Origin of the sequence: Cysteiniphilum halobium (assembly GCF_003574425.1) — a bacterium.
Classification (GTDB): domain Bacteria; phylum Pseudomonadota; class Gammaproteobacteria; order Francisellales; family Francisellaceae; genus Caedibacter; species Caedibacter halobius.
In genome coordinates, this window is record NZ_QLIU01000042.1 from 1 (window position 1) to 53,033 (window position 53,033).

Here is a 53,033-nt window from a genome sequence, read left to right on the forward strand (position 1 = left end):
AACTATTTGTCAGCTGTTTGAGGTGCTTTTTCATGGTGTGCAAATCAAGAAAAAATAACGCTTCAAGCAGCAGTTTGCAAATTTTTCTTCGTGTACAGAGATTTCGTCCAAAAAAATCTATAAAATGGTTTGCGATGAGTATAAAATACTTCGGTCTTAAAACAGCAAGAAGATTGAAAATTATGTGCGGTGTTGTTGGGATTATTGGGTATGAGCCTGCAAATCAAAAATTGTTTGATGCATTGACGATGTTACAGCATCGTGGGCAAGATGCCGCAGGCATTTTAACTTGTGATGGTTATCATATGTCACTACGCAAAGATAAAGGGCTTGTCGTTGAAGCTATTCGCGCACGACATATGGAACGTTTGCAAGGCAATCTAGGCATCGGTCATGTGCGTTACCCAACCGCAGGATCAGATAGTGTTTTTGAATCGCAACCTTTTTATGTCAATTCACCTTATGGTATTGCTTTAGCACATAATGGAAACTTAATTAACACTACTCAAATTCGTAAAGAATTGCTCGAGCATGATTTTCGTCATATTAATACCAGTTCAGACTCAGAGCTTTTACTCAATGTATTAGCGTCAGAGCTGCATAAGGCAGAAGTATCACTAACAAACTTCTCAACAGATATCTTTTTTAATGCATTAACTAAGCTCTATCAGCGTTGTATTGGTGGCTATGCCATTGTTGGTGTGATCGCAGGTGCTGGCTTATTTGCCTTTCGCGATCCACACGGCATTCGTCCTTTGGTCTTAGGTGTAAAGGAAGTCGATGGCAAAAAAGAATATATGGTCGCCTCTGAAACGGTTGCTTTAGATTGTGATGGTTATCAGATTATTGGTGATTTAAAAGCAGGAGAAGCTGTTTTTATTAGTCTTGATGGTGAATTAAAGCGTAAAGTATGCGCTGCAGATGCCAGTTTATCGCCATGCATTTTTGAGTATGTCTATTTGGCACGTCCTGACTCTGTAATTGATGGCGTATCGGTTTATAGTGCTCGTTTGGAAATGGGACGTATTGCCGGCAAAAATATATTAGCTGAATTGCCAGATCACGATATTGATGTGGTCATTCCTGTGCCTGATTCAGGACGTCATGCAGCATTACCATTATCGCGTGTTTTAGATGTGCCATATCGTGAAGGGTTTGTCAAAAATCGTTATGTTGGACGCACATTTATCATGCCGACTCAAGCAGCACGCCAAAAATCCATTCGCAAAAAACTCAATACGATTGAGCATGAGTTTAAGGACAAGCATGTGTTGTTAGTTGATGACTCGATTGTGCGTGGAAATACTTCAAAGCTGATTGTTGAGATGGCAAGAAAAGCTGGTGCGCGCAAGGTATCAATCGTGTCAACGGCACCTGTGGTTAAATATCCTAATGTTTATGGTATTGACATGCCAACACACGATGAACTGATTGGACATAATCGCAGCGTTGAGGAAATTCGTCAATGGATTGGTTTGGATCATTTGTTTTATCTAACAACTGAGGATTTGATCGCAGCGGTACGTAATCAGGCGCCCCACCTGCAAAGTTTTGACACTTCAGTGTTTGATGGCAAATATGTTACCGGTGGTGTTGATGAGAACTACTTTAAGGCGTTGTTAAGTCACCGCAAACAGCAAGTAAATAGTACCACAGCAAAGTTAGGTGCTGTTGATATGCATAATCAAGAATAGAAAAATGTTTTGAATGAAGTATTTTGATCAGACAACAATTGATACGTTTTTAGCATGCAAAACACCGCAAGCTTGGATAGATAAAGCGCTTAAGTCTATCGATATTCTATTGCTAGATCATGCGCACTGTGAGAAAAAGGCAGCATCAGCAGCTATTAGCTTTATGTATCGCAAATCAACTGAGCATCCTGATCTTTTGCTTAGAATGTCCAAAATTGCACGCGAAGAGCTAGTGCACTTTGAGCAGGTATTAGGTATTTTAAAAAAGCGCAATATTGACTATCGTTTGCTGTCAGAGTCTCGCTATGTCAAAGAGTTAAAAAAGCATGTACGCACCTCGGAAGAAGGGCGTCTTGTGGATACGCTAATTATTGGTGCATTTATCGAGGCAAGATCCTGCGAACGCTTTGGTGCAATTGCACCTTTTCTGGATGACGAGTTGCAAAAATTTTATTTAGGATTATTAGCGTCAGAGCAGAGGCACTTTACAATTTATTTAAAATTTGCGCAACATTTTACCACAGATGATTTGGCAGTGCATATTAACCGTTTTGCCGCAGTAGAAAAGGACTTGATAGAATCACATGATACAGAGTTTCGTTTCCATAGCGGAGTTTAATCCCTACGGTCACAAGTTGGCACTAAATTAATTTAAGTTTTATTCGTATTTCAGCTAAAGTTTCTTTTTTGAATATTGAATTTTGGAAAGTTCCTATCTATCATTGGCAAGATTAAGAGAGAAAACAATAAAGTAAGTTTGTATTCAAACTTATTGGGGATCTTGTTGTTAAAATACGACATTGATATTTTGTGCGGAGGAGACAATCATGCAAATAAATGATAAAACCAAGCGATGGTTGTTTGATATGTATAATAAGCAAAGCATTGTGACCGTCAAATCACATAATATTCGTTATGTCGGGGTGCTTAAGCATATTTCTGCTGAACATGTGATGATCGATATACCCTTTGGTGTGAAGAAAATAAGTTTTACCGAGGTTGATAAAATTATTGAACATAAACGTTAACCTAGCATAGACATTCAATGCCAGAAACTCTGTAAAATGGGTTATGCGCGGTATATACTTACGTGTATTACTACTGAAAATGAATTTCAGTTTATGAAAAAATATTCCATTGCTTCATTACTACAGCTCCAAGAGAAAGATATTCAAACAATGCTTGCTGATAGTGTGAGTAATATAACGATTATCACACAAATTTTAGATATTATCCGTGAAGATACGATCACGACCTTAACTTGGGTACGACGCTTTGCAGCAAATCAATATGCTATGGTTACAAGCTTTAGTAAAGAGATTATTAAACCATATCTGCAGCTTGGATTATGGCGTTATGATCCTTCAATTATTCCTAAGCAGACTAACGTCTTTAAAGTATTTACATACGATGAGTTAACCAATGATCCGTTTAAGCATAAGTTGATTACTCAAAATGAAGATAATATCGTATTATATATTGTAAAATGCTATCACAACTATACGGATCATTTTTCTTTTGATATTAAAACAGACTATTTTAATCAGCTAACATTTGAGGGTAAAACCACACTTTATCAACGTTTGACCGATTGTATTGATCTATTGATGAGTATGGTGAGATTTCATACTTTAATTGAGATTAAGGATTTTGATGATGAAACTGTTAAGCCTGAGACTGTACATTTACCCAAGGATTTGCAGCAACGTTTAAAACTGACGGATTTAAATGTTGAGTATTTACGCTTTATAGCCACGGGTGCCACGGCTAAAGAAATTGCGATGCACGCAGGGCGTTCATATCGTTCAGTACAGGGCAGTATTGCAAACCTTTGTGAGAAGCTTAATTGTGAGAATAAAAATCAACTGATTAGTTTAGCGCGTATTATTACCAGTTATATAGAATAGTATACCGCTCATAAACCATTTTACAGAGTTTCTGGCATTGAATTTCTCGCACGTTTAGATGATTGAGTTTCAATTATCTCCTCACGCGCAGCTTAAGCTGCGCGAGCAATCCCGCAAGGGGCGAGGTAATAGGCGTTAGGTGATGTATTTAAGAGACAATTAATGTGTGCGCCTAATAATATATTCAGCAAGTTGGGCTAGTGATGTTGTGTTATGCCCTTTAATCTGTTGCAGATGCGCCATGGATTGAGTAAATAACTCATCCAATAGTTGTTGCGTCTTTTCAATACCTAGCAAAGAAGGGTAGGTTGATTTGTTGAGTTTAATATCACTCATATTGTTTTTACCTAAAGTCTTAGTATCAGAAGTGACTTCAAGTAAATCATCTTTTACTTGAAATGCTAAGCCAATACTTTGGCTAAAGGCAGTAAGATGTTCCTCAGTCACCTTATCTGTATAATGTGGTGAAGCAAGAAACGGTAACACAACAGCAGCGGTTAATAATTTACCTGTTTTTAAGCGATGTATTGTTTCAATGTTATCGATATCTTGAGCTTGACCTTCCGCATCAATATCAAGCTGTTGTCCATCAACCATACCTAAGCATCCTGCGTGTGTTGAGAGTGTAAAAAGTGCTTTTTGCATTTGTGTAATATCGATAGCTTGCAGCTCACTAATAGATTGAAATGCTAGCGTCTGTAACGCATCTCCAGCTAGAATTGCCGTGGCTTCATCAAATTGAATATGGCACGTTGGCTTGCCACGGCGCAAATCATCGTTATCCATTGCTGGTAAATCATCGTGAATCAGTGAATAGGCATGGATTGCTTCTAATGCAAAAGCAATATGTTTGATATTGTGTAGATTACAGTGAAAGCACTTACCACTTAAGAAACTTAGTATGGCACGAATACGTTTGCCACCACTGAGGAAACTATATGCCATGGCTTGTTGTAGGCGTGAGCTTTGAATTGATTGTGAAAAAAAGTACTCCTTGGCAAAGTCTTCAAAGTCATCTTTTATTTGTATAAATTTGCTTAGCATAAAAATCCTTTAATGATCGAGAATTGTTTATCCAATGCGCCTTTATTTTGTTGAAAAACAGTTAGTGCAGCATTGCCTTGAGCTTGGGCTATTTCTGGGTTGCTAAAGAGTAGATGTAATTGCTTGGCGAGTGAAGTGCTATCATTGACGAAACTTAAAGCCTGTTGCGTCTGTAATTTTTCAGCAACTAAAGCGAAGTTAAAAACCGATGGGCCGGATATAATAGGTTTAGCAAGGGCTGCGGGCTCAAGCATATTATGTCCGCCATTGTCAACAAAACTGCCGCCAACAAAGGCAATATCACTCATGGCATATAATAACATCATCTCGCCCATGGTGTCCCCAAGGTAGACATCACTGTTACTGTCATACTGATCTAGACTTCTACGACTATAGATAAAGTTGTTTGCTTTAATTAATTCAGCCACTTGGTCAAAGCGCTCAGGATGTCTAGGCACTAAAATCAACAGTGCATCAGGCAGCATTTGTAATAGCTTGCGATGTGCATCAAGAATAATCTCATCTTCACCTTGATGGGTGCTTGCTGCAATCCAGATGTATTTTTTTGCAAAGCGCTGGCGTAAATTCTGGGCACTTTTAAGAAGATCATGTGCAATCGGAAAGTCATATTTGATGTTGCCATCAACACTTATTTTATTCTCAGACATACCCAGCTGGATAAAACGTCTGGCATCACCTTCGGATTGTGCGCTGATATGACTGATTTGTTTGAGCATATGACGCATGATAAAGCCAATTTTGGCGTAACCCATAGCTGATTTTTGCGATAAACGTGCATTGATTAAAACCACTGGAATCTTATATTTACTGCATTGAGCTAGCAAATTTGGCCAAATTTCTGTTTCCATTATAAGGCATAGTTTAGGGTGAGTACGCTTGATAAAACGCTTTAAAAAATGAGAGATATCATATGGGATATAACTATGTTTGATATTGTCAAAGTCTCGATAAAGTTTTTGTACTTGAGCACTCCCGGTTGGCGTCATGGTAGTGATAACAAAAATTTCATGCGGATAGCTTACAGCAAGTTTCTTAATTAAAGGTGCAATGGCAATGCTTTCTCCCATAGAGACGGAGTGAACCCAAATACTTTCGCTTACTTTAAAGGGTGTGAAACCAAAGCGTTCACGAACTCTTTGGCGATAGCCTTTGTTTTTACAGCTGCGAATTAATTTGTTAATGCTGATAAAAGGCAAGCTTAAGCAAAATAATACACTGTAAATAAAACGAATAAGCGTATATATCATATCTTATGGGTTTTTATTCTTTAATCATTTATGTTTTTCTAGCCATTGTAAGTAGTCACTGACACCGGTTTTAACATCCCTAAAGCCGACATCACAACCTGCGTCACGTAACTTGTCTAAATTGGCTTCGGTATAGCTTTGATAATGTCCTTTCAGATGTTCAGGAAACGCTATGTATTGGATCTCACCTTCTTTATAAAAATCAAGTACAGCATGAGCAATGTTGTTGAAGGGTTCCGCAGTGCCGGTGCCGCAGTTGAAAATGCCAGAGACTTGTGGATGGTCTAAAAACCACAAATTAACCTTAGCAGCATCTTCGACATAAATAAAGTCACGCATCTGTTGGCCGGCAGCAAAGCCATCATAGGCATCAAACAGCTTAACTTTTTTGTGTGCTTTAAATTGATTGTAATGATGAAAGGCAACACTTGCCATTGAGCCTTTATGCGCCTCATGCGGGCCATAAACATTGAAGTATTTTAAGCCAACGATTTGGCTTTGGGTGTGAGGTAGGAATTTGCGAACATATTGATCAAATAAAAATTTAGAATATCCATAAACATTCACCGGTTTCTCATATTGACGCTCTTCAATAAAGGTCGTGTTATTGCCGTAAGTTGCAGCACTTGAAGCGTAGATAAAAGGAATCTTGTGGCGCATCGCGAAATGCAGTAGAATCTTGCTGTATTCATAATTATTATTCATTACATATTGTCCATCCCACTCAGTCGTCGCCGAGCAAGCACCTTGATGGATAATGGCTTTGATGTCAGTGGGATTAAGTTTTAAGCCAGCATTTGGTGTGCGATAGGATAGATCAGATTCGATAGTCTGTAAAAAAGGCGTCTGATCACAATAATCTGTGATGTCATAATCAACTAAATTGACAAATTTATGCCCGTCTTTTAGGTTATCAACAACGAGAATATCCTCATGTCCACGTAAGTTAAGCTGCTTAATAATATTTGCGCCAATAAATCCAGCACCACCTGTAACAATAATCATTGATTTGCTCCATGTGTTAAAACGAGGCAATTCTAACAAAAAAAATGCAAGTTGGCTGTAATTTCCGTAATGAAGTTTATAGATGCCAGATGGTGGCTTGTAGTTATTCTCTTTAGCGCTACAATGAGGATATGTACAGCTAAAAAAAGCCATGGATATGACCGACGCGACACTTGATTTATTAAATCGTCGTAAATTGTTTACCGAGAATATTTATCCTTACCAGGAAAAAATGCCAAGAAAGGTTTACGAACAGCAGAAAACACAATTACAAATTGAGCTTTTAAAAATGCAGCAGTGGGTCAGGTCAACAGGGCAAAAAGTACTTATTATCTTTGAAGGACGCGATGCCGCTGGTAAAGGAGGTACTATTAAGCGAATGATGGAACATCTTAATCCGCGTGGTGCGCGTGTTGTTGCATTAGAGAAGCCATCAGAGCGTGAACAGGGGCAGTGGTATTTTCAGCGCTATATTCGACATTTGCCAACTTCTGGAGAGATTGTGCTTTTTGATAGATCATGGTACAACCGTGCTGGTGTTGAAAAAGTGATGGGTTTTTGTACTCCCGAGCAGTATCAGTTATTTTTGACACAAGCGCCAGAGCTTGAAAAAATGTTAGTACAAAGTGGTATTAAGCTGCTTAAATTTTGGTTTTCAGTCAGCCAAAAAGAACAAAAAAGACGTTTTCAATCACGCACGGTGCACCCATTGAAGCAATGGAAATTAAGTTCTATTGATAAAGCGAGTCTTGATAAATGGGATGATTATACCGAAGCGAAAGAAAGTATGTTCTTGCACACCGATACTGAATTAGCCCCTTGGACAGTGATTAAATCAGATGATAAGAAGCGCGCGCGCATTAATGCGATGCGATACGTGTTGTCGCGCCTAGACTATAAAAACAAAGATGCTAATATTGCAATTAAACCCGATCCTTTGATTGTTGGTCTAGCCAGTGAGATATATCCGGAATAACTTCAGTCTTGACTATCAATAGCAGAAATATTGTAAAATGGTTTGTGATGGGTATAGAATAGCCGTACTTTAACGTGTGATCTAGATTATGTTACCATCAAATAGTGCGCTTATTCGGCGTACTGAGTACATTACAAAAATTCGCAAATTTTTTGCCCAAAGAGGTGTGTTAGAAGTTGATACTCCTTTGTCCTACTCTTATCCTGTGAGTGACCCATATATCGATGCTTTTGCTATTGAAACACAATCAGGAACACGCTTTTTGCAAACCTCGCCTGAATATGCAATGAAGAGATTATTGGCACAAGGCTCAGGCAGTATTTATCAGATCTGTAAGGCATTTCGTGATGATCCAAAAGCGCAATACCACAACCACGAATTTACCATGCTTGAATGGTATCGTGTGGGATTGGATGATGAAGCATTGCGTGAGGAAATCGCGCAAATGTTACTTGTACTTAATCCTCAATCATCCATTGAGTACTTTAGCTATAAAGCATTATTTCATCAGTTTATAGGCATCAATCCACATGCGGCAGACTTAATTACTTTGCAAAAGTTGGTTTATCAGCATGTGGGTGATATTCAAGGTTTAGCAAATCCAAATGTCATCGAGTGCTTAGATTTATTATTTACCCATGTGATTGAACCTAAACTTAAAGCACACCAGTTTGTGTTTGTTTATGATTACCCAGAAGTTCAGGCAGCTTTAGCGCGTGTCATGCCAGATAGCAGTGGGCAGGTGGTTGCTAAACGTTTTGAGCTTTTTTATCAAGGGGTTGAATTAGCCAATGGCTATTATGAACTGATCAGTGCAACTGAACAAGCAAAGCGGTTTCAAGATGATATACACCTGCGTCAAGCACTTGGCAAAACTTTAGTGCCGATTGATCAAGACTTATTAGCTTGTCTTGATCAAATACCTGAATGCTCAGGTGTTGCTTTGGGGTTAGATCGCCTTATCATGTGTCTTGAAGAGTATGCTGATATACACGAAGTACTATATTGCTAGATTATTGGGCGTAAAGCTTGAGCGTTAAGCCAATCGGCTATATGCTATGACGCAGTGATTGGATAAAAATAAAAGTCGGAAAAATGGAAAAATTAAGATGAATAAATTAGAACAATTAAAAGAAATGACCAAAGTGGTTGCCGATACCGGTGATTTCGCGCAGATCGAAGCGTATCAACCTGTTGATGCCACAACGAACCCAAGTTTATTATTAAATGCTGCTAAAATGCCAGCGTATGATTATGTAATCGAACAAGCATTGGCAAAAAGTGCACATTTAAGTGGAAAATCACGTGTTGACGAGGCGATGCTTGATATGGCAGTTAGTTTCGGTGTCGAAATTTTAAAGGTCATTCCAGGTCGCGTTTCTACTGAAGTTGATGCGCGTTTATCGTTTGAGACACAAGCTACCATCGATTATGCGCGTCGTTTGATTCATAAATATCAAGAAACTGGTGTCGATAAATCACGTATTTTGATTAAGATTGCCTCAACGTGGGAAGGGATTAAGGCCGCTGAAGTGCTTGAAAAAGAGGGTATTAATTGTAACTTAACCTTGATGTTTAGTATCGCGCAGGCGATCGCCTGTGCTCAGGCTAAAGTCTTCTTGATCTCACCATTTGTGGGGCGTATCACTGACTGGTATATGAAAGAGCAAGGTGCCACAAGTTTCCCCGATGTCAGTGAAGATAATGGTGTTTTATCAGTCAAAGAAATCTATCAACATTATAAGCGTTATGGTTATCAAACGATTGTAATGGGAGCAAGTTTTCGGCATGTTGGACAAGTCGAAGCTTTGGCAGGCTGTGATGCATTGACGATTGCGCCAAACTTATTACAGCAGTTGCAACAGGACGATAATACATTAAATAGGCAATTAGCTAAGAGCGAAAAAACCAATCAACCAGATCGTAAATTAATGGAAGGTGATTTTAGATGGGCAATGAATGAAAGCCCAATGGCGACGGAAAAATTAGCCGAAGGTATTCGCAAATTTGCAATTGACACAGTAAAGCTTGAGAAATTAATCGAACACAAATTAGGGTTATAACCATACTATGCACAAGTCTATTGCGGTAAAAGTAGGGAATATTACGATAGGTGGAGGGGCTCCGGTTGCCGTGCAATCGATGACTGATACAGCTACTGCTGATATTGAAAAAACGGTTTCACAAGTTTTAGCACTTCATCGAGCCGGTAGCGAGCTTGTGCGGATTACGGTTAATGATGAAGAGGCTGCTAAAGCCGTCCCTGAGATTAAAAAGCGTTTATTACAAAGGGATTGTGATGTACCCTTGGTTGGAGATTTTCATTATAATGGTCATAGGTTATTAGCGGATTTCCCAGAGTGTGCTAAGGCACTGGATAAATATCGTATTAATCCAGGTAATGTTGGCTTTGGGCGCAAAAAAGATACGCAATTTGCTGAGATTATACAAAAGGCGATTGAATATGATAAACCGGTGCGCATAGGTGTCAATTGGGGTAGCTTAGATCAAGCCTTATTGGCAAAATTAATGGATGAGAATAGTCAACTCACCGTACCGTTATCCGCGCGTGAGATTATGCACAAAGCACTGATTGAGTCAGCTTTATCAAGTGCTGAGTATGCTGAGAGCCTGGGGCTTAAAGCCAATAAGATTATCGTGTCATGTAAGGTCAGTGATGTTCAAGATTTGATTGAAGTCTATCAAAAGCTCGCGCGTGAATGTCCATATCCTTTACACTTAGGTTTGACCGAAGCAGGAATGGGAATTAAAGGCATTGTTGCTAGCAGTGTAAGCCTTGGCTATCTATTACAACAAGGTATTGGAGATACGATTCGTGTGTCATTAACGCCTGAACCCGGTGCGCCACGCACCAATGAAGTGAAAGTTTGTCGTGAGATCTTGCAAACCATGGGCTTACGAGCCTTCACTCCAACGGTTTCCTCGTGCCCAGGCTGTGGACGGACAACCAGTAGCTTTTTTCGTGAGCTTGCCAATGATATTCAAAATTATCTCAGTGAGCAAATGCTTCAGTGGAAGCAGCAATATATTGGTGTTGAGAATATGAAAGTTGCAGTAATGGGTTGTGTTGTCAATGGTCCTGGTGAGAGTAAGCATGCCAATATCGGTATTAGTTTGCCAGGTACGGGTGAGGCGCCTATTGCCCCTGTGTTTATTGATGGACAGAAAAAACATACATTAAGAGGTGAGCATATTGCCAAAGAGTTTATGGGTATTGTTGATCAGTATGTTAAAGCAAAGTATCAGCAATAATTGAAACCTGAACAGGAAATGTTATGTTAGAAAAGCATCATCGACATACCGTTCGACTTAAAGGATATGATTATGCGCAAAAGCAAACATGTGGTGAAATAATTTGGCAGCGCAATTATTATGAGCATGTTATGCGCGATGAGAATGATTACAACCGAGTTTAATGAGTATATCGAGAACAATCCTCAAAAGTGGGCATTAGATTCATTAAATCCCAATGTGCTGTAGGGGCGTATTGTATACGTCAAATAAAATACGAGCAGGCGTTGAACTTAAATATCTATCGTAGGGGCGTATTGCATACGCCCATTAGAGAAAAGTTAAAGAGGAGTTTAGATTATTATGACGGATCAAAAAAATCCTTACCCACTATTATCAGAGCCTTTGGATTTGGGCTTTACGACGTTAAAAAATCGCGTGGTAATGGGGTCGATGCACACCGGCCTTGAGGAGCAAAAAGGTGGGTTTGAGCGTTTGGCTTATTTCTATCAAAAGCGCGCTGAAGGAGGTGTCGGTTTAATTGTCACGGGAGGAGTGGCACCTAATATCTCAGGATGGCTTTATCCCTTTGCAGTTAAGCTTACGAATCAAAAAGAAGTTAAAAAACATCGTCTGCTAACTGATGCTGTGCATAAGGCAGATGGTAAGATTTTGATGCAGATTTTACATGCTGGACGTTATGGTTATCACCCTTTGTGCGTTAGTGCCTCGAAGCTTAAAGCACCGATGAATAAGTTTAAACCTCGTGCATTAAGTAATTTCGGTATTAAACGCACGATTAAACATTTCGCACGTGCCGCTAAACTTGCAAAAGAGGCAGGTTATGATGGCGTTGAGATTATGGGATCTGAGGGGTATTTGATTAATCAGTTTTTGGTTGAGCATACTAATAAGCGTCAAGATCAATGGGGTGGCAGCTTTGATAATCGAATGCGTCTACCGCTTGAAATCATTAAAGCAACACGACAAAAAGTCGGTGATGATTTTATTATTATGTTTCGTTTATCTATGCTTGATCTGATTGATAAGGGAAGCAGTTTTGATGAAGTGATCACTTTAGCCAAAGCTTTAGAAAAATCAGGTGTTACGGTTATTAATTCAGGCATTGGTTGGCACGAGGCACGTATTCCAACGATTAGCACGCAAGTGCCACGTGCTGCTTTTGTACCAATTACTGAGGAAATTCGCAAGCATATTAGTATTCCTATTGTTTGTGTTAACCGTATTAACACGCCAGAAGTGGCTGAAGGTATTTTGCAAAAGCAAAAGGCCGATCTTATATCGATGGCGCGCCCATTATTAGCAGATCCTGACTTTGTCAAAAAAGCACAAAATAATCAATCTCAAGCAATTAATACCTGTATAGCATGCAATCAAGCTTGTCTGGATCATGTCTTTGTTGGAAAGCAAGCTTCTTGTTTGGTTAACCCTTATGCTTGTAATGAGAGCGTGATGCAATCAATGCCTGCAACGGATAAAAAACACATTGCTGTCATTGGTGCGGGACCTGCAGGATGTACTGCGGCAATTGAGCTTGCCAAACGTGGGCATCAAGTTGATTTATATGAGACGTCTGATAAGGTCGGAGGTCAATTTAAATTAAGCGCTAAAACACCGGGCAAAGAAGAGTTCTCCGAAGCATTGCGTTATTTTGAGTATCAGTTAAACACTCATCAGGTGAATGTGAAGCTTAATACCAAGATCAATGCAGAAGATTTAAAATCGCTAAACTATGATGAGATTGTGATTGCTTCAGGTGTTGTACCAAGGATTCCTATAATTGATGGGATTGATCATCCGATGGTGATTAATTATATGCAGCTGTTAAATGGTGAGGTAGCAGCTGGTAAGAAGGTAGCAGTTATTGGTGCCGGTGGCATTGGTTTTGATGTATCTGTTTTTTTGGTGTTTGCCGGCAAAAAAATCGGTGAAAGTATGCAAGATTATTATCACGAATGGGGTGTTGATGTGACTTTGGCACATCGTGGTGGTTTAATTAAGCCATATGCATCAGCGCCCGCATGTCAAGTTTACTTATTACAGCGTAAGGATGAAAAACTCGGTAAACGTCTTGGTAAAACAACAGGCTGGATTCATCGGACGACCTTGAAGCATCAAAAGGTAAAAATGCTAAGTGGTGTTAGTTATGACAAGATAGATGATACGGGTTTACATATCACACTTAAAGGAGAGAAGAAGCTACTGGATGTTGATCAAGTAGTGATTTGTGCCGGACAAGAATCTGATAGATCGTTATACAATGACTTAATAGAGCGTGGCGTTAAAAATGTACATATTATCGGGGGTGCCCACGTAGCTGCAGAGGTTGATGCTAAGCGCGCGATTAAAGAGGCGACTGAGTTGGCACTCGTGCTTTAGGGGTGAAGGAAAATAAAGTAAAAGGTTTGCAACGCAAACATTTAGTTTATTTTATAACGACTCCTTAGTTAAATCCTAAGTTTTTGGCATCATTAAGCCCCGGAATGTCATTAATCGATAGAACTCCAGATATGTGGTCTTCTGGTGTAACTTTAATACCTGAGTTGAGTTGATCTGGTGTGTGTGCGTTAAAATCCATTTTTGTTAAATCATATTCAACAAAGCCATGGTTTAAGGTATTTTGTTTAATGCTATCGCGATCGTAATACAATAAGTCACGATAATAAATACGTGCATTATCTAAATCTTTAATTGACTGCCATAAGGTTGCGGTTGCCTCATAGTAAGGTACGGTCACACTTGAGAGAATTGTTTTTGCTTGATATAGCGCTTGATTGATGTTTGCAGGTGTTGGTGATTCACGTGTTAGAATGCTCGCACGTACAAAACGTGATACGGAAGTATAATCTCCAGGCATACCAAGGAGTCCCGCGTCTTCAGGTTGTGCATATTTGATGACCGTTTTGTAGTCAGGGATAAAATGAGCAAATGGTAGACTTGCTTTAGCATCTTTGTCATTTAAGCTACGATAGTATTGTAAATTTGTAAGTTGCCACTCATAATCAGGTGCATTGGTAAGTACATCTTTGGCATGATCATAAATAATAGTTTTACCATCGATAAACTCAATGACTACACTGTGCCCGGTTTTATCACGAATGACGATGTGCAGTGGTATATCTTTGATATATAAGCCGCTTGTGGCATACATCGCTGATTCAACGAGTTGATATTTCATAATGAGTTTTAAGGCGTCAGCGGTTGATTTGGCCATGCCTAATATAAAATTAGATAGATCATAAATACCAAGTGCTGGTCGTGGATCATGAGAATTATATTTAGGATAAATACTACCTGGCAAATAAAGCGCTGCTATACTTACCCCTTTCGTATTTAAACCATCGGTTAATGTGTTACCAATAAAACCTAATCGCCCAAAAAAGCCATATTTATTTTGCCAGTGAGCAAGCTTATCTTCTGGGACTTTATCACGATTGGCAATGAGATTCGTTGTATTATTAACGTTAATAAATCCCGTGTAAAAACTAAAGGCACGAGAAGTGATATGTGTCAGGTTAATATCTGTTTGAAATATTTTCTGATACCAGCTATAGGTTTCAAAGCTTTGAGTGTAAAGCTTTAAGGGGAAATCAAGCGTGCGCGCAGTGACATGGAAGGGAGATTTGTTGATAAAAATATCTGTGCAGGTAAAACCAAAGTTAATATATCCTATGAAAAGAATGCTTAAATAGCGCATGTAAAATCCTTTTTGTGTGTTAATTGTATAAAGTATAGCTATTGCATCAAAATTGCCAATAGAATAACAAGACCGATCCAATGGTTATCTGAAAATGCTTTAATGCATTGGGCAATACCACCCTTTTGCCAAGTTTTATGCTGGTAAAAAAACAAAATAGCAACGATAACTAAGGACAGAAAAAAGGCAGTATTATAATGTTGCATCATGCCAAAAATGGCTAAACAAGTAATGGTTAAGATCTGAAAAATTATCATGATAATAAGATTATGCTTACCAAAGGTAATGGCAGAGGAGTGTAAATTTAGTGATAAATCATAGTCTTTATCAGCTAGCGCATACATTGTATCATAAGAGATCGTCCAAAAAATGCTAGCAAGATACAATACCCAAGCTGAGCAAGGTATTGTGTTAAGAATGGATGCATAAGCCATAATAATACCAAAATTAAAAGCAAAACCTAAAACCAGTTGAGGTAATGCAAAAAAACGCTTAAAAAGCGGATAACTAAGTGCCAGTATGGCAGCAACAAGTGATAGAAAAATAGTTAGTAGATTAAGCTGCAACACGAGGATAAAAGCGATAAGAAGTAATAGCACGCCAACGAAAACAGCTTGTTTAACAGTGATTTCTCCGGTTGCTATCGGACGCGTGGCCGTGCGTTTAACCTGGCCGTCAAAGTTGCGATCGGCAATGTCGTTAAAAATGCATCCAGCAGTGCGCATAATAATTACACCAAGCACAAAGATAATAAAAACTTTCAAGTTGGGTAGGGCGGGAGTCGCTGCAAAAAGTCCCCATAAGGTGGGGTAAAGAATGATTAAAATAGGAATTGGGCGATGTAGACGCATCAAATAAAAATAAGCTTTCATATCAGTCTTTTATTTATATCAAGAAGATAAGTATATCTGTTTTAGGTTAAGTTTACACAGGTGGCATACGTACAAAAAATTCTTCAATCAACAGCTGATGTTCTACATCAAGTGTAAAAATAGAGGCGCGCATCCATAGTGGAGTGCTAGAAAAGCTGTCATTTACATTGAGTTTATGCCTTAAGAGGTCAAACGGACATTGCTTAACATAGAATTCACTGCGTTTGATGTGGGTATTTTTAAATAAAAAATGCTCGCCAATCGAGTTATTGCCTAAGGAGTCAAAACAATCTTGATAACGCTTATAGGTATTTTGTGGAATTATCGTGCGACCAAACACATAGATGTTATCTTGATGATAGTGCTTAATCAGACGAATGCGACTTGTGCGCTCACTCAAGTTTAAAAGCTCAGCTTCATCATCATCCATTAAGGCATGGTATTCTTCAATGCAGTGTAAACTGATGTTGGGAATGAGTTGTGCTAAGGTAACACCCAAGCGCTTAACATCGAATAACCAATACTTAAGCTCAGTTGGTAGCATGATAGTTTCTTTAGTATTCCAATGACTTGTCATATAGCAAAAATAAGCTGCCAAAAAAATTTGGCTAAGATTACCACATAAAACTGATTGTAACCAATAGTTGTGACGTGCATTTTTGGCTTAGATTTGAGTAACAAAATAATTGATGTTATTTCGAACAAATTAACTTTAAATAGTTCTGTACCTTTTTATTTATTCAGGTACAATGTCGCATTGAATTTATCAACAACATACTCGTCGCGTATCGTTTGTAGTCGTTTAAAACGCAGAAGGGCAGTGATGGGTATCATAACTTTTGGGTTTTAAATTACTATGAATACTGAGTCTCAAGAATTAAGCTTTCACAATTTGGGCTTAAATGACAAACTATTGTCAGCCATTGAAGCAATGGGTTATCAAACACCAACACCGATTCAAGCCAATACGATTCCTTTTGTATTGCAAGGTCGTGATGTGTTGGGTCAGGCACAAACTGGAACGGGTAAAACAGCAGCATTTGCATTACCCCTTCTAAACAATATGGATTTATCCGGAAAGGAACGTATGCCACAAGTCTTAGTGTTAACACCAACACGTGAGCTTGCAATTCAGGTCGCTGAAGCGTTTGAGTCTTTTTCTAAAAATATTGCCAAACTTGAAGTTGCTTCTATTTATGGCGGGCAAGAGTATGGCCGTCAAATTCAGGCATTGCGTCGTGGTGTACAAGTAGTTGTCGGTACTGCTGGACGCGTGATGGATCATATGCGCAAAGGCACATTAAAGTTAGATGCACTAAAAGCATTGGTATTAGATGAAGCTGATGAAATGTTACGCATGGGCTTTATTGATGATGTTAAGTGGGTATTGTCACATACGCCTGAAGCTTGTCAACGTTTGCTGTTCTCAGCCACAATGCCGCGTGATGTGTTGGATATTGTAAACGAATATTTGCGTGAGCCATGCAAGGTGCAGATTAAAACAAAAGCAGCAACTGCTAAAACGATTCACCAGCGCTTTTTAGTGGTCAAAGGCTTGTCTAAATTAGATGCACTTGATCGCATTTTAGAAGTTGAAGATAGTGATGGAGTTATGGTGTTTGTTAAAACTAAAACTTCAACAATTGAAGTTGCTGATGGCTTAAAAGCACGTGGTCACTTGGCAGCAGCAATCAATGGCGATATGCAGCAAAATCAACGTGAGTATATAATTGATCAGTTAAAAGCGTCTAAGATCAATATTCTTGTGGCGACAGATGTTGTGGCACGTGGTTTGGATGTTGAGCGTATTAGTCATGTAATCAACTATGATTTACCACAAGATAATGAGGCGTACGTTCATCGCATTGGGCGTACAGGGCGCGCTGGACGTGAAGGTGATGCAATTTCATTGATTTATACACGAGACTTGCGTCAATTGCGTATGCTTGAGCTCGTTATCCGCCATACCTTGGAAGAGATGCAATTGCCAAGTGCTAAAGAGATAACTGAAAAACGTGTTGCACGCTTTAAACATGAAACAGCAGAGATTATCCGTCATAAAGATCTAAGCAAGTTTAAAGAATTAATGCAGGAATTTACGACAGAGTATGGTGCGGAAGCTGATGATATGTTAGCCGCTCTTGCTTTTTTAGCACAAGGGGATAAGAAGCTTTTTGTTAAAGAAATTCAAATTCAAGAATCAAGAAGATCAGATCGCTTTGATCGATCAGAGCGTGGTGGACGTGGTGATCGTGATGGTCGTAGAGGCGACCGAGATAGTAGATTTTCACAACGTCGTGATGGGCGTGGTGATCGTGATAGAGGATCGCGTCGCTCACCAGATATGGATATGACAACTTATCGCATCGAGGTAGGCCGCAGTGATGGTGTTGAGCCGCGTAATATCGTGGGTGCCATTGCCAATGAAGCAGGTATTACTAGTCGCAATATTGGGCATATCAAATTATTTGATCAGTTTAGTACGGTAGATTTACCGAGTGATACACCAAAGAATGTTATCGATCACCTAAAGAAAGTGTGGGTTGCTGGTAAGAAGCTTGAGATCAAAGAAGATAAAAGATAATTGTTAAGACACAGGGCATATGCAATACGTGGGCGTATGCCATACGCCCCTACGGAAGTGTTGGCTGAGCGGAAGTTGAAGCCATCTGTTGTCTTTTTGAATTCGCTCAGGGTACAGTCGTTACTGTTGGGCAAATTATCTATTGGTGGCTTGCTATAGTCATTCTAATAAATACCCATATATCTTTAACCTATATCAGTAATAGGTTATCAAGGTCACGGTTGATCGGTTATATACTGGAATGACTATACAATGTGGCTTTACAATAATTATTCAATTTGTAGAATAATTCCGACTTTAAAATAATTTCAATCTTTTTTTCTTTTTCCTTTGTAATCTGGATGCAAATCTAGCTATGCTATGCTATGTTAGCGCCACTTAAGCGGGCGTGCTTCCTTTATATACTTGGCATAATAAGTCAGTAAGTTATTATCTGGAGTGCCTTGTTTTTTAACAATTCCTTAGCAACAAGGAGATTTTGGAATGAGTAAAATGGATATAGCAACAAACCCAGCAAGAACGCGTGGATTTGGTTTTTTAGAGTTTGTTAGTGTCTCACCACAAAAAATTCGGAATTTATTTAAGCTTTTGGGCTTTACTTTGGTTGGCCATCATAAAACCAAAGCGATTGAATTGTGGCAGCAAAATGATATTTTCTTTTTATTAAATAATGAATCACAAGGCTTTGCCAAGGACTTTAAGAAATCACATCAATCTGGTGCATGCGGCATGGGGTTTATGGTTGAAAACGTTGAACATGCCTTGGCGCACTGCATCAAAAAAGGGGCAACACTTAAAGCGCAAAACGTTGATGATTGGCATGGTCAAAGCATTGAAGTAATTCATGGCATTGCGGATACTAAGCTTTATTTGATGGATTATGACGCAATTATTGATAGTGGTTTATTTGAGATGGTTCCCAATGCTAGGCGTCAGATGCAGCATAATGAATGCGGTTTGTTATATATTGATCATCTGACACATAATGTTTTTCGTGGTAATATGGACAAGTGGGCAAATTATTACATTGATCTATTTAATTTTCGCCAAATCCGTTATTTTGATATCGAGGGTAAACTAACGGGATTATTTAGTCGCGCGATGACAAGTCCGTGTTTGAAAATCAAAATTCCCATCAATGAATCTGCTGATGACCACTCCCAAATCGAAGAGTTTTTACGCGAATTTAATGGTGAGGGTATTCAGCATATTGCCTTAGAGAGTCAGGATATCTTTGCTACTGTTGAAAAGCTTAGAGATTCAGGTGTGGAGTTTATGCATACCCCTGATACTTACTACACAAAGACACATGAGCGTTTACCCTATCATCCTGAGTCGGTTGAGCGCATGCAGAAAAATCGTATTTTAATTGATGGTGCACCAACTAAAGATGGTGGCTATTTATTGCAGATTTTTACCAATACTGTAATTGGACCGGTGTTTTTTGAAATTATTCAGCGCAAAGGCGATGATGGTTTTGGTGAGGGGAACTTCCAGGCATTGTTTGACTCTATTGAACTTGATCAAATTGAGCGTGGTATACTAAGCGCGCAAGAACATAAGTAGTTAGGAAAACATGATGGTTTTATATGATTATTTTCGTTCATCCGCAAGCTTTCGCGTGCGTATTGTTTTGCAGCTTAAAAAAATAAATTTTGAATCAAAAGAGATACACTTAATTAACAATGGTGGTGAGCAATTCTCAAATGCTTATAAAGCAATTAATCCTCAATCACGGGTGCCTTCCCTGCAAGATGGTAATGTTACTATTACTCAATCTCTGGCGATTATTGATTACTTAGAAGATAAATATCCGCAGCATTCAATCTATCCAACTGATCCTGTGCTAAAGGCTAAGGTCAAAGCTTTTGCTTTGACGATAGCTTGTGATATTCATCCTTTGAATAACTCAGGAACACTTAACTTTCTTAAAGCTGAGTTTGCAGCAACTAAAGAGGATATTAGCAAATGGTATGCGCATTGGATTGAATTAGGCTTCGTCGCACTAGAGAAAACTTTACAAAAAACTGCAGGTTTTTATTGTTTTGGTGATGAAATTACCTTGGCAGATATCTGTCTTATTCCGCAAGTATATAATGCCAAGCGCTTTAATGTAGATATCAGTGCCTTTCCAAATATTGAGAAAATCTCTATACATGCGATGAAGCATCCGGCATTTTTTCATGCTTCCCCTGAACAGGTTAAACCTAAGGAGTGTCAATAAATGGCGCGCTATCAACTAGGGTTTCATAGTTACTTTGCAAGTGAAGCGCTAAAAGGAGCATTGCCCAAAGATCGCAACTCACCACAAATTGCACCTTTTGGCTTATATGCCGAGCAGGTCAATAATAGTGCATTTACTGCGCCGCGCATGCAAAACTTTAAAGCATGGCAATATCGTATTCGCCCATCGGTATTGCATAGTCCAAAATATACATTAGTTAATCACACCTTGTTACGTAATCAATATCATCAAGATGATGTATTGACACCTCCTGAGCAGATGCGTTGGAGTGCTTTAAGTTTTCCTCAGGGGAAAACCGATCTCTTGCATGGTCTTGTAACAATGATGTATAACGAGACAGCAGCAGTGCACTTATATGCGATTAACCAATCAATGGATAATCGTTATTTTTACAGTGCTGATGGTGATTGGTTGTACGTGTTGCAACAAGGGCGTTTGCGTTTTAAAACAGAGTACGGGGTGATTGAAGCTAAACCACATGAAGTGGTTGTTATTCCACGCGGTGTACGTTACTGCGTTGAATTAATCGATGAGCATGCACGTGGTTATATTTGTGAATCTAATGTCAGTGCATTTTATTTACCAGAGCGTGGCCCAATTGGTGCTAATGGTCTGGCTGAAGAGCGTCATTTTTTGGCACCAATTGCCTCATTTGAGGATAAAACAGAAGACGCTTTGTTATACTGTCAATATCAAGGGCGCTTATGGCAAGGTGAAATTAGCCATTCGCCCTTAGATGTTGTGGCATGGCATGGCAATTTATACCCGTATAAATATGATCTTGATTTGTTTTGCCCTGTTAATACCGTCCTTAAAGATCATGCTGATCCAAGTATCTTTACCGTGCTTACTGCACCATCGTTAAATCCAGGAACGGCAAATGTTGATTTTGTGATTTTCCCACCACGCTGGATAGTGGGGGAAGATACGTTTAGACCACCTTATTATCATCGCAACATCATGAGCGAATGCATGGGATTGCTAACAGGTATTTATGATGCTAAAGGTGAGGGGTTTCAGCCAGGTGGGATGAGTATGCATAATTCAATGTCAGCACATGGCCCTGATTATGATACCTTTACTCATGCATCACAGGCAAAGCTTAATCCTGTACGTTATAAAAATACTATGGCATTTATGTTTGAATCACGTCTGCCATGGCAATTAACCAAATTTGCATTAATGAGTGATTTGCGTCAGCATAATTATCTGAATTGCTGGTCATCATTAAAAGCACAGTTTACAAAAGAGGTAATCGAATAATGTTAACAATCAAAGCAAATAACCCTAAATTAAAATCATTTATTGAAATAGATAAAGACTGTCATTTTCCGATTCAAAACTTACCATTTGGTATGTTTAGTAAAATCTCTGAAGATAAAACTTACCAACGCATCGGTGTTGCCATTGGACAGTATATTTTTGATGTAAAAGCGGCATATAGCGAGGGTTTGCTACCTGACTTTAATCTTGATATAACACAAATGAAAACATTAAATGATCTTTTTCAATATGGCCGAGAAAAGGTGCGCGAACTAAGGCAGATCATCAGTGATTTATTAAATAGTGAGACTGCAACTTTACGCGATAATAAAACCTTACTAGCAAAGGTGTTAATAAAGCAAAGTGACTGCACGCTTTATCTGCCGATTGACGTTAAAGGTTTTACGGATTTTTATTCTTCACGCGAGCATGCTGAAAATGTTGGTAAGATGTTTCGTGATAAAGATAATCCGTTATTGCCAAATTGGTTACATTTACCAGTTGCCTATGATGGGCGAGCCGGAAGTGTTGTTGTCAGTGGCACACAAGTTATGCGTCCCAATGGTCAAATTAAACCAAACCCGGATGAAGCACCGATCTTTAGTCCATCTAAAGCCTTAGATGTTGAAGTAGAGATGGGCGCTATTATTGGTTTGCCTTCGCAACATGGTCAGCAGGTGACTATGGATCAAGCGCCAGAGCATGTCATTGGTATGGTGCTTGTTAATGACTGGAGTGCGCGCGATATTCAAAAATGGGAATATCAACCATTAGGACCTTTTCTATCGAAAAACTTTGCAACCTCTATTTCACCATGGGTTGTGACTTTAGATGCATTAGAGCCATTTCGCGTAGAATCACCAAAACAAGAGCCTAGCGTTTTAGATTATTTAAAGCGACAGGAAGATTGGGCAGTAGATATCACACTTGAATTATCAATTAAAGCTGCTAGACAACTAGATTATGAAGTCATCTCAATAACAAATTATAAATACATGTATTGGGATATGATGCAACAGCTAGCGCATCACAGTATCAACGGTTGCCCGATGATGACAGGAGATATCTTAGCATCAGGAACCATAAGTGGCAAAACAAAAGATAGTTTAGGCTGTTTCTTGGAAATTACTGAAGGTGGTAAGCATCCCATTGTTTTAAAAAATGGTGAAAAACGCGTGTTTTTGCAAGATGGTGATAGCGCATGTATTCAAGGATTTTGCCAAGGAGTGGGCTATAAAATTGGTTTTGGTGATCTTATTGGCGAAATTGTGCCATTTTCGTCTACACTTGTAAACAACAACGCTCAAAGGAAGGATGAGCATGAAAGCAAACAGCAAGTATGTTTCTAAAAAGCCAGATTATCGCGGGTTTGTTGTCTATGATGAAGTAGAGAACAACACTTGGCAAACATTGATTGAAGCACAGCTTAAAATTATTCAGGGGCGCGCTTGTGATGAATATTTAATGAGATTGGATCTGCTTGACTTTCCACTTAATCGTATCCCTCAGATCCCAGAGGTTAATAAAAAACTACAGAAAACCACGGGCTGGTCGGTAGAACCTGTTCCTGCATTAATTGGCTTTGATCGCTTTTTTAAATTATTATCCGAACGTAAATTTCCCTGTGCGACATTTATCCGTGCACCTGAGGAACTCAAGTACTTACAAGAACCTGACATATTCCATGAATTATTTGGTCATTGTCCGATGTTAGCTCATCCTGTTTATGCTGACTTTATGCAGCATTATGGTGAGCTTGGAGTAGGGAAAACACCTGATATCCAAAGACTATTGGCGCGTTTTTATTGGTTTACCGTTGAGTTTGGTTTAATCAATACCTCACAAGGTTTACGTTGTTATGGTGGTGGCATTTTGTCATCGATGGGCGAGACAGTTTATGCGCTTGAAGACCCTAAGGTGCGTTATGCACGCTTTGATGCATTAAATATACTAAGAACACCATATCGCATCGATATCTATCAACCGATTTATTATATCGTGCATTCATATGAAAGCATTTATAACGTATTGAAAGATGATTTTATTGGCTTGATTAAAAAGTCACAAAGTTTACCTGAATTTAGTGCACTTTTCCTTAAAAAGGAACAACCTTTAGAAGATAAAGGTGTTGAGTTTGTTGAGTAGAAGGGTATATACAATAAATTACAAGGGCTTATACGGTATGCTCTTACATTTGATGTTAAAATTTAAGGAATAGCTATGGAAAATCTATTAGATAAAAAGTGTCAAGTCTGTGAATATGGTGATCTTGCACCATTCACAATCAAGGAGTCGGAAGGCTATTTGCAAGCATTACCAATGTGGCAATTAAGCGCATGTGGCAAGAAGATAACACGTATATTTGAGTTCAAAGGATTTTACAAAACAATGGCATTTGTCAATGCTGTAGCCTGGGTTGCTAATAGTGAAGGGCATCACCCTGATCTGCACGTGAGTTTTAATCGCTGTGTGGTCGATTTTACAACACATGCAGTGGATGGGTTGACGGAAAATGATTTTATATGTGCGGCTAAAGTGGATGCGCTGTTAGCTTAATTATTGAATATGTAATGAATCAAGAATAAGTTGCAACACCTGGCACCTCTGCCCTTGTGGGATTGCTCGTGCAGCTTAAACTGCGCGGCTGAGGGGGATAATTGAAGCTCAACTTATTTTTGCATTATCACTATATGTATGAGGGGTGTATCGATACAAGGGCTTATACAATACGCCCCTACGGTTGAAAAAAGGAATTTTAAGAGAATTTAAAAAGTCAAAAGGGATAAGAATAAAAAGGAATAAAAAATGAATTTAACGGATTTTCAAAATAGTGTGGTCGATCGTTTACAGCATTTCTCACAACAAGAGCCAGAGATTATTTTTCAGTGGAAAGATAAACGCTCAACAGCACGCGGCTTTTTGGTGATTAACTCATTGCGTGGCAATGCAGCAGGTGGTGGTACTCGGGTGCATGAACATATTACGCTGGAAGAGGTTACCACTTTGGCTAAAATTATGGAGATTAAATTTGCGTTATCAGGACCTGCGATCGGTGGTGCTAAGACGGGTATTCGTCTTAATCCAGATCACCCCGAAAAATACGCTATTCTTGAGCGCTGGTATGAAGCAATCCATCCATTATTAGTTGAATATTATGGTACTGGCAGCGATTTAAATACTGATATTCATAAGATTAATCACTTGCTGCGTGGCTTAGGTATAGATAATTCACAGCAAGGGATTATTCATGCATTTTGTCAAGGCGATCACTTGAAAACGCAAGCAGCTTATCATAATATGCACCTGTTAAATGCGAGTATTAAAGTTGAAGAAACAGATACTAAGCTTGCTGAAATGGTTACTGGCTTTGGTGTGGCACAAACGGTTATTGCTTATTATCACACGCGTAATGAGAGTGTTCAAAATAAACGTATTTATATTCAAGGTACTGGCAATGTTGGTGCAGCAGCAGCTTTTTATTTGTATCAGGAAGGAGCTATTATTGTCGCAATGACAGATCGCGATGCCGGTGTGATACGTGATAATGGCTTAAGTGAGTATGAAGTTAAGCAGGTAGTAAAAAGCCGTAGAGTACTTAATGTATTAAAGGATAATTTGACACATCAACAGTTTAACCAGCAATTAATATCAGCTAAAATTGATGTGTTAATTCCGGCTGCTGGATCAAATATTATCGATAAGGCTTTTGTTGACCAAATGCAAAAATCAGGTCTTGAGCTTATTGCCTGTGGTGCAAATCATCCTTTTGTTGAAAGCGAATATTGCTATGGGCTATGCTCACAATACTTGGATGGTAAGCTGGCAGTTGTGCCAGATTTTCTCGCAAATATGGGGATGGCGCGCACATTTTATACCATGATGTTGACACCTGAAGATAAAATATCGGTTGATTATATTTTTGAAGATATTAAAGCTATTATGCACAGTGCAATAGATAAAGCATTTTCGATGACCGGTGGACGTTTATTAACAGCAAGCCTCTATGATTTGGCATTAACCAATATTGACTTGCCTGATAAAACAACAAATCTCTTTAGGCAATCTGTCAAACACAGTCAAAACGATTATACGCCAGGCATTTCTATCCTTTGAGGAATTGGGACAAATAAAGTAAGATGTTTTTAAATTTATCTTATGATAATTTTTAATAGCCATAATTAAACTGATGCTCACATGCGTAGGCATTTGCAAGGCGTTTAATGAGTAAAAGATTTCTAAAAGTGGTTTCAACAACGCTCATATCTAATTGTTTATCAATACACCATTGTTTAAAGATATCACCATCATTAAATCCAAGGTTCAGACGAATGATATTGAGTGAGCGCATAAAGCCAATATCCGTCAATGCTATGCCTGTATGCTTTAACTGACATAGTGCAAATTCACATATATTGATTGGCCAATGCGTAAGCTTATTAAGTTCTTGCGCCTCATGAGTGATATCTGAGTTTGTTTTTTTATGGTCACTTTTATTATGTATTTTCTGCAAAATAAACAAAAGAGCTGCAAACTCATCATTGCAAAATATATCCTGTTTAAGCTTATTCAGTGGAATGGTAGAGGATGTTGTAAACGATATGGATTCTTGTGCTTTTGTTTTGGCAATAATGTTAGCTAATTCGGTGATACACTGGTAGGCATCATTGTATTTTGCGTTGATATAATGCGTTTTAAGTAGGTTAAATTGATCACGTGTTAAGGTGCTTTGTAAAACCTCCCAGGTTCGGCGTTTGTAAAAAATATTGTGTGTGCTAGTAAAAATATCATTGGCAGTCTGCTGTGTGCATAGCCTACTATTGATCAGAGCATCACAAGTTGCGCGAATATTAATACTTGGAATGGTTTGGAGCATTTCATCGCCCAAGCGATAGTAGTTAATCGCCACTTCACTATCATCATCGGTAATATTATTTTTATAACACTCATAGGCAAAACCAAAGCCAATCATGCCAAAAACGTCAAGCTCAGCGGCACGTAAAGCACCCATTGACGATGCACCAATAACGGTAATGCCTTTCTCAAGTGCGCAAAGGATCTCTTTATGCCAAACCGAGTTAGTGAAATCAAAGTTGCCATCAATTAGAATGATAATGTTACTATTTGGAATAACGCGTAATATATCACCTGTTTTTGCTGAAGTGTGAAGATGTGCATGAGGTAAATGTGCTTTGATCTGAGCATGAGTGATGCTTGTCTCGGCAAAAATATCGATCTGAAGTTTGGTTAGATCAAGCATTATCAATCACCTCCTGTTTGACTAAAATGGATTTTAAGAAAGTAAGCTCTTCATCGTGATAAACATGAATTAATGCATCTTGTTTGGCTTTTTTCAGGGCAGACTTAAGTAGCATTAATGCATTGGCTATGTTGTTGGTTTGTTGCTCTGGAATATCGCTAAAATTTATTTCATAAGCCTCTGGGTTGAGTTTAAGGTTTGATTTTTCATAAGCATGTTTAAATAAATCATCACGTGATCCAGCAATCGTGGTGACTTTAGATTGGATCGCTTCAGTGAGTGCTCGATTAAGTGCAATTTCCTTGTTAAGATGTGCACCATGTCCTGAGAAAACCATTTGATTAGCAGTTTTATCTTTGCTTTGAATTAAGCAGCTAATCACTGGAACGCCATAAGGATTGGCATAATACTTTAATTCAACGTGATGAAGTGAGGCTATTTTGTCATAAAAAACATGCTTAATATCCAGTTTGAATTGTTGGCTTGTTAAAGTAGCGCTCTTGCGTTCAATGCATTCTAATAAGCTATGTACTAGTGCCTCATCATAACTATTGCCTGATGCAATACCTGTGGTATCGGTGGCTTGAATGACGACATCAGGATGCCCTGAGTTAATTGATACAAATTGAAAGGGTAGGTAGAAGGTTTGATCTGTTAGAAAACTTTTGCTTTGACACCAGTTATGCGCCTTATCATCTTTATAAATAATATTGCTAGAGAGTTGATTGGGCGAGATAAAGTGAGTGCTTTGTTGGAATGGTTTGTCATATAACTCTGCTTTAACCTCCTCAGCAAAGTATAATTCTAATGCCTCCATATAGGCGCTAACTTTAGCTGCATCATGTGAAAATGATTTCCCCTGACTGGTTGATAATGATTTACCTAATGGCCGAATAGAGGTGTATACAGGGATGTTACTATCATCAAGATCAGTTAAATTAGCCAGACGTGTAATCTTGGCTTTAGGTAAATAAGCTTTAATCACTTCAAGTGTTTCGATAGGTGTTTTAATGCGTAGTGCGCTATCTAGAGTTGACATATTATGCGTATACTTCATTGTGCTATGTAGTTGCTATTATACATAAGATATAAATGATTTTTATGACTAAATAGGCGAAATGCTAAAACTAACTACTTCATCATGATTTAAGGTGTTGTATGATAAAAATAGAAAAAATTTGAGTTCAACGCTGATCCTTGCCGAGTGTTCCATTGCTTGCTAACTGGGGGAGGGGCAGTTTCGCGGCAGATTGATTGGGGATCAATCTCAACATCGCTGAACTCATGAGCCAAGTATAATGATCATTAATACCTATTCAAGTGAAAAACAGCAAAAATGCCTTAAACATCGGCAGAAATATGCAAATGAATAATTACGCAACCTTGACTGATTGTTTAATAGTCGATACTATGACGCATCGCAAAACAAGCATACAAACGACTATCAGCATCCCCATGTTGATAGTCATTCGCAAACACTGCCCCCAGTGTTACTGCCCCCACGCTAATTTTTTCAAATCTAGCAAGCATGTTTCTTGATGAAGAAACTAAAGATAAAATGGATAGTAGCACGTAATTCCATTTATGGCAATAAAGTTATCTAATAAATTCTGATTTATTTTGATTAAGTATGTTTCATACGGGTATTTAGTTGTTGGTATTATTTGCTAGTGGTTGCGTGATAAGCCAGTTGTTAAGTGCTTTAGATAAGTCTGCGGCAAGCGCATTAGTAGCATTTGCAAAACTCTTTGCATTTGTTTCGGCTGATTTGTTCAAAGTAAACGTTTTGATGGCAATAGCTTGTCCGCTATTGGCATTTGTTAATGTAAAGCTTACCGATAAAATAATATTACTTTCATTCTCTTTTATCACCTGGGTGAGTTGGTTAAGATTGCCTGTTAAGCGATAATCAGCATAGCCAATGAAATTACTCGAAACGATATTCTTAAAACTGTGATAGCCTTGTAGGCTTTGTAGTAAGTTTTTACTTAGCATCTGCCCAGGGTCAGCTGCCCATAAATGGTGTGTGTAACTTGCTAATTCATAATTGTTTTCACGATAATACATCTGAGTTGAGTTATATGGCTGATCTGCCGTTAAAGGGGCAATAAACAACGTTAGATCAAATTGCTTTTTAGTTTTTTTAATAGTGGGCTCAGTGACTGTGTGATGATGCGTCATTTGTAAATTTGGTGCAATAATTTGATATTGTTTAATTTCAGGGCTTTTTATGGGGGATAAAATGCCGCAACTAGTGATGATACTTATACTTCCAACAATGCTTAAGATTTTAAGAAGTTGAGTAGATTTATGCATTATTATTCTCCTGGGCCAGTTTTCCTTGGCGATTCACCACGCACAAGGATAGATGGGTTTTGATTCATTTTCTTTAAGAGATCAGATAGCTGAACGGATGTTTCATTAATATTGCTAAGCGTTTGCGTAAGCTGAGGTAGCAAAATATTATTGACACCTTGTAAGGTTTGGTTGTTAAAGCTGGTAATTACTTTACTAACATCTTCAGAGGCGTGAGCAACTGCTTGTGATCCATGATTTATATTTTGAGCAATCTGATTAAGCTCGGCTGAGCTTTTAGCTGCATTTTTTAGAATAATATTTATTGATTCAATGCTTTGGTGAATATTTTGGCTACTCGTTGCAAGTGAGTTGGAAATATCTTCGACATTGGCAACAATATGATTGATCTTTTGTACGTTATCATCACTAATAATTTTAGCCACGCGTGTTGAGATCAAAGTGACTTGTTTCGCAACGCTACTCATCTGGTTAACGATATTCGTTAAGAATGAGGGCTTGGTTTTAACCACTGGAAATGGTGGTACATCTTTGGGTTTAATAATGTATTGATTGGGATCACTTGAGAGCGATAAGGTAATAAAAACCTGACCAGTAATACCTTGTGGCACTAAACTTGCATACGTTGTGTTGTAGATTGGAATCCCTTGTTGAATCTGCATAACGACGATAACAATGCTTGGGTTTTGTTTGTCGATACTAATACTTTCAACCTTACCCACATTTACACCATTGTAGTTGATTGCTGCATTGACATTTAATCCAGTAACTGACTCATTAAAACGCGCAATATATGTATTATATTTGACATCCTTTAAGCCAAAAGCAAGCCAAAAGCCAATAAAGATCATCACAATAGTAGTGATGATAATAAACAAACCTGCAACAAAGTAACGATTATTTTTCATGGTTACGATCCTAGTATTGTTTTTCTTCTTTATTGGTTTTAGCACCATTAAAGAAATTATTAAGGTTTTCATATTGTGTCATTTTAGCAGCATTCTCAACACTATCATGAATAAGGATACGCTTTTGATCAATATAGACGACTTCATCAACAATGCGCCATATACTTTCTAAATCATGTGTAATCATAATAATAGATAGATTCAAATCTTGCTTAAGCTTTAAAATCAATTGATCCAGTGCATAAGTAGAATGTGGGTCAAGGCCAGCTGAAGGTTCATCTAGAAAAATAATCTCAGGATCAAGTGCCAAAGTTCGTGCAAGAGCCACGCGTTTAAGCATTCCACCACTGAGTTGAGAAGGATATTTGGCATAAGCATCCTCTGATAAACCAACCATTTTAAGTTTTAAGCGTGCTAGGTCAATCACAATATCACGGCTAAAACTGGTGTATTCTTGTAAGGGAAACATGACATTTTCAAGTGCAGTTAATGCGCTAAAGAGTGCACCACCTTGAAACATCATGCCCATCTGACTTGCGAATTGGCGGCGTTTCATCTCATCGTCGCACAGATCAGAGATTTTTTGTCCTAATAAAAATATCTCGCCCTCTGTTACCGGTTGCAGCATCAATATTTCTCGGATCAATGTCGTTTTGCCTGAGCCACTGCCACCAATAATCGAGGTGATGCGATGCGGATAAATGGTAAGGTTTAACCCCTTATGTACCCAGATACCATCAAAGCAGGTCCCCAGATTTTTCACTTCAATAATTGGCTGTTCTTTTGTTTCCTGCATTATTTATATTCCTATTGCACTGAACAAGATGGAGAATAGTGCATCGGTCACAATAATCAAAAAGATGGCATAAACTACACTCTTAGTGGTTTCCTGTCCGATACTTAAAGAGTTATTTTTAACGACAGTACCACGATAACAACCAACTGTACCAATAATAATCGCAAAAAATGGTGCTTTGATCAGTCCTGTGAGATAGTTGTTAAATGAAACTGCAGTAGAAAAGCGCTGTAAAAAATCAAAAAAGCTAATGCCAAGAGATGTTTTTGCCATAATCATGCCACCAATACAGCTGATAATATCCGCAATAACGATTAATAGTGGCAAAGAGATCATCATACCAATAATTCGTGGCAATATCAGACGTTTAATGGGACTGATGCCAAAGGTTTTAAGTGCATCAACTTCTTGTTGGACTTTCATTGAACCGAGCTCTGCTGTATATGAGGAAGCGGATCTGCCGGCGACAATAATTGCTGTGATTAAAGGAGCAAATTCACGCAATAGCGAAATACCAAGTAAATCCACCACAAAAATATTGGCGCCATAAATTTTAAGCTGTGAACCAATTTGATAACACAGTACAACTCCTATCAAAAAACACAGTAATGAGACAATTGGAATTGCTTTTACACCTGTTTGGATAACAATATCCAGTAACAGGCGCCATTGGGTAGCAAATGGTGTACGAATCACTTGCAAATAACTCATTACCGTGGCACCAATAAAAGCCACTAAATTTTTACTATCTTTGATATAACTTGTTGTGTGTTCACCTATTTGGTAAACTTTTTCATAGGTATTTAAAGGTTGCAAGCGACTGTCATAATTGGTGTAGTTTTCATGAACCAGATTAATTAAACTTCTTTGAGTATGAGTAACTTTAATCGTAGCTTGTAAAAAGAACTTCTGTATTTTGTATATAAAGTAAGCACCTGAGATGTCTAGCTTTTCAATTTGTTGTGCATCAATGCACATTATGTGTTCTTTGAGGTTATTGATTTTTGCCAAGATATTTTGATCAAGAGATTGCCAACGCCATTGCCCGGTCAATATCAGAGTTTCAGCACTTACATAAAATTTTGCTTCGTCTTTGTTCATTGTAGTGATTTTTGACTTGCTTCTTTTTTTCATCCTTGGTGCCAACATAACCAACAACTATTTCAAAGTATAGAGGGTTATTGCTAATATTGGAAAGATTAAAGGACTTGAGAATACATCTTTTGGACATAAAGTTGTTATTAGCTTTTGATTAATGGCTACATATAGCGCAAAATAGCAACGTTTGAAATCAAAATCGACCAAAATATATGTTGTTGAAAAAAGCAAGAAATTTAAATGGAGAAGTGGCTGTACCTGCTGCTTCTAAAGTTCTTTACTCACGTCGTGAAGAGTTTTTAAACACCTTGACGCACTTCATCGGTGCGTTGTTTAGTATTGTGGCGCTTATTGTGATGGTAGTTAAAGCTATTGCAACGGGGAATACGATTAATGTGGTTGCCGTGACAATATTTGGCGTAAGCTTGATTTCGATGTATGGTGCCTCAAGTATATATCATGGTGTATCTAATCCCAGGCTTAAAAAGATATTGCGTAAAGTCGATCATTTAAATATTTATTTTTTGATTGCCGGAACCTACACACCGATCGCATTGATTGCTTTATCTGGCGTTTATGGTTGGGTTATTTTTGCTTTGTTGTGGGGGGCTGCAATTGCTGGATTTGTTTATAAAGTAATGTTTTTTGGTGATGGATGGCTGTCAACAGCACTATATGTCATTATGGGCTGGGCGGCAATTGGCTTTATTGTGCAAATTGTTGAAGCTTTGCCTGGTAGCTGTTTGATGTGGATTATCTTAGGTGGTGTGCTTTATACCAGTGGTGTTGTTTTTTATATGCTTGACGAGAAAATTGAGTTTTGTCACTTTTTATGGCATTTGTTTGTGCTGGCTGGTAGTATTGCACACTTTTTTGCGATCTATCTTTATATTGCTAGTATGAGATAAGCGTTGGCTAATAATAAATTAAATTTAATTAAAGAGATAAAATTTGGATGACAAATGGAATGATATCAAAAAAAGTAAATCATGGTGTTAGTGCAATGATACTTGCAGCAGGACGAGGACGCAGAATGGGGGATATGACCAACCACACGCCGAAACCACTCATTAAAGTCAATGGTAAATCACTTATTGAATGGCAAATAGAGCGTCTTGTTGCTGCAGGTGTGACCAGTATTGTGATTAATGTTGCTTATCTGGCAGAGTTAATTGTATATGAAGTTGACTTTGGCAAGCGTTGGGGAATAAATATTTGCTATCTATATGAATCTTTAGATGCCTATGATACCGGTGGTGGGATTATTAGAGCTCTGCCTTGGTTGAGTGACCCTTTTATTGTGGTAAATGCTGATGTTATGACGGATTATAATTTCTCACACATTATTCGTTACAGTCAAACAATGGAGTCATTGGCACATTTAATTCTTGTACCAAATCCAAAGCATAATCTAAAAGGGGACTTCTGTTTAGATGGTCAAAATAATATTGTCAATAAGATCAGTAGAGGAGAAAGCTACACTTATACCGGTATTAGTTTGTGTCAGAAGTCATTATTTGCTAATACTTATGCTGGTGAGAAGATTTCTCTGCCTGCTATTTGGCAGTCCTTTATTGAACAAAAAGTGATAAGTGGTGAGGTGTTTCACGCTAACTGGTGTGATGTCGGTACATCTGAACGTTGGCAGGAGGTCAGTAATGGCTACTAAGCTTCCCATCATTCATAATAAAAAAGAGTTATTTGCGTCAGACTTATTTAAAATTGAAGCGCTTGAATTAACGTTTAGTAACGGTAATATACGTACGTATGAGCGTATTGCGCCAAAAAGTGATGAGCATACAGCTGTTTTAATTGTGCCTATGTTTGATAATGACACGGTTTTACTCATCAAAGAGTATTCATCGGGTGTTGAAGATTATACTTTGGGGTTTCCAAAAGGTGCTATTGATCAAGGTGAGGACCTCTATCAGGCGGCAGACAGAGAGTTGATGGAAGAAGCTGGATTTACGGCAAAGCATTACACTTATCTTAAAGATGTATATTTGTCACCCAATTATATGAAGCAACATATCTCATTAGTCGTTGCTGAAGGTCTTTCAGCTAAAGCTGCTCAAGGCGATGAACCAGAAGATTTAGAAGTTGTGCCATGGAAATTGTCAGATATTGACGCACTTATTACTCACCCGCAGTTTATCGAATGTCGCAGTTTTGCCGCTTTGTTATTTGTCTGGAAAAAGTGGCTAGGAAGATAGTAGTTGGTAATAAAAATGAAGCAATAAGCTACGCTAATTTTTACCTCTCCCCTTGTGGGAGAGGTCGTGCAGCATTAGCTGCACGGGTGAGGGGGGTTGAAGTTCAATTTATTGGTTATTATTGGTAGTAATTACTTGTGATAGAGTTCATACATTTCTTTGGCGTGTTGTAGCGCTTTATCGGTAATGTCAACACCACCAATAATGCGTGCAGTTTCATTAATGCGCTCTTCTTTATTCAGTTCAAGCACTTCAGAAATAGTATCATGCTCAAGATGTTTTTTACTGATATGTAGCTGTTGATCTCCTTGGATCGACACTTGCGCTTGATGGGTAATGCAAAGTATTTGCGCATTCTTGGATACCTGCTTAAGGAGTTTACCAACAATTTCAGCTGTACCTCCACTAATACCGACATCGACCTCATCAAAAATAATGGTAGGTGGTGCGATTTTTTTCGATGCAATAACATGTATTGCCAAACCAATGCGACTTAGCTCACCACCTGAGGCGACTTTATCAATGGGTGCTGGTTGCTGTCCGGGGTTGAAGTTAATTAAGAAGTCACAGTGATCAATACCATTGGCATGTTTTGTTTTACCTTGAATAATGTGTGCGTAAAACTCACCCTTTGGGATATTTAGTTGACGAATATACTGTTGAATCTCGCCGGCAAACTTTTTGCTTGCCGCTTGGCGTTTATTGCTTAAGGCCGTTGCTTTGGCTAAATAAGCCTCCTCTAAAAGAGACTTTTCTTGAGTCAATTGCATAAGCTTTTGTTCATTTTGCGCATGTGCACTAATTTTTTGTTCAAGTTCAGCAATATGCAGATAAAGTTGCTTGGGATCTAATTTGTGCTTGCGTGCTAGCTGATATATCTCATTAAGTCGTTGGTCAATCTGTTGTAGTTTTTCAGGGTTTATTTCTAAGTGATCTAAAAGGTGTCTGGCTTCATGTTCGGCTTCTTTGAGATAGACTTTAGCATCTGTTAATAGACTGTAAATACTTTTAAATGCTGAATTTTCGTTATAGGTATTTAATTGATGTATTAATTGATCTAGTGTGCCCAATAGGCTTTGTTCATTATCATTGATGCATTCAACGACTTGGGCGATGGTATGAATTTGTGCCTCGGCATTAGCAAGTGACTTATGCTCTTGATCTAATTTAGTTAATTCATCAGCACCAAGGTTTAGTTGCACGAGCTCATCGTATTGATATTGCATTAACGCTAAAGCCGTTTTATCTTTTTCAATACGCTCTTTTTCGTCGCTAATTAATGCATTGATTTCAGATAGTTTTTTAAAAATTGCTGTAACTTCATCAACTTCAGTGGTTAAGCCAGCATAGGTATCAAGGCGTATTAACTGATTGGTAGGATCTAATAAGCTATGATGCGCGTTTTGACCATAAATGCTAATTAGTTGCTCACTTAGTTGTTTAAGTTGTGCCAAAGTCACCAAACTGCCGTTGATAAATGCGCGTGTTTTACCATCTCTTTGAATCACGCGACGCAATAAACATTCATCATCTTGGTGGGCTAACTCAAAACTGTTTAATAGGGTTTTAGCATGAGGAATCTTGCTGATGTCAAAAATAGCAGAGATTTCACAAGGCGCATCACTTGTTAGGGTTGATTTATCAACGCGTGTGCCAAGAACGATATTAAGTGCATCCAAAAGAATAGACTTACCGGCACCTGTCTCACCCGTGATTGTTGTCATGCCCGATTTGAAATGTATTTCAGAGTTTTTGATAATTGCAAAGTTTTTGATTCCAAGAAAGTTAAGCATTATTTAGTGATGTTAAGACAAAGTATGGTGAAAATGTAGCATATCCGGCTCTAAAAAGCTTTTAAAATAACATTGTCTTAAGCGTCTTTTTTTGTCATGATGCGTTATAAGTTTTAAGCGCTTAAAGTATTTAAAATAACTCATATGAGCAAGTTAATCGATATTCCAGTAAAAGTTGAAAGCGGTAAGAAATATCAAACAGAGCAAGGTTTTTCTGCAGTAAAAGATGGTATTAAAGATAAAAAGGTCAATGAAATCCGTATTCAAAAACCGGATTGGTTAAAGGTAGCAAAACAGGATTCAAGCAAGACATATTTACAGGTAAAATCGTTAACGAAAAAGCATAAATTATCAACAGTCTGTGAAGAAGCCAAGTGCCCAAATATTAATGAGTGCTGGTCACATGGTACTGCTACCATTATGTTGATGGGCAGTGTTTGCACAAGAGCATGTAAGTTTTGTTCGGTGGATACGGGAAATCCTAAAGGCTGGTTAGATGTTAATGAGCCCAGAAATGCCGCTGAAAGTGTTAAGCTTATGGGACTTCAATATGTCGTGTTAACTTCGGTGGATCGTGATGATCTATCAGATGGAGGTGCTGCACACTACGCGCAAACGATTAATGAAATAAAAGAACTTATCCCTGAGATTAAAGTTGAAGCGTTAACGCCTGATTTTCAAGGAGATACAAAGGCGATCGATAAACTTATTGCAACAAAGGTTGATGTGTTTGCACAAAATGTTGAAACGATTGAGCGTTTGACGACTAAAGTGCGGGATCCACGTGCTGGTTATTGGCAGACGATTAAAGTGCTTGAATATGTCAAATCACAAAAGCCTGAGATTTTAACTAAAACAAGCTTGATGCTAGGCTTAGGTGAAACGCATGACGAAGTGCTCAAAACAATGGATGATTTGCGCGATGCTAAAGTCGATATTTTAACTTTAGGGCAATATATGCAGCCGACAAAACATCATTTGGCGATCGATCGTTTTGTTACCCCTAAAGAATTTGAAACTTATCGTCAAATTGGTTTGGAAAAAGGTTTCCTTGAAGTCGCTTCAGGGCCTATGGTGCGCTCAAGTTATCGCGCGGATCGCGTCTTTAAACGTAATAATTTAGATTTGTAATTTTACCATATGATTTCCAAGTCGACGCTCGTTTGCTAAGACGTGCGTTAATAGATAATGGTTATAGTGAGCTACCTATTTTGAGTGAACATGTCGTTGAGGTAAATACGCTGCCACTGATTCATAAAGATCCATTTGATCGTATTTTAATTGCCCAATCAATGGTAGAAGGAATTATGCTAATATCTGCCGATGAGTCCATTTGTCAGTACAACCAAGCAATGATCAAGAAAGTATAAGGTTAAAAGAGTTTTAGAATATCATGTAAGAAGTCTATAAAACCTGTTAATGCTATTATATAATGCGCAGCAGTTTTGCAAATAGTAAAAAAAGCAAAAGAAGATATTTATAAGGAGACAAAATGGCATTATCGGTAGTGATCTTGGCCGCAGGTCAAGGTTCACGCATGTGTTCTAAAAAATCCAAAGTGTTACAAACATTAGCAGGAAAAACGTTAATACGACACGTTGTTGAAACAGTGGAATCACTGCAAGCAGATAATATTATCGTGGTGCAAGGACATCTTGGTCAACAGGTGCAGTCCTCTTTAGAAGACAAAACAATCACATGGGTTGAGCAAACCGATCGTTTAGGCACAGGACATGCTGTTTTACAGGCTCTGCCTTATATTAACAAAGAAGACAAAGTATTGATACTCTATGGTGATGTGCCACTGGTGTCTTTTGATACCTTGAATCATTTGATTGAGGTGACACGTGCCGATGATTTAGGTATTTTAACAGCGAGTCTTGATAACCCGGCGGGACTTGGGCGCATTTTACGTAATCGCTTCGGTGAAATTGAATCGATTGTTGAAGAGAAGGATGCTACAGATATTCAACGCCAAATTAAAGAGATTAATACCGGGATTTACTGTGTCAGTGGCAAACATCTGCAGCAATGGTTACCAGCAATTGAAAATAAAAATAAACAAAAAGAGTATTACCTAACTGATATTGTAGCTTTTGCCTGGCGTGATAAGGTTAATATTAAAGCCGCACATCCGGCACATGATTTTGAGATTTTAGGCGTTAATACACGTGCGCAATTGGCTGATCTTGAGCGGATGTGGCAAAAGGCAGTTGCTGAACGGGTGATGGCAAAAGGTGTCTCTTTAGCTGACCCTAGTCGCTTTGATGTGAGAGGTTCTGTTGAAATTGGTGCTGATACGTGGGTGGATATTAATGTGCTGATCAAGGGCAATGTTATTATCGGTGAGGATTGTGTGATTGGTGCCAATTGTATTTTAAAAGACTGTGTGATCAGTGATAATGTTAAAATAAAACCCAATACGATTATTGATGGTGCTGATATTAAAACTGGCGCTATTGTTGGGCCTTTTGCACGTATTCGTCCGGGAAGTATCTTGGAGGAAGGGGCGCATATTGGCAATTTTGTTGAAATCAAAAAAACAACGATTGGTAAAGGCAGTAAAGCAAATCACCTAACTTATATTGGTGATAGTACGGTCGGTTATGATTGTAATATTGGTGCTGGTGTCATTACTTGTAACTATGATGGTGCTAATAAGCATCAAACGATTATTGGTAATGATGTATTTGTTGGCTCTGATTGTCAGTTGATTGCACCTGTACGTATTGGCAATGGCGCTAATATTGCCGCAGGTTCGACGATTACCAAAGATGTGCCGGAAGGTAAATTGACGATTAATCGGATGAATAAACAGGTAGTCGTGCCAGGTTGGCAGCGACCTGTTAAAAAGTAGTAAATACTAGGTAGAGGCGTATTGCATATGCCCGGAAAACAAGAGAAGGCATGAGTGTATTGCATATGCTTAAAGGGCCAAGAAAAAGTGGGGCGTATTGCATACCCCTCGAAAATAAGAAAGTGTAGGGACGTATTGCATACGCCTAATAAAGAAAAAAGTGAGTGTGTTATGTGTGGTATTGTTGGCGCAGTTTCTGAGCGCAATGTATTGGCAATTTTACTTGAAGGGCTAAAGCGGCTTGAGTATCGTGGCTACGACTCAGCTGGCGTGGCACTGTTAGATAAAAAAGGTAAAATTGAGCGTTTGCGTGCTTTAGGCAAAGTGCAAACATTAGCGGAAAAAGTAGCAAAAGACAGTGGATTTAAAGGTTCTACGGGTATTGCACATACACGCTGGGCAACGCATGGTGAGCCATCAGAGCAAAATGCTCATCCTCATGTTAGCCAGTCAGGCAAAATTGCGATTGTGCATAATGGTATTATTGAAAACTATATGTTGCTCAAAGAACGACTTATCGCACAAGGTGTGTCATTCCAATCACAAACCGATACTGAAGTAATCGCGCATTTGCTAGAGTATCATTGGAATAGTAAAAATGATTTTATTACTAATGTTCAAACCGTGATTAAAGAGCTTAAAGGCGCCTATGGTTTAGCGGTTATGCATGAAGATCACCCGCATAGCATAGTGGCCGTGCGTTCAGGCTCACCCATTGTGATTGGCTTTGGGATTGGTGAGAACTTTATTTCTTCTGATACTTTATCATTATTGCCGGTTACGAATCGTTTTGCTTATCTTGATGAAGGGGACATGGCACTTGTCACACGTGAAAAAGTAGAAGCTTATAATCAAGAGGGTATTAAAAAAACCTTGGATATTAAAGAGCTAGATCAAGCCCAAGATGCTGCTGCTAAGGGCAAATATAAGCATTATATGCAAAAAGAAATTTTTGAGCAGCCGCAAGTAATCGCTGATACGTTTGCTAATTGTATTAGTGTTGATAATGAGGTTATTATTGAGAAGTTTGGATTGGAAGCCAAATCACTTTTTGCTGATGTTGAGCATGTTAAAATTGTGGCATGTGGCACGAGTTTCCACGCCGGATTGGTTGCTAAATATTGGATAGAGGAATACGCACAAATTCCTGTTGATGTTGAGATTGCCAGTGAGTTTCGTTATCGCCAGAGTGTGGTGCCCAAAAATAGTTTATTTATCACCGTGTCGCAATCAGGGGAAACCGCAGATACGTTGGCAGCATTGCGTCAAGCGAAGAAGCTTGGTTTTATGAAAACATTAAGTATTTGTAATATGCCAAATAGCTCAATGGTGCGTGAAGCGGATTTGGTGTTTATGACGCAAGCCGGTCTTGAGATGGGGGTTGCCTCAACCAAAGCATTTACCACGCAATTGGTTGGTTTCCTGCTTCTTGCGGTCGCTTTAGGTAAATCACGAAAAACATTGCGTTTAGAGTTTGAGAGAAACATTTTATCATCACTCAAAAAAGCGCCTGAAATTGCTAAAAATGTATTGGCTTTAGATGCTGAAATTGAGCAGCTTTCTTATGATTTTGTGGAGAAGCAGCATACGTTGTTTTTAGGCAGAGGGATACAATATCCAGTGGCATTAGAAGGTGCGCTTAAGCTTAAAGAAATCTCTTATATTCATGCGGAAGCTTATCCTGCAGGCGAGCTTAAGCATGGTCCATTGGCTTTGGTTGATAAAGATATGCCAATTGTTGCAGTTGCCCCTAATGACACTTTACTTGAGAAGCTTGAGAGCAATCTGCAAGAGGTGCAAGCGCGTGGTGGTAAGCTCTATGTGTTTGTTGATCATGCGATTAGTCAGTCACTACATATCGACTCGAAACATACCTTTATTATTGAGAGTGTGCCAGAGGTTATCTCGCCAATTATTTTTACTATTCCATTGCAGCTTTTCTCCTATCACGTGGCGGTACAAAAAGGTACGGATGTTGATCAGCCGCGCAATTTAGCAAAGTCAGTAACGGTTGAGTAATGAATATCCTAGCCATTGATACTTCAAGTGCCTATTGTTCTGTAGCACTTTTTACAGAAAAACAGTGTTTTAGCTTAACACGACATATCCCACGTAAGCACAATGAAGCACTTCTACCAATGATTGATGAATTAATAAAGCAATCAGGTATAGATAAAAAAGAGATTGATTTACTTGCCTATGGTATTGGTCCTGGCAGCTTTGTTGGTGTCCGTTTGGCAGCAGCAGCCATTCAGGCGATGGCATTGACATTGGATTGTCCTGTGGTTGGGTTTTCATCGATGCAAGCAATTGCTACATACTCTTATCATTGCTATAAGGCAAAACATGTTAGTGTTATTCTCGATGCACGGATGTCAGATGTTTATTTTGGGCAATATATCTGGGATAAGAATTTGCAAATAATGAAAACCATCCAAGAAAAATGTCTTAAGGTTGATGAGTGTAATCATGAGATTGATAAACAAAACTTAGGATTTATTATTGGTGATGTGATCAATGGTGTTGATGTTGAGCTTAATGCTGTTGATTACTGTCCTGATGTTGGTTTTTTGCAAGCTGTTATTGAATATAATTATCAACAGCTTAAACATGATAATAAGCTTCAAAATATTGTCCAACCGGTCTATTTGCAGGGTACGTCACATTGGAAAAAGTTATAAATTTAGCCCTTAAGTTTGATGTTATTTTTATTAAGCTGAAAACCTAATTGCTCTAGTTTTTGAATTTCAGGGTTTACCTTCAAGGAGGTATAAATCTCATCGATTTTTTGTGTTTTTTGTTGTTGTATTACCTGTGCTGGTGTGACTTGTGGCGTCATAGGAGAGGCTGTTAGTTCAACAGCATGATCAGCTGGTGATATAGTAGCAGCGGTTGTTGTAGAGCCTTCTGTTGATTGTCTTGTCGTTTGCTCGTTACGTGATACTAGCATGATGTCAGTATTCACTTTAGCTGGTTTTTGTTCATGATCTAAATGGCTAAAAGCCACTTTAATGTTGGATCCTTGTTTAAGGCTTAAAGCATCTTCAATTCTCTTAATGGTATTTGCAGTAATGAGTGCTTTAACCGCGTCAGCAGTATGCAATGTATAGACGCTTTGCGTGTGTTCAATTAGGCTTGAATTCAAGACAATTTGTAATGCAGTGCCTTTAAGTCCAAGACTTTGGCTTAAATGGCACCAGTCAATTTTATTATTGTTTATCACAGTTGTAGTATCTTTAACAATAGTGTCAGACTTTAGAGGGATGGCTATATTATCTGCTATTTCAATTGCTGTGTGTTTATCACTAGGTTTTGATTCTATAGCAATCGTTGGCTTGGTTGATTTATTCAGCTCTTTATCTTCTTTTGCAGTGCTTGGCGGTACAGCTTCATTCTTAACTGGTGCAATAGCAGTTGCTTTACTTTGCTTGCTGACAGATTGAAACTCATTTGGTGCAGATAGTGTTTTTTTAAGCGCACTTAAATCAGGTTTTTTGCTTAAGCTTGATGCTGTTTTGACATTTGTTACTGGTTTTGTATGGGTCGTGACTTGTGATGCAGGTAGCAAATCCAGTGAAAAAGCGCACAAGCGTAATAGCGCCATCCCTAATCCGCATTGTGCATTTGGTGCTAGATGTAGATCTTCTTTAGCTTTGATTGTTAGCTGATAATAAAGTTGTAAAGTGTCTTTGCTATAATGTTCTGATATGGTTTTCAGCGTCTCATCTGAGCATGGGATACTGGATAAGTTCTGGTGGTTAAAGCCAATAAGGCTTGCGTAATAAAAACATTCTGCAAGAGCGTTTAATACGGATTGTGGCGCTTTGCCCGCCAGAATAATTTCATCTGAGAAGTTAATAATGGCGTTAGTATCTTCTTCTAATAATGCAATCACCAGTTTATCAATCATTTTTTTATCAACAATGCCAAGCATCGTTTGCACAGAATGCGTTAGAATTTCGCCTTTGCTATAAGCAATCGATTGATCGGTTAAACTAAGTGCATCACGCATACTGCCATCAGCAGCGTGAGCAATAATTTTTAATGCATTTTGCTCAAAAGCAATTTTTTCAAGTCCAAGAATTTCAACGAGTTTTTGTTCAATTTGCACTTCACTTAAGTGTTTTAAGTTAAACTGTAAACAGCGCGATAAGATCGTAATTGGTAACTTATGAGGATCGGTGGTTGCTAAGAGAAACTTAACATGCTCAGGTGGTTCTTCAAGTGTCTTAAGCAGGGCATTAAAGCTGTGCTGTGATAACATATGCACTTCATCGATCAGATAAATCTTATATTTACCTTGGCTTGGCATGTATTGGACGTTATCAAGAATATCGCGTGTATCTTCAACTTTGGTACGTGAAGCAGCATCGATTTCAATCAAGTCAACAAAGCGACCTTGCTCAATAGCAACACAGTGCTCGCATTGCCCACAAGGGTGAGAGGACACGCCATTTAAGCAATTAACAGACTTTGCTAAGAGGCGTGCTAATGAGGTTTTACCGACACCTCGCGTTCCAGTGAAAAGATAAGCATGATGTAAGCGATTTTGGTCTAATGCATGAATTAAACTGTTTAAAACATGTTGTTGACCGACAACTTCAGAGAAGTTCTTAGGGCGATATTTACGGGCTAAAACCTGATAAGACATCTGTACACTTTGCTAACTTAAATTGCTAACTAGTATAGCGGTAACATTGCCTAATGCACAGTGCGTTTATTGGTTTTATACCGCCCGCAAACCACTTTATATTATTTCTGGCATTTAATCACTCAAAAGCATCAAAAACTTCTTCGCCATTGAACACCGCAAAATGATTTACGAGCGGTATTTATGCTGTACATTTTTGTGAAATTCTTGGATCATAGACGGCGTAAATAGCAAGATAATAAAAAGGGTTACTGTGAAGTTCGTAGATGAGGCCGTAATTACCGTGCATGCGGGTAAGGGTGGCAATGGTTGTGTTAGTTTTCGACGTGAGAAATATGTTCCTAAAGGTGGACCAGATGGAGGTGATGGTGGTCATGGTGGAAGCATATTTATGTTGGCAGATGAGAATGTCAATACCTTGATTGATTACCGCTATCAGAGCAATTATCAAGCACAAAATGGCAAGCCTGGTGAGGGCAAGAAATGTGCGGGTAAAAAGGGTGAGGATTTATACCTTATCGTTCCTGTTGGTACGATTGCTTACGAGGCGACTACCAATCAAAAAGTTGGCGAAGTGCTTAAAAATGGTGACGTATTAAAACTTGCGCAAGGTGGTCGGCGTGGTATTGGTAATGTTCATTTCAAAAGTAGTGTCAATCAGGCGCCAAGACAGTTCACATATGGTGAAGAAGGTGAGTCTTTTGAGATTCGTTTAGAGCTTAAGCTATTAGCAGATGTTGGTTTGCTTGGTTTGCCAAATGCTGGTAAATCAACACTTATTCGTGCAGTGTCAGCGGCAACACCAAAGGTTGCTGATTATCCATTTACCACAATGTATCCTAATCTGGGTGTTGTTCGTGTTGGCCAATATGAAAGTTTCGTTATTGCCGATATTCCTGGTGTGATTGAAGGAGCTGCTGAAGGTGCGGGTTTGGGCTTGAAATTTCTGAAGCACTTGACACGTACTAAGTATGTGTTACATATTGTTGATGTGTTACCTATTGATGGTTCTGATCCAATTGAAAATTATCATAAAGTTGAGCATGAGCTTAAGAAGTACAGTGAAACACTTTATAAAAAGCCACGTTGGCTGGTGTTAAATAAGATTGACCAGTTAGCAAGTGATAAGGTTGATGAAGTATGTGAGCATATTTTACAAGGTATTGGTTGGGATAAAAAAGAGCCTTACTTTTTTATTTCAGGAATGAGTGGTCAGAACACTGAAAAAATGTTGCAAAAAATTATGACGATGCTAACGTCAAAGGATACTTGGAAATAGATCCTAAAAAGGAGCTTCTGTGATAAAAAAAATAGCCACATTAAGCGCGGCAATCTTAGTATTGTCAGGATGTAGCGCGATTAACCAGTTTTTTAATGGACAACAGCAAAGCGCACCAGTAACCAATATTCCAACACAACAAACCTACTATACCGTGCAGGCTAGTGATTCATTATATGACATATCACGTCGCTTTAATGTCACTGAAAGAACACTTATTTTATGGAATAAACTTAAATCTCCTTATGTATTAACACCAGGGTCGACTGTCCGTGTAGGTCCATTGCCGGGTGAGAAGATTTTGCGTGATGGACAGATGTATACTTATCAAGGCGGGGTGTTAGTACCAGTTGGTGCAAATGGCAATAAGGTAAACACAAGCTCAATTAGCACAGGTTCTAAAGTCTCTGCTGTAGCAGAATCAACAAGCGCACCAGTTGATCATGTTAGTAATATCCCTGTGATTGACTCAAGTGCTGCTCCAGTCACCCAAAGCCAAAATATGCAATCACTACCTGCGGCAACCACAATTCAAAATAAACAGATGAGTCAAGATAAAGAGCTGGATATGCATGATTTAGCAAAAAACAATGATAATGTCACCGTTGATGAGCATCGTATTGCTAAGAGTAAAACTGGTTTTTATACCGTGCAATCAGGTGACTCATTACTTGAAATTGCCTTTGCCAATGGGGTGAGTTTATCTGATGTTCAAGCGTGGAATGATATTAAAGAGCCAAGTGTGATTTATGTTGGTCAGAAACTGCGTGTTGCGCCACCATCTGAGTATAAGGCATCATCTAAGCTAAAAGCAGTGACAGACAAAAATACATCAGATGAATCAGTGGTAAAGTCCAAATCAATGCGTACGACAGCAGTTGAAACAAAGGTAGCAAAAGCGTCAGTTACAACAAATGCTACACCAATAGTAGCAGAAAAAGCAAAGTCAAAACCAATTGTTACCAAAGCCTCAGTGCCAAACGGTAAAACAGTTGCTGGCATTCTCTGGCAATGGCCATTAAAAGAAACAGGTAAATTTGACAAAGATGGTATGGATCAGCAGCGGGAGATTAATGTACCGCCGGGCACTGCAGTTTATGCTGCAGCGGCAGGCAGCGTGTTATACGCAGGTGTTGGCATGGGTGGTTATGGACAGATGGTGATTATCAGTCATGAAAAAGGTTATATTTCAGCGTATAATAATTTAAATAGCATTAACGTTAAAGAATCACAAGATGTTACACAAGGTGAGCTTCTTGGAGAAGTTGGTAAATTTAATGGTGTCAGTGCGCTAGGGTTTGAAGTTCGTCAAAATGGTAATGTCGAGAAGTTATCTCAATTTTATGCATTTTAAATAGATATAACCATCGTAATGAATTAAGAATAAGTTGAATTTTAATTGCCTCCTCATCCGTGAAGCTTAAGCTGCACGGTCTCTCCCACAAGGGGATAGGTACTATCTGATGCAACTTATCTATACACCATTACATAGCGGCGTACTGTATACATAAGTTAGCATTTTAAATGACGTAGGGGCGTATTGCATACGCCAGATGAATGATGAATAAAAAAGCACAAGGAGCAAGTCTATGAACACACGCAAAGAAACCGATAGCATAGGCGAGATCGAGGTTGATAATAGTAAATATTGGGGTGCGCAAACCGAGCGTTCTTTGGTTCATTTTTCCATTGGGCAGGAACGTATTCCAAACGAGGTGATCAAAGCCATTGCGGTCTTGAAGAAAGCCTCAGCAATGGCAAATGCTGATTTGGGGATTTTGTCAGAGGATAAAAAAGCGCTTATCGTGCAAGTAGCAGATGAAATTATTGACGGTAAACACGAAGATCAGTTTCCCTTACATGTGTGGATGACAGGCAGTGGTACGCAATCAAATATGAATGTTAATGAAGTGATTTCTAATCGTGCGATTGAAATTGCAGGTGGTAAGCTAGGAAGCAAAACGCCCATTCATCCCAATGATCATGTGAATATGTCACAGTCTTCCAATGATACTTTTCCAACCGCGATGTATATCTCAGCAGCAGTGGCAGTTAAGAAGAGATTGATTCCTGCGACTAAGCTTATGCATAAAGAGCTAACAAAAAAAGTTAAAAAATGGGATAAGGTAGTTAAGATCGGGCGCACACATATGCAAGATGCGGTGCCGTTAACTTTGGGGCAAGAGTTTTCAGGCTACGCTGAGCTGTTAGCGCAGAATATTGCACGTTTAGAGCATGCGCTTATTGATGTTTATCAATTGGCGATTGGTGGTACTGCTGTTGGTACTGGGCTAAATGCGCCGAAAGGCTTTGCCGAAAAGGCGTGTAAATATATTGCTAAAATTACCGGATTACCATTTGTATCAGCACATAATAAATTTGCCGTGCAAGGCTCACATGATGCATTGGTCGCGTTGATGGGACAGATCAAAGTTCTGGCTAATTCATTATTTAAGATTACTAATGATATTCGTCTTTTAAGCTGTGGACCGCGTGCAGGCTTTCATGAGTTACTCATTCCATCTAATGAGCCTGGGTCGTCAATTATGCCAGGAAAAGTCAATCCAACGCAGTGTGAGGCAATGGCAATGGCATGCGCGCAAGTTTTTGGGCTTGATGTTGCTGTAACGATTGGTGGTAGTGCAGGATATTTAGAGATGAATGTTTATAAACCAATGATGATTTATAATATCTTGCAATCGATCAATATTTTGTCTGATAGCATAATCAACTTTACCCGCTATTTACTCGAAGGTACCAAACCAAACAAGAAAAAAATTGATGAATACTTGCGAAATTCATTAATGCTAGTGACCGCATTAAGTCCAGTGATTGGCTATGATAAGGCATCACAGTTAGCACATTATGCTGATGCGCATGATACGTCATTAAGTGAAGCGAATAAGGCATTAAAATTCTTGTCACAACAAGAGTTTGATCAAGTGGTTGATCCGTATAAGATGGTTTAAATGATAGAAGAAAATGAGTGTATTGCCATTGAATTTGTAAAGCATAAACATTATGTAAAGTATTTTGCATTGCTCCTTTGTTTGGTATTTCCTTTATTGCCATTGCAATTACTATATGCCAATACATCTAAAACTTTTAAAGTTATCTCACTTTCACCAAATACCACCGCGATTATTCATGATGTGATTAAGCAAGCAACAAAAGATAATGTAAAGGGTGCGATTAACACCAAGCTTATCGGTAGTATTTATTATGCCGGACAGCCTAAATACTATGAAAACTATCAGAACATTGGATCGTTTCAAGCGCTTAATGTTGAGAAGATTATTAGTTTGGCGCCTGACTTGGTGATTACCTGGAATGGGCAAACACAACCGCAGGTGATTGCTTTGCTTGAACGCTTTGGCATTAAAGTGACAGTTTTTAATGCTAAAGATCTTACATCATTAGCAACAGCATTTGCTGATATTGGTGCAAGTATACAACTAAAAAACGCAGGGACTGCGTTGCAGAAAACCTTCTTGACTCAGCTTCAGGTATTTATTAAGAAAAAATCGGCTATTGCAACAGTTAAACATAACAAGCCAAAAGTATTGCTGCAATTATCCACGCAACCAATTTTTGTTGCCGGCGGTAGCGGTATTTTAAACGATATTGTGAAGCAATGCGGAGGGGTTAATATATTTAAAGATATTCATAAAATCAGTTTTCAAACAAATATCAATGCCATTATTGAGCGCAATCCTAATGTGATCATTATGTTGTCAAATACGACTAGATGGTATAGGGATAACGTGTCGATGTGGCAGCGTTGGCAGGATTTGCTAGCTGTAAAAAACCAACAAGTTTTCCAGTTATCATCTAACGGAATTTCGCAATTTTCGCCACAAATATTAACAGGACTTAAAAATATTTGTGCTATATTAAGCGCCGCAGATTAGCTTCTGCAAGAAAATAACAAAAGAGGGTAATTTATGTTACATAGCGCTTTTTTTGGAGAGTTGCTGGGCTGTCTTGTATTAATATTGCTAGGCGGTGGGGTGGTTGCAGGTGTTTTATTGAAACAGTCAAAAGCTGAAAACAGTGGCTGGATAGTGATTACTACAGGTTGGGGTTTTGCGGTGATGATGGGCGTTTTTATCGCTCAAGCGGCTGGGTCGCCACAAGCAGATATTAATCCAGCGGTTACTTTAGCAAAGTATTTATTGGGTGGGATTTATCCTTCATTTGGCGAGGTGCTGCTATTATGGATCGCCCAAGTTATTGGCTGCTTTTTGGGAGCTGTTCTTGTGTGGCTTGCTTATTACTCACATTGGAAATATACAGATAATGCGCACTTTAAGTTGATGATATTTTCAACTTATCCAGCCTTGCGTCATAAGGGTAGTAATTTTGTCACCGAGCTCATTGCTACGACACTTCTTATCATATTTGTTGGTGCGTTGATTAGCTATGGTAGTCATTTACCCTTCGCTAATGGCTCTTTACCCTATGTCTTTGGTTTTGCGATTTGGGGGATTGGCCTGTCGTTGGGAGGGCCTACAGGGTATGCGATTAATCCGGCACGTGATTTAGGCCCAAGAATTGCACACGCGATCTTACCAATCCAAGGTAAAGGTTCAAGTGACTGGAATTATGCATGGGTACCAATACTAGCTCCTTTAGCAGGAGCCGTTCTTGGTTTTGTGCTAATTCGACTTTTTATGTTTTAATAAATCTGGATCGATAAGGCGTGAATTTGAGTTTGCATTAATTGGCCTAAACAAGCGTAGATTGCCTGGTGTGCCTTTAGTGTACTAAGTGAAGCAAGTTGTTCACTGGCAATGCGCAATTTAAAATGTGATTTTCCTGCTTGGAATTGTTTATGTTTTTGATGCTTATGGGTTACATCAATGAGTTCTATTGTGCAAGGAGAGAATGCTTTCTCAAGTTTGTCAATAATCTCTTTGTCTAATGTCTTCATGCAATCAGCAGATAATGCGTGTTGGTGTGATAATGGTGTCCATTTTAATATCCCAATCATTCATTGCAACTGTCTGGTGTTGAAATGTATTAAATTGTTGTTCATCAAAAGCAATACCAATAAACTCAGTATGATTAAAAGCTTTGCATAATGATAATGAGCTATCATAAAACCCGCCTCCCATGCCAATGCGATTTCGTTTTAAATCAAAACCAGTCAATGGCACAATGATCATATCAAGCTCCCACGGTGCTAAAATGTTTTCACTGATAAATAATGGCTCTTGCAAGCCATACTTATTAAGTCGTTTAATATTTGTTGGTTTGGCAAAAAATAGTTTGCGCTTTTTGAAAGGGTGTATCACTGGATAGTAAAGCTCATGTGTTTTGCTCAATGTTTTATCAATCCATAGTGGTGAGATTTCTTCTTCAGTAGCATAGTAGCTTGCTATTTTTTTAGGACTTGAAGTTAAAAACTGTGCGTAATAGCTAAAAAATTGTGCATGAAGCTCTTTAGCATGTGCTGTTTTCTGTGTTTTAGAAATTGCTTGACGTTGCTGACGTAAAGTCTCGCGAATAGTTTGTTGCATAGCAAATATAAATATTGGAAATAATATTTATTCTATGAGAAAAAGTATTATTAAGTCGATATGAAATTACAGGAATTATGTTCAGATATAAGTGGCGATTGCTTGACCCATGTTAACTTTGCTGCTTATATGCTCTTGCCATGCCACTTTATTTTCAGGAAAAAGCGTGATGATCGTTGAGCCAAAATTAAATAAACCAATTTCGTCACCTTTATTAAAACATAAGTTTTGCCCGGAATAATCAAAGTGTGTCACTTTGCTATAGTAGTTAGGTGCAACTAACTTGTGCCAAACGGTTTCAATCCCTGCAACGAGCATCGCACCCACAAAAACTATCGCAACTTCACCAATAACAGTCTCAAAATAACAAATCAGACGTTCATTTTTGGCAAAGAGTCCGTCAATGTTTTCCGCGGTTAATTCATTGACTGAAAACAATTTGCCTGGAATATAGGTCATGCGTGTGAGCTTGCCATTGATTGGCATATGCACACGATGGTAGTCTGAGGGGGACAAATAAATCACCGAGAAATCAGTATAGTTCTCTTTCATTGTGTCAGCTGTGAGTGTTTTTAATGAGAAATATTTACCTTTTGCTTGGATTAATTTGCCTTGCGTGATTTTGCCAGCTTGCGTGATTTTGCCATCAGCTGGCGAGATAATGCTGTTATCGTTTGGATCAATAGGGCGCGCTTCAGGCTTTAATTTGCGGGTGAAAAAATCGTTGAAACTAGCATAACTTGTGGGATTTTCAATTAATGCATCACTTAAGTCGATATTAAAACGCCTTATTGCAAGGTTGATTAACTTATTTTTAATCATAGCATTTTCACAATTAGCAAGTTTACCGGCAAGGCGTGATAAACAGGCCTGTGGCAGTATTTTTTGAAGTATTAAAAATAAGGTGTCTTTAAACATGCAGTATTAAGCGATATATTTTTGGTTGGCATTGTAAATTATTTTACATCTGCCAGCCACTGATTTATTGTAAGCAGGTTTTATAGATACATGGGCTTTAAGGGTGAGTTTATGAATATTAGTATTTTTGATTTATTCTCTATTGGTGTTGGACCATCATCATCACACACGGTAGGTCCAATGCGTGCAGCATTTCGCTTTTTGCAAAAACATGAAGCCTTTTTGATGGAAACTAAACGTTTTACGATTGAGCTCTTTGGTTCATTGGCACTCACAGGAAAAGGGCATAAAACAGATTATGCGTGTATTCTAGGGGCCGCAGGATTTGAGCCATATAGCATTGATATTAATGCGGCTGCACTTTGCTATGATCAGATTCTTAAAACCAAAAAAATGAAATTATTGGGATCTTATGAGATTGATTTTGACTATGCGAATGATTTAGTTTTTCACTATAATGAGGCGCTGCCAGAGCATGCTAATGGTATGTTGTTTACACTATGGAATGCGCAAGGTGAAAAGCTTGAGACATTGAAGTATTTCTCAGTTGGTGGTGGCTTTATATTAGATGAGCATGAGATGCATCTGACTAATGATCCTGCACCCGTTGATGCCCATGCCGTGTCTTATCCCTTTGCAACTGCCAAAGAGTTATTAGACCTGTGTGAAAAACACCGAATGAGTATTGCCGATTTAATGATGGCAAATGAATGTACGCTACGGAATAAAAATGAAGTTGAAGAAGGTGTGCTTGCGATTTGGCAGGTGATGGATCAATCCATCGAAAAAAGTTTACAAACAGATGGGGAGCTACCTGGTGGACTTAAGGTCAAACGCCGAGCCTATAAACTTAAAAAACGTCTAGAAGAATCATGTTTAGATATTAAAGATCTTAACTGGTTAAACGTTTTTGCCATTGCTGTCAATGAGGAGAATGCCGCCGGTGGTAAAGTGGTTACAGCACCAACAAATGGTGCGGCGGGCGTAATTCCTGCAGTATTGAAACATCATATCTTAAGTCACCCATCTACGACAAAAAAAGAGATTATCGACTATTTGTTAACAACAGCAGCTATAGGCATTTTATTTAAAAAAGGCGCGTCGATTTCAGCTGCTGAAGTAGGATGTCAAGGAGAGGTTGGTGTCGCCTGCTCGATGGCGGCAGCAGGGCTTTGTGCATTATTAGGTGGTACTGTTGAACAAGTTGAGAATGCTGCTGAAATGGGCATGGAGCATAATCTTGGATTAACCTGTGATCCAATCGGAGGCTTAGTGCAAATCCCATGCATTGAGCGCAATGCCATGGGTGCGGTGCAAGCGGTAAATGGTGCCAAGCTTTCACTATTAGGTGATGGTGAGCATCATGTCAGTTTAGATCAAGTTATTCTGACGATGAAAGAAACTGGAAAAGATATGTCAACCAAATACAAAGAAACATCCCTTGGTGGCTTGGCAGTCAACCTGCCAGCGTGTTAAATCTATGTCATTAACTTATCAACATATATAGTCATTCCAAAATATTTCCATACTGCTTAATCAATTCTTCTAAGGCTGTATATTCTCCATATATCATTTTCTTTTTCATAATTGCAAAATC

50 protein-coding genes are annotated in these 53,033 nt (G+C 38.6%); 32 read left to right on the forward strand and 18 right to left on the reverse strand.

The window, feature by feature from the left end:
* Positions 1 to 182: 182 nt before the first annotated feature.
* From purF to DNK85_RS08040, 4 genes are all read left to right on the forward strand, one after another.
* Positions 183 to 1,694, forward strand: coding sequence for an amidophosphoribosyltransferase (purF, locus tag DNK85_RS08025; protein ID WP_119329062.1), 1,512 nt, complete (start codon positions 183 to 185; stop codon positions 1,692 to 1,694).
* Positions 1,695 to 1,707: 13 nt separating this feature from the next.
* Positions 1,708 to 2,313: a MiaE family protein gene (miaE, locus tag DNK85_RS08030; RefSeq protein WP_119329063.1), complete on the forward strand. Its 606-nt coding sequence runs from the start codon at positions 1,708 to 1,710 to the stop codon at positions 2,311 to 2,313.
* Positions 2,314 to 2,521: 208 nt separating this feature from the next.
* The gene (locus tag DNK85_RS08035) at positions 2,522 to 2,722 is read left to right on the forward strand and encodes a hypothetical protein (protein WP_119329064.1); all 201 of its coding nucleotides are present in this window, start codon (positions 2,522 to 2,524) and stop codon (positions 2,720 to 2,722) included.
* 93 nt (positions 2,723 to 2,815) lie between these two features.
* Positions 2,816 to 3,601, forward strand: a complete 786-nt coding sequence (locus DNK85_RS08040; protein WP_162896612.1) for a helix-turn-helix transcriptional regulator — start codon at positions 2,816 to 2,818, stop codon at positions 3,599 to 3,601.
* Positions 3,602 to 3,760: 159 nt separating this feature from the next.
* Here DNK85_RS08040 and DNK85_RS08045 read toward each other — a convergent pair whose 3' ends face one another.
* Genes DNK85_RS08045 through rfaD form a run of 3 tightly spaced genes read right to left on the reverse strand, consistent with a single transcriptional unit; the run spans position 3,761 to position 6,918 of the window.
* Positions 3,761 to 4,645: a polyprenyl synthetase family protein gene (locus DNK85_RS08045; protein ID WP_119329066.1), complete on the reverse strand. Its 885-nt coding sequence runs from the start codon at positions 4,643 to 4,645 to the stop codon at positions 3,761 to 3,763.
* Positions 4,639 to 5,913: a lipid IV(A) 3-deoxy-D-manno-octulosonic acid transferase gene (gene waaA / locus DNK85_RS08050; protein ID WP_119329067.1), complete on the reverse strand. Its 1,275-nt coding sequence runs from the start codon at positions 5,911 to 5,913 to the stop codon at positions 4,639 to 4,641. Before waaA ends, DNK85_RS08045 begins: the two co-directional genes overlap by 7 nt.
* 24 nt (positions 5,914 to 5,937) lie before the next feature.
* A complete protein-coding gene (gene rfaD, locus DNK85_RS08055) occupies positions 5,938 to 6,918 on the reverse strand; it encodes an ADP-glyceromanno-heptose 6-epimerase (protein WP_119329068.1) in 981 nt (326 codons plus the stop codon).
* A gap of 157 nt (positions 6,919 to 7,075) precedes the next feature.
* Between rfaD and ppk2 the strand changes: the two genes are divergently transcribed.
* The 6 genes from ppk2 (at position 7,076) to DNK85_RS08080 (ending at position 13,546) form a co-directional block, all read left to right on the forward strand.
* On the forward strand, positions 7,076 to 7,894 hold the full coding sequence (gene ppk2 / locus DNK85_RS08060; RefSeq protein WP_119329106.1) for a polyphosphate kinase 2: 819 nt from the start codon (positions 7,076 to 7,078) through the stop codon (positions 7,892 to 7,894).
* A gap of 88 nt (positions 7,895 to 7,982) precedes the next feature.
* Positions 7,983 to 8,906: an EF-P lysine aminoacylase EpmA gene (gene epmA, locus DNK85_RS08065; protein WP_119329069.1), complete on the forward strand. Its 924-nt coding sequence runs from the start codon at positions 7,983 to 7,985 to the stop codon at positions 8,904 to 8,906.
* Positions 8,907 to 8,997: 91 nt separating this feature from the next.
* Complete coding sequence (gene tal, locus DNK85_RS08070) at positions 8,998 to 9,957, forward strand: transaldolase (protein ID WP_407919669.1); 960 nt, start codon at positions 8,998 to 9,000, stop codon at positions 9,955 to 9,957.
* Between the two features lie 7 nt (positions 9,958 to 9,964).
* Positions 9,965 to 11,167, forward strand: a complete 1,203-nt coding sequence (ispG, locus tag DNK85_RS08075; RefSeq protein WP_119329071.1) for a flavodoxin-dependent (E)-4-hydroxy-3-methylbut-2-enyl-diphosphate synthase — start codon at positions 9,965 to 9,967, stop codon at positions 11,165 to 11,167.
* A gap of 23 nt (positions 11,168 to 11,190) precedes the next feature.
* Entirely contained in the window at positions 11,191 to 11,331 is a 141-nt protein-coding gene (locus DNK85_RS11555) for a hypothetical protein (protein ID WP_162896613.1), read from the forward strand.
* A gap of 178 nt (positions 11,332 to 11,509) precedes the next feature.
* A complete protein-coding gene (locus DNK85_RS08080; protein WP_119329072.1) occupies positions 11,510 to 13,546 on the forward strand; it encodes an NADPH-dependent 2,4-dienoyl-CoA reductase in 2,037 nt (678 codons plus the stop codon).
* Between the two features lie 64 nt (positions 13,547 to 13,610).
* Here DNK85_RS08080 and DNK85_RS08085 read toward each other — a convergent pair whose 3' ends face one another.
* Genes DNK85_RS08085 through DNK85_RS08095 form a run of 3 tightly spaced genes read right to left on the reverse strand, consistent with a single transcriptional unit; the run spans position 13,611 to position 16,313 of the window.
* Complete coding sequence (locus DNK85_RS08085) at positions 13,611 to 14,864, reverse strand: linear amide C-N hydrolase (protein WP_119329073.1); 1,254 nt, start codon at positions 14,862 to 14,864, stop codon at positions 13,611 to 13,613.
* A gap of 38 nt (positions 14,865 to 14,902) precedes the next feature.
* Entirely contained in the window at positions 14,903 to 15,736 is an 834-nt protein-coding gene (gene ubiA / locus DNK85_RS08090) for a 4-hydroxybenzoate octaprenyltransferase (RefSeq protein WP_119329074.1), read from the reverse strand.
* 52 nt (positions 15,737 to 15,788) lie between these two features.
* On the reverse strand, positions 15,789 to 16,313 hold the full coding sequence (locus DNK85_RS08095; RefSeq protein ID WP_119329075.1) for a chorismate--pyruvate lyase family protein: 525 nt from the start codon (positions 16,311 to 16,313) through the stop codon (positions 15,789 to 15,791).
* Between the two features lie 279 nt (positions 16,314 to 16,592).
* Here DNK85_RS08095 and DNK85_RS08100 point away from each other — a divergent pair, with 279 nt between their 5' ends.
* The 8 genes from DNK85_RS08100 (at position 16,593) to DNK85_RS08135 (ending at position 25,941) form a co-directional block, all read left to right on the forward strand.
* The gene (locus DNK85_RS08100) at positions 16,593 to 18,320 is read left to right on the forward strand and encodes a DEAD/DEAH box helicase (protein ID WP_119329076.1); all 1,728 of its coding nucleotides are present in this window, start codon (positions 16,593 to 16,595) and stop codon (positions 18,318 to 18,320) included.
* 483 nt (positions 18,321 to 18,803) lie between these two features.
* The gene (gene hppD, locus DNK85_RS08105) at positions 18,804 to 19,886 is read left to right on the forward strand and encodes a 4-hydroxyphenylpyruvate dioxygenase (RefSeq protein ID WP_235842413.1); all 1,083 of its coding nucleotides are present in this window, start codon (positions 18,804 to 18,806) and stop codon (positions 19,884 to 19,886) included.
* 10 nt (positions 19,887 to 19,896) lie between these two features.
* On the forward strand, positions 19,897 to 20,544 hold the full coding sequence (gene maiA / locus DNK85_RS08110) for a maleylacetoacetate isomerase (protein WP_235842414.1): 648 nt from the start codon (positions 19,897 to 19,899) through the stop codon (positions 20,542 to 20,544).
* Entirely contained in the window at positions 20,545 to 21,828 is a 1,284-nt protein-coding gene (hmgA, locus tag DNK85_RS08115; protein ID WP_119329078.1) for a homogentisate 1,2-dioxygenase, read from the forward strand. It abuts the gene before it with no gap.
* Positions 21,828 to 23,177 (forward strand): fumarylacetoacetase, encoded by a 1,350-nt coding sequence (fahA, locus tag DNK85_RS08120; protein WP_119329079.1) that lies wholly within the window; start codon positions 21,828 to 21,830, stop codon positions 23,175 to 23,177. Before hmgA ends, fahA begins: the two co-directional genes overlap by 1 nt.
* Positions 23,149 to 23,973 (forward strand): phenylalanine 4-monooxygenase, encoded by an 825-nt coding sequence (phhA, locus tag DNK85_RS08125; RefSeq protein WP_119329080.1) that lies wholly within the window; start codon positions 23,149 to 23,151, stop codon positions 23,971 to 23,973. The genes fahA and phhA overlap by 29 nt, the downstream gene beginning before the upstream one ends.
* Positions 23,974 to 24,048: 75 nt before the next feature.
* Positions 24,049 to 24,384, forward strand: coding sequence for a 4a-hydroxytetrahydrobiopterin dehydratase (locus tag DNK85_RS08130; RefSeq protein ID WP_119329081.1), 336 nt, complete (start codon positions 24,049 to 24,051; stop codon positions 24,382 to 24,384).
* A gap of 249 nt (positions 24,385 to 24,633) precedes the next feature.
* Positions 24,634 to 25,941, forward strand: a complete 1,308-nt coding sequence (locus tag DNK85_RS08135; RefSeq protein WP_119329082.1) for a Glu/Leu/Phe/Val dehydrogenase dimerization domain-containing protein — start codon at positions 24,634 to 24,636, stop codon at positions 25,939 to 25,941.
* A 52-nt stretch (positions 25,942 to 25,993) separates the two neighbouring features.
* Here the strand turns inward: DNK85_RS08135 and DNK85_RS08140 are convergent, their stop codons facing one another.
* The 7 genes from DNK85_RS08140 to DNK85_RS08165 all read right to left on the reverse strand — a co-directional run bounded on the left by DNK85_RS08140 (position 25,994) and on the right by DNK85_RS08165 (position 32,239).
* A complete protein-coding gene (locus DNK85_RS08140; protein WP_119329083.1) occupies positions 25,994 to 27,085 on the reverse strand; it encodes a TfuA-like protein in 1,092 nt (363 codons plus the stop codon).
* Positions 27,078 to 28,124, reverse strand: coding sequence for a YcaO-like family protein (locus DNK85_RS08145; protein WP_162896615.1), 1,047 nt, complete (start codon positions 28,122 to 28,124; stop codon positions 27,078 to 27,080). Before DNK85_RS08145 ends, DNK85_RS08140 begins: the two co-directional genes overlap by 8 nt.
* Before the next feature lie 356 nt (positions 28,125 to 28,480).
* Positions 28,481 to 28,657 carry a hypothetical protein gene (locus DNK85_RS11560; protein ID WP_162896616.1) on the reverse strand — a complete coding sequence of 59 codons (177 nt, stop codon included), beginning with the start codon at positions 28,655 to 28,657 and terminating at the stop codon, positions 28,481 to 28,483.
* A 75-nt stretch (positions 28,658 to 28,732) separates the two neighbouring features.
* Positions 28,733 to 29,401 carry an ABC-type transport auxiliary lipoprotein family protein gene (locus tag DNK85_RS08150; protein WP_119329085.1) on the reverse strand — a complete coding sequence of 223 codons (669 nt, stop codon included), beginning with the start codon at positions 29,399 to 29,401 and terminating at the stop codon, positions 28,733 to 28,735.
* Positions 29,402 to 29,403: 2 nt separating this feature from the next.
* The gene (locus DNK85_RS08155; protein ID WP_162896617.1) at positions 29,404 to 30,309 is read right to left on the reverse strand and encodes an MlaD family protein; all 906 of its coding nucleotides are present in this window, start codon (positions 30,307 to 30,309) and stop codon (positions 29,404 to 29,406) included.
* Between the two features lie 10 nt (positions 30,310 to 30,319).
* Positions 30,320 to 31,105 (reverse strand): ABC transporter ATP-binding protein, encoded by a 786-nt coding sequence (locus DNK85_RS08160; protein WP_119329087.1) that lies wholly within the window; start codon positions 31,103 to 31,105, stop codon positions 30,320 to 30,322.
* A 3-nt stretch (positions 31,106 to 31,108) separates the two neighbouring features.
* Positions 31,109 to 32,239, reverse strand: a complete 1,131-nt coding sequence (locus DNK85_RS08165) for an MlaE family ABC transporter permease (protein ID WP_162896618.1) — start codon at positions 32,237 to 32,239, stop codon at positions 31,109 to 31,111.
* Between the two features lie 176 nt (positions 32,240 to 32,415).
* Here DNK85_RS08165 and trhA point away from each other — a divergent pair, with 176 nt between their 5' ends.
* From trhA to nudE, 3 genes are read left to right on the forward strand one after another with little or no spacing between them, the layout of a single operon-like run.
* Complete coding sequence (trhA, locus tag DNK85_RS08170) at positions 32,416 to 33,111, forward strand: PAQR family membrane homeostasis protein TrhA (RefSeq protein WP_119329089.1); 696 nt, start codon at positions 32,416 to 32,418, stop codon at positions 33,109 to 33,111.
* A gap of 59 nt (positions 33,112 to 33,170) precedes the next feature.
* Positions 33,171 to 33,872, forward strand: a complete 702-nt coding sequence (locus DNK85_RS08175; RefSeq protein ID WP_162896619.1) for a nucleotidyltransferase family protein — start codon at positions 33,171 to 33,173, stop codon at positions 33,870 to 33,872.
* A complete protein-coding gene (gene nudE / locus DNK85_RS08180; protein ID WP_119329091.1) occupies positions 33,862 to 34,416 on the forward strand; it encodes an ADP compounds hydrolase NudE in 555 nt (184 codons plus the stop codon). The genes DNK85_RS08175 and nudE overlap by 11 nt, the downstream gene beginning before the upstream one ends.
* Before the next feature lie 131 nt (positions 34,417 to 34,547).
* Here nudE and recN read toward each other — a convergent pair whose 3' ends face one another.
* Entirely contained in the window at positions 34,548 to 36,209 is a 1,662-nt protein-coding gene (gene recN, locus DNK85_RS08185) for a DNA repair protein RecN (protein WP_119329092.1), read from the reverse strand.
* Positions 36,210 to 36,353: 144 nt separating this feature from the next.
* Between recN and lipA the strand changes: the two genes are divergently transcribed.
* The 5 genes from lipA to tsaB all read left to right on the forward strand — a co-directional run bounded on the left by lipA (position 36,354) and on the right by tsaB (position 41,747).
* A complete protein-coding gene (gene lipA, locus DNK85_RS08190) occupies positions 36,354 to 37,340 on the forward strand; it encodes a lipoyl synthase (RefSeq protein ID WP_119329093.1) in 987 nt (328 codons plus the stop codon).
* Positions 37,340 to 37,579, forward strand: coding sequence for a type II toxin-antitoxin system VapC family toxin (locus tag DNK85_RS11565; RefSeq protein ID WP_328587298.1), 240 nt, complete (start codon positions 37,340 to 37,342; stop codon positions 37,577 to 37,579). Before lipA ends, DNK85_RS11565 begins: the two co-directional genes overlap by 1 nt.
* Before the next feature lie 122 nt (positions 37,580 to 37,701).
* Positions 37,702 to 39,066, forward strand: a complete 1,365-nt coding sequence (gene glmU, locus DNK85_RS08195) for a bifunctional UDP-N-acetylglucosamine diphosphorylase/glucosamine-1-phosphate N-acetyltransferase GlmU (protein ID WP_119329094.1) — start codon at positions 37,702 to 37,704, stop codon at positions 39,064 to 39,066.
* A 171-nt stretch (positions 39,067 to 39,237) separates the two neighbouring features.
* Positions 39,238 to 41,085, forward strand: coding sequence for a glutamine--fructose-6-phosphate transaminase (isomerizing) (gene glmS, locus DNK85_RS08200; RefSeq protein ID WP_119329095.1), 1,848 nt, complete (start codon positions 39,238 to 39,240; stop codon positions 41,083 to 41,085).
* Positions 41,085 to 41,747, forward strand: a complete 663-nt coding sequence (gene tsaB / locus DNK85_RS08205) for a tRNA (adenosine(37)-N6)-threonylcarbamoyltransferase complex dimerization subunit type 1 TsaB (protein ID WP_119329096.1) — start codon at positions 41,085 to 41,087, stop codon at positions 41,745 to 41,747. Before glmS ends, tsaB begins: the two co-directional genes overlap by 1 nt.
* Before the next feature lie 2 nt (positions 41,748 to 41,749).
* On the opposite strand, the gene dnaX is transcribed toward tsaB, so the two are convergent.
* Positions 41,750 to 43,717 carry a DNA polymerase III subunit gamma/tau gene (gene dnaX / locus DNK85_RS08210; RefSeq protein WP_119329097.1) on the reverse strand — a complete coding sequence of 656 codons (1,968 nt, stop codon included), beginning with the start codon at positions 43,715 to 43,717 and terminating at the stop codon, positions 41,750 to 41,752.
* 253 nt (positions 43,718 to 43,970) lie between these two features.
* Between dnaX and cgtA the strand changes: the two genes are divergently transcribed.
* The 5 genes from cgtA to DNK85_RS08235 all read left to right on the forward strand — a co-directional run bounded on the left by cgtA (position 43,971) and on the right by DNK85_RS08235 (position 49,678).
* A complete protein-coding gene (gene cgtA, locus DNK85_RS08215) occupies positions 43,971 to 44,996 on the forward strand; it encodes an Obg family GTPase CgtA (RefSeq protein WP_119329098.1) in 1,026 nt (341 codons plus the stop codon).
* A 19-nt stretch (positions 44,997 to 45,015) separates the two neighbouring features.
* Positions 45,016 to 46,350: a LysM peptidoglycan-binding domain-containing protein gene (locus tag DNK85_RS08220; RefSeq protein WP_119329099.1), complete on the forward strand. Its 1,335-nt coding sequence runs from the start codon at positions 45,016 to 45,018 to the stop codon at positions 46,348 to 46,350.
* A 235-nt stretch (positions 46,351 to 46,585) separates the two neighbouring features.
* Positions 46,586 to 47,965 carry a class II fumarate hydratase gene (gene fumC / locus DNK85_RS08225; RefSeq protein WP_119329100.1) on the forward strand — a complete coding sequence of 460 codons (1,380 nt, stop codon included), beginning with the start codon at positions 46,586 to 46,588 and terminating at the stop codon, positions 47,963 to 47,965.
* The gene (locus DNK85_RS08230; RefSeq protein ID WP_119329101.1) at positions 47,966 to 48,907 is read left to right on the forward strand and encodes an ABC transporter substrate-binding protein; all 942 of its coding nucleotides are present in this window, start codon (positions 47,966 to 47,968) and stop codon (positions 48,905 to 48,907) included.
* A gap of 33 nt (positions 48,908 to 48,940) precedes the next feature.
* Positions 48,941 to 49,678 (forward strand): MIP/aquaporin family protein, encoded by a 738-nt coding sequence (locus tag DNK85_RS08235; protein ID WP_119329102.1) that lies wholly within the window; start codon positions 48,941 to 48,943, stop codon positions 49,676 to 49,678.
* Here DNK85_RS08235 and DNK85_RS08240 read toward each other — a convergent pair.
* The 3 genes from DNK85_RS08240 to asd all read right to left on the reverse strand — a co-directional run bounded on the left by DNK85_RS08240 (position 49,675) and on the right by asd (position 51,436).
* Entirely contained in the window at positions 49,675 to 49,929 is a 255-nt protein-coding gene (locus tag DNK85_RS08240; RefSeq protein WP_162896621.1) for a BolA family protein, read from the reverse strand. The two genes, DNK85_RS08235 and DNK85_RS08240, sit on opposite strands and share 4 nt — an antisense overlap.
* A gap of 4 nt (positions 49,930 to 49,933) precedes the next feature.
* Positions 49,934 to 50,518, reverse strand: coding sequence for a 5-formyltetrahydrofolate cyclo-ligase (locus tag DNK85_RS08245; RefSeq protein WP_119329104.1), 585 nt, complete (start codon positions 50,516 to 50,518; stop codon positions 49,934 to 49,936).
* Between the two features lie 81 nt (positions 50,519 to 50,599).
* Positions 50,600 to 51,436: an archaetidylserine decarboxylase gene (gene asd / locus DNK85_RS08250; RefSeq protein WP_119329105.1), complete on the reverse strand. Its 837-nt coding sequence runs from the start codon at positions 51,434 to 51,436 to the stop codon at positions 50,600 to 50,602.
* Positions 51,437 to 51,547: 111 nt separating this feature from the next.
* Between asd and DNK85_RS08255 the strand changes: the two genes are divergently transcribed.
* Positions 51,548 to 52,912 carry an L-serine ammonia-lyase gene (locus tag DNK85_RS08255; RefSeq protein ID WP_119329108.1) on the forward strand — a complete coding sequence of 455 codons (1,365 nt, stop codon included), beginning with the start codon at positions 51,548 to 51,550 and terminating at the stop codon, positions 52,910 to 52,912.
* The last annotated feature ends 121 nt before the right edge of the window (positions 52,913 to 53,033 follow it).

What these genes read in the sequence shown, in the direction of transcription:
- purF (WP_119329062.1), top strand. Translation starts at nt 183, where the DNA reads ATGTGCGGTGTTGTTGGGATTATTGGGTATGAGCCTGCAAATCAAAAA.
- miaE (WP_119329063.1), top strand. Translation starts at nt 1,708, where the DNA reads ATGAAGTATTTTGATCAGACAACAATTGATACGTTTTTAGCATGCAAA.
- DNK85_RS08035 (WP_119329064.1), top strand. Translation starts at nt 2,522, where the DNA reads ATGCAAATAAATGATAAAACCAAGCGATGGTTGTTTGATATGTATAAT.
- DNK85_RS08040 (WP_162896612.1), top strand. Translation starts at nt 2,816, where the DNA reads ATGAAAAAATATTCCATTGCTTCATTACTACAGCTCCAAGAGAAAGAT.
- DNK85_RS08045 (WP_119329066.1), bottom strand. Translation starts at nt 4,645, where the DNA reads ATGCTAAGCAAATTTATACAAATAAAAGATGACTTTGAAGACTTTGCC.
- waaA (WP_119329067.1), bottom strand. Translation starts at nt 5,913, where the DNA reads ATGATATATACGCTTATTCGTTTTATTTACAGTGTATTATTTTGCTTA.
- rfaD (WP_119329068.1), bottom strand. Translation starts at nt 6,918, where the DNA reads ATGATTATTGTTACAGGTGGTGCTGGATTTATTGGCGCAAATATTATT.
- ppk2 (WP_119329106.1), top strand. Translation starts at nt 7,076, where the DNA reads ATGACCGACGCGACACTTGATTTATTAAATCGTCGTAAATTGTTTACC.
- epmA (WP_119329069.1), top strand. Translation starts at nt 7,983, where the DNA reads ATGTTACCATCAAATAGTGCGCTTATTCGGCGTACTGAGTACATTACA.
- ispG (WP_119329071.1), top strand. Translation starts at nt 9,965, where the DNA reads ATGCACAAGTCTATTGCGGTAAAAGTAGGGAATATTACGATAGGTGGA.
- DNK85_RS11555 (WP_162896613.1), top strand. Translation starts at nt 11,191, where the DNA reads ATGTTAGAAAAGCATCATCGACATACCGTTCGACTTAAAGGATATGAT.
- DNK85_RS08080 (WP_119329072.1), top strand. Translation starts at nt 11,510, where the DNA reads ATGACGGATCAAAAAAATCCTTACCCACTATTATCAGAGCCTTTGGAT.
- DNK85_RS08085 (WP_119329073.1), bottom strand. Translation starts at nt 14,864, where the DNA reads ATGCGCTATTTAAGCATTCTTTTCATAGGATATATTAACTTTGGTTTT.
- ubiA (WP_119329074.1), bottom strand. Translation starts at nt 15,736, where the DNA reads ATGAAAGCTTATTTTTATTTGATGCGTCTACATCGCCCAATTCCTATT.
- DNK85_RS08095 (WP_119329075.1), bottom strand. Translation starts at nt 16,313, where the DNA reads ATGACAAGTCATTGGAATACTAAAGAAACTATCATGCTACCAACTGAG.
- DNK85_RS08100 (WP_119329076.1), top strand. Translation starts at nt 16,593, where the DNA reads ATGAATACTGAGTCTCAAGAATTAAGCTTTCACAATTTGGGCTTAAAT.
- hppD (WP_235842413.1), top strand. Translation starts at nt 18,804, where the DNA reads ATGAGTAAAATGGATATAGCAACAAACCCAGCAAGAACGCGTGGATTT.
- maiA (WP_235842414.1), top strand. Translation starts at nt 19,897, where the DNA reads ATGATGGTTTTATATGATTATTTTCGTTCATCCGCAAGCTTTCGCGTG.
- hmgA (WP_119329078.1), top strand. Translation starts at nt 20,545, where the DNA reads ATGGCGCGCTATCAACTAGGGTTTCATAGTTACTTTGCAAGTGAAGCG.
- fahA (WP_119329079.1), top strand. Translation starts at nt 21,828, where the DNA reads ATGTTAACAATCAAAGCAAATAACCCTAAATTAAAATCATTTATTGAA.
- phhA (WP_119329080.1), top strand. Translation starts at nt 23,149, where the DNA reads ATGAAAGCAAACAGCAAGTATGTTTCTAAAAAGCCAGATTATCGCGGG.
- DNK85_RS08130 (WP_119329081.1), top strand. Translation starts at nt 24,049, where the DNA reads ATGGAAAATCTATTAGATAAAAAGTGTCAAGTCTGTGAATATGGTGAT.
- DNK85_RS08135 (WP_119329082.1), top strand. Translation starts at nt 24,634, where the DNA reads ATGAATTTAACGGATTTTCAAAATAGTGTGGTCGATCGTTTACAGCAT.
- DNK85_RS08140 (WP_119329083.1), bottom strand. Translation starts at nt 27,085, where the DNA reads ATGCTTGATCTAACCAAACTTCAGATCGATATTTTTGCCGAGACAAGC.
- DNK85_RS08145 (WP_162896615.1), bottom strand. Translation starts at nt 28,124, where the DNA reads ATGTCAACTCTAGATAGCGCACTACGCATTAAAACACCTATCGAAACA.
- DNK85_RS08150 (WP_119329085.1), bottom strand. Translation starts at nt 29,401, where the DNA reads ATGCATAAATCTACTCAACTTCTTAAAATCTTAAGCATTGTTGGAAGT.
- DNK85_RS08155 (WP_162896617.1), bottom strand. Translation starts at nt 30,309, where the DNA reads ATGAAAAATAATCGTTACTTTGTTGCAGGTTTGTTTATTATCATCACT.
- DNK85_RS08160 (WP_119329087.1), bottom strand. Translation starts at nt 31,105, where the DNA reads ATGCAGGAAACAAAAGAACAGCCAATTATTGAAGTGAAAAATCTGGGG.
- DNK85_RS08165 (WP_162896618.1), bottom strand. Translation starts at nt 32,239, where the DNA reads ATGAAAAAAAGAAGCAAGTCAAAAATCACTACAATGAACAAAGACGAA.
- trhA (WP_119329089.1), top strand. Translation starts at nt 32,416, where the DNA reads ATGTTGTTGAAAAAAGCAAGAAATTTAAATGGAGAAGTGGCTGTACCT.
- DNK85_RS08175 (WP_162896619.1), top strand. Translation starts at nt 33,171, where the DNA reads ATGATATCAAAAAAAGTAAATCATGGTGTTAGTGCAATGATACTTGCA.
- nudE (WP_119329091.1), top strand. Translation starts at nt 33,862, where the DNA reads ATGGCTACTAAGCTTCCCATCATTCATAATAAAAAAGAGTTATTTGCG.
- recN (WP_119329092.1), bottom strand. Translation starts at nt 36,209, where the DNA reads ATGCTTAACTTTCTTGGAATCAAAAACTTTGCAATTATCAAAAACTCT.
- lipA (WP_119329093.1), top strand. Translation starts at nt 36,354, where the DNA reads ATGAGCAAGTTAATCGATATTCCAGTAAAAGTTGAAAGCGGTAAGAAA.
- glmU (WP_119329094.1), top strand. Translation starts at nt 37,702, where the DNA reads ATGGCATTATCGGTAGTGATCTTGGCCGCAGGTCAAGGTTCACGCATG.
- glmS (WP_119329095.1), top strand. Translation starts at nt 39,238, where the DNA reads ATGTGTGGTATTGTTGGCGCAGTTTCTGAGCGCAATGTATTGGCAATT.
- tsaB (WP_119329096.1), top strand. Translation starts at nt 41,085, where the DNA reads ATGAATATCCTAGCCATTGATACTTCAAGTGCCTATTGTTCTGTAGCA.
- dnaX (WP_119329097.1), bottom strand. Translation starts at nt 43,717, where the DNA reads ATGTCTTATCAGGTTTTAGCCCGTAAATATCGCCCTAAGAACTTCTCT.
- fumC (WP_119329100.1), top strand. Translation starts at nt 46,586, where the DNA reads ATGAACACACGCAAAGAAACCGATAGCATAGGCGAGATCGAGGTTGAT.
- DNK85_RS08230 (WP_119329101.1), top strand. Translation starts at nt 47,966, where the DNA reads ATGATAGAAGAAAATGAGTGTATTGCCATTGAATTTGTAAAGCATAAA.
- DNK85_RS08235 (WP_119329102.1), top strand. Translation starts at nt 48,941, where the DNA reads ATGTTACATAGCGCTTTTTTTGGAGAGTTGCTGGGCTGTCTTGTATTA.
- DNK85_RS08240 (WP_162896621.1), bottom strand. Translation starts at nt 49,929, where the DNA reads ATGAAGACATTAGACAAAGAGATTATTGACAAACTTGAGAAAGCATTC.
- DNK85_RS08245 (WP_119329104.1), bottom strand. Translation starts at nt 50,518, where the DNA reads ATGCAACAAACTATTCGCGAGACTTTACGTCAGCAACGTCAAGCAATT.
- asd (WP_119329105.1), bottom strand. Translation starts at nt 51,436, where the DNA reads ATGTTTAAAGACACCTTATTTTTAATACTTCAAAAAATACTGCCACAG.
- DNK85_RS08255 (WP_119329108.1), top strand. Translation starts at nt 51,548, where the DNA reads ATGAATATTAGTATTTTTGATTTATTCTCTATTGGTGTTGGACCATCA.